Below are 56,743 nucleotides of genomic sequence, written 5' to 3' on the forward strand. Positions count from 1 at the left end.
TTGGACAATATTGGTTACCACCTGTTTTAAAGCGGTTTGTACAAAAATATCCATTTGTTAAAATTTCCCTTTTCACAGGATGGAGTAGTGAAGTACAGAAGCAATTTTATGAAGGGGATGTTCATGTAGCTATACTACGAGGGAAACAAGAATATAAAGGGTATAAACAGCAATTATTTGAGGATGAGCTGTATTTAGTTGACACAGAAATTAAAGATATTTCTATGTTGAAAGATACAAACAGACCGTTTATACAATTTAAAAGCGATTCCACATACTATGGACAAATACAAAATTGGTGGTATAGTTTATTTTCTAATCCTCCTAAACGAACGATTGTAGTTGATCAAATTGAAACATGTAAGCAGCTCGTTTTAAATGGAATTGGTTATGCACTGTTGCCTTCTACTGTGTTAAAAGAAGTAAGAGAAAAGACATATAAAACGCCTGTTAAATTGACTCGAGAAACGTGGTTATTGACAAGCGATTCTGCAAGGCAACTTAAGCAAGTGCAAGCATTTTTAGATATTATAGAAGAAATTCAAATGGGAAAATAAGATTATTGTCTTGCTAGTAGCTCTTTCGTTTGGTAGAGTAACATTATAAATGGATTTAGGAGGCAACAAGCATGAAAATGATGGATGCAAACGAAATTATTTCGTTTATTCAAAAAAGCGAGAAGAAAACTCCTGTAAAGGTATACATAAAAGGGGATTTAAAAGAAGTAACATTCCCTGAAACAGTACAAGCATTTGTAAATAAAAAAGCTGGTGTTTTATTTGGAGAGTGGTCTGAGATTAAGACAATTCTTGAAGACAATAAAAAGCACGTTGTAGATTACGTTGTTGAAAACGACCGTCGTAATTCTGCTATTCCAATGCTTGATTTAAAAGGTATTAAAGCTCGTATTGAACCAGGTGCAATTATTCGTGACCATGTTGAGATCGGTGATAATGCAGTTATTATGATGAATGCAACGATTAATATCGGTGCAGTAATCGGTGAAGGTTCAATGATTGATATGAATGCAGTGCTTGGCGGACGTGCTACAGTAGGTAAAAACTGTCACGTTGGTGCTGGGGCAGTACTTGCAGGTGTAATTGAACCACCTTCTGCAAAACCAGTTATCGTTGAAGATGACGTTGTAATTGGTGCAAATGTAGTTGTCCTAGAAGGTGTTACAGTTGGTAAAGGCGCGGTTGTTGCAGCAGGTGCAGTTGTAACGGAAGATGTACCCCCATATACAGTGGTTGCAGGAACACCAGCTCGTGTTATTAAAGAAATTGATGAGAAGACAAAAGCAAAAACAGAAATTAAACAAGAACTTCGTCAATTAAACCCAGAAAAATAAAGAACAAAAGCGTAAGGGCAAATAAGCTCTTACGCTTTTTATAAAGTGAAACTTTTACGGGCAGTTGATCACCCACCTAACTTCTTTGCTTTTGCTGAATTTTGAGTTGGAGGTCTTACTGCCCGCGAATAGCGAGATAAATGGTGGTGGAGACATGACAGTCAGTAAATTTGTACAAATTCGTAGGGATTTACATAAGATTCCGGAGTTAGGATTTAAGGAATGGAAAACACAACAATATATTTTAGATTATATTTATACTCTTCCTAAGGAATATATTGAAGTTAAAACATGGAAAACGGGCGTAATCGTTAAAGTGAATGGCAGAAATCCAAAGAAAACGATTGGTTATCGTGCAGATATTGATGGTTTACCGATTTCAGAGGAAACTGGGTATGAATTCGCTTCTATTCATGAAGGAATGATGCATGCATGTGGTCATGATGTGCATGCTACAATCGGATTAGGACTCTTAACAGCGGTTGTAAATGACAGGATAGATGATAACCTTGTAGTTATTTTTCAACCAGCGGAGGAAGGACCAGGTGGCGCTTTACCTATGTTAGGAAGCGAAGAACTACAAGCGTGGAAGCCTGATATCATTCTGGGTCTTCATATCGCACCAGAGTATCCAGTGGGGACAATCGCAACAAAAGAAGGATTACTATTTGCAAATACATCGGAACTATATATTGATTTAAAAGGAAAAGGTGGACATGCAGCATATCCACATACTGCGAATGATATGATCGTTGCGGCAAGTCATCTTGTTACACAGCTTCAATCGGTTGTTAGTCGTAATGTGAATCCACTTGATAGTGCGGTTATTACAATTGGTAAAATTACAGGTGGTACAGTCCAAAACATTATTGCAGAAAAGTCTCGCCTAGAAGGGACAATTCGAACACTATCAGTTGAATCGATGAGACGAGTGAAGAGCAGAATAGAAGCGATTGTCACAGGTATCGAAGCAGCATTTCAATGTGAAGCTGTTATTGATTATGGAGCAATGTATCATCAAGTATATAATCGTGAAGAGTTAACGCAAGAGTTTATGATGTTTGCATCTGAGCAAACGAATATGAATGTTGTTACATGTACAGAGGCGATGACAGGAGAAGATTTCGGGTATATGCTTCGTGATATCCCGGGATTTATGTTTTGGCTTGGGGTAGACTCAGAATATGGTTTACATCATGCAAAGCTACAACCGAAAGAAGAGGTAATCGAACAAACCATTTCGTTTTTAAATCAATATGTAAAATGGAAAGGGAACAGGGGTTAAAGCCTGTTCTTTTTATGTGGAAAATTATAATTTATGATGCATTTTTTTTGTAATTCTAACACAATACTTTATAATGGTAGGTGGAGGAACAAGTTGTTAGTAAGTTATTTTATAATAATTATCAAATAAAATTGACTAAAAACTAATTCCTCTTATATAATACAAGAGTAGACAATATATGATAAAAAATTTACGGAGGTTGATACATATGGCAGAACGTATGGTAGCAAAACAAGCGCCACGATTTGAAATGGACGCTGTTATGCCAAACAAAGAATTTGGTAAAGTAAGTCTTGAAGAGGTTATGAAACAGGACAAATGGACGGTACTTTTCTTCTATCCAATGGACTTCACTTTCGTATGTCCAACAGAAATTATCGCACTTTCTGATCGTTATGATGAGTTCGAAGATTTAGATGCAGAAGTAATTGGTGTATCTACTGATACAATTCACACTCACTTAGCTTGGATTAACACTGACCGTACGAAAAACGGTTTAGGTGAATTAAAATACCCTCTAGCTGCTGATACAAACCATGTAGTATCTCGTGACTACGGTGTATTACTTGAAGAAGAAGGTATCGCACTTCGTGGTTTATTCATCATTAGCCCAGAAGGCGAATTAATGTACCAAGTTGTACATCACAACAACATTGGCCGTGAAGTTGACGAAGTAATTCGTGTTCTTCAAGCTCTTCAAACTGGTGGACTTTGCCCAGCAAACTGGAAACCAGGTCAAGCAACTTTAAACGTTTAATTTTATTGTGAAATATAGGAGGGTCTAACAATATTTTGTTAGGCCTTTCTCTACATTCGTAAGGGGGGAAAATCATGAAATTACGTCAACCAATGCCTTCTTTAGACGGCGCAACAACAGTGTTAAATGGAGAAGTAGTACGTGAATCACTAATTGGCGAAAAGCCAACACTTATTCATTTCTGGTCAGTTAGTTGTCACTTATGTAAAGAAGCAATGCCAGATATTAATAAATTCCGTGATGAATATAAAGAGCAGTTAAATGTTGTTGCAGTTCATATGCCACGTTCAGAAGAAGATTTAAATCTTGAGCAAGTGGAAGCAGTTGCAAAAGAGCACGGAATATCCCAACCAATTTTGGTGGATAACCAACACAAGATTGCCGATGCATTTGAAAATCAATATGTACCAGCTTATTATGTATTTGATAAAAATGGTGTGCTTCGTCATTTCCAAGCAGGTGGAAGTGGAATGAAAATGCTAACAAAACGAGTAAATCGTGTGTTAGATGAAGCGGAAAAAGAAGCTGAATAAGATGGGAAGCTTTCTCTTTACATGCTAGATGGCTTGGAAGGAGAAGTTTCTTTTGATATGTGCAAAGCCTCCTTTTCATTAGGAGGTTTTTGTTTTATTACGCTATTCATGGGTGGTAAGAACTCCACCTCAACATGCAGCGAAAGTAATGAAGTTAGGTGGGGGGAAGCAACCTCCATTGATTAAAATTTCACTTTATAAATAGTAGGATAAATGAGAAATGGGACTTGTACATACTAATTTAGAAATAAAAATCTTACTGAAGGAAATGGAACTGTATGTTTTAGTTTACTTTTTATGCGATAAATGTGTAAAATCAATGTGATATATAGAAAAAAGGGTGGGGAATCAGGTGCAGATTGGCAGTGCAATCTTGTGTTTCTTTTTATACGCATATGTTATTATTGCAGCAGTTTATTTCGGGATAAGTTTTTACGCATATCGCTTAACGAATAAACGCGGATATGAAGAAACATATAAATGGGTGAAAGGTTATTTATCACCAGTATTAGAGATTATGAATGGATTCGTTCTTTTTTTATTTATTGGTCTAATTGCCTTTTCGACAAGTCTAGTTGGAAATAAGACAACATTATTTGTAATTGGTGTCACTATTTTTATGCTTTTAGGAATTCGAATAGGAAATGCTGTGTTTTGGAATGAAAGGAAAATTGACGGATGGACAGGTATGCTGATTCCAAGTATGTTAGCAGCTATTGTTACGAATATAGAACATGAATATAATCAGTTACATTTTTGGTTAATCATCGTATTAACAATTCTTTCTGTCCTGTATATAAGTACAGCATTTTTAACGTATTGCGCAAATGAAAAAGGTGATTTTAATGGGATTCGATTTTTTCGGAGTCGAGCGTTATTTTGGAGTGTTCCCACGATGTTAGTCATTGGAATCATTGCACTTGTTGTAAATGGATATAACTTTGCAGGATGGCAAGTGTTTTTAGAGACCTGGTGGATATTTATTATTTCATTTTGTGCATTTTTAGGAGCAACTCATTATTTATTTCATCAACAGCATTATAAATGGGCGCTCTTATTTGCTTTTACACAGCTCTTATTTGCCTTTTTTGGTCAAGAAACATTATTATTTGTGTTTCAAACGTTTAGTTCGTTTGGAAATATATTTGTTTTTGGTATGCTCATTTGTATTATTGCATTTTATTTGCAGCAGTATTTCTATATACAAAAGCAAAAATAAGTATACGTTGATTGCTAGTCTTTGTGGCGAATATAAAGTATGCTACAATAAAAGTAGACAGGACTTGATGTTATTGGAGGAATTCATGTGAGTGAGAAAGAGAAAGAATTTGCTGTCATCGGACTTGGACGTTTTGGAGGCAGTATTTGTCGTGAATTAGCTCAATTAGGTATGGAAGTAATGGCAATTGATTCTGATGAAGACAAGATAAATGAATTTGCAAATATTGCTTCGCATGCAGTGATTGCAGATTCAACAGATGAAATGGTCTTAAAGAGCCTTGGAATTCGCAATTTCGATCATGTAGTTGTTGCGATTGGTGACAATTTAAATGCGAGTATTTTAACGACTCTTATTTTAAAAGAATTAGGCGTGAAAAATATTACTGTTAAGGCTCAAAATGATTATCATGAAAAAGTGTTAACTAAAATAGGAGCAGATCATATTGTCCATCCTGAACGCGATATGGGAAAACGAATTGCGAATAATATTGCTTCAAGTAACGTATTAGATTACTTAGAGCTTTCAGATGAGCATAGTATTGTAGAAATTATCGCAAATAAAAAAATTGATGGCCACTCTTTAATTGAACTAGATATTCGTGCGAAGTTTGGATTAAACATTGTGGCAATTAAGCGAGGGAAGGAAGTTATTGTTTCTCCTCGAGCTACAGAAAATATTCAATCAGGAGATATTTTAATTGTAATTGGTCATGATGATGAAGTGAATCGTTTTAAGCACTTCTTACGATAGGATATAATGTGAAATAAAAAAGGACAATGCTCGCAAGCATTGTCCTTTTTTTATATTTCCATAATGATTGGTAAAATCATTGGACGGCGTTTGGTTTTTTCATACAAGAATGGTGCTAATGTATCTGTAATCTCATTTTTAATTTCAGACCATTGTGTTGTCTTTCGCTCCATTACTTTTTCTAAATGAGTAGTAATTAAAGTTTGTGCATCGTTGATTAAATCGCTACTCTCACGCATATAAACGAATCCACGAGAGATAATATCAGGTCCTGCTGCAACTTTAAATTCTTTCATATCAATGCTGACAACTACGATAACAAGTCCTTCTTCAGAAAGAATACGACGGTCGCGTAGTACAATGTTACCAATATCACCAATGCCGTTTCCATCAATATAAACAGAGCCGGATGGGATTTTTCCAGCAACGTTTGCTTCATCTGAACGTAAGGCAAGAACATCACCATTGTCCATAATGAAGCAATTTTCTTCTGGAATACCACAATCGTTTGCCAATTTCATATGCATACGTTGCATGCGAAATTCACCATGAATTGGCATAAAGTATTTAGGTTTAATGAGACGTAGCATTAACTTCTGTTCTTCTTGTCCACCATGTCCACTTGTGTGAATGTTTGAAAGTTTACCATGAATAACATCAGCACCAGCACGGTATAACATATTAATTGTACGGCTTACGCTAACTGTATTCCCTGGAATTGGTGAAGAAGAGAAAACAACTGTATCACCAGGGATAATTTGAATTTGACGATGTGTACCGTTAGCAATACGAGAGAGTGCTGCCATTGGTTCCCCTTGACTACCTGTGCATAAAATAACAACTTTATTAGCTGGTAGGCGATTTAGTTGAGACGCTTCTATAAATGTATCTTTTGGACAGCGAATATAACCAAGATTATGACCAATCTCAATTGCTGCTTCCATGCTTCGGCCAAATACAGCTACTTTACGATTGTTTTCAACAGCAGCTTCTACAACTTGTTGTAAACGATGAATATTGGACGCGAAGGTTGCAAAGATAATACGTCCTTCCACTTTGCGGAAAATATCTTGAATGCTATCACCGACGCGGCGTTCAGACATTGTAAAGTTAGGTACTTCACTATTGGTACTATCAGATAAGAGACAAAGGACACCATCTTTACCGATTTCTGCCATTTTTGTCAAATCTGCTGGTTCCCCTACTGGTGTGAAATCAAATTTAAAGTCTCCCGTATGAACAATTTGCCCTTGCGGTGTTTTCACAACAACTCCATATGAATCTGGAATACTGTGCGTCGTACGGAAGAAGGAAACAGATGTCTTTTTGAATTTAATAACATCGTCTTCTTGAATTTCGTAAAGTTTTGCTTTACGAAGTAATCCGTGCTCTTCTAACTTGTTTTTAATTAAGGCGATTGCCAATTTCCCACCATAAATTGGGATGTTCACTTGGCGTAATAAATAAGGGATTCCACCGATATGATCTTCGTGACCATGTGTGATAAATAACCCTTTAATTTTATCTTCGTTTCGTACAAAATAAGTGTAATCAGGAATCACGTAATCGATTCCGAGAAGTTCGTCTTCTGGAAATTTAATTCCAGCATCAATTATAATAATTTCATCTTGAAATTGGACAGCATATGTATTTTTGCCGATTTCACCGAGTCCACCAAGAGCAAAAACGGCCGCCTGATCATTTTTTAGGAATTTCATAAATTATACGATCTCCGTTAATGTTAAATCAGCATTTTGCTTTTCGTATTCAAGATGAGCGCCAGTAACAGATTGGACAAACTCAATATTATATGCGAACTTTTGTAATTTTGTACGAACGTCTCTTTGAGATTCTGCTTCTAAATATAAAACTTTTGTATTTTCACGTACTGGAACCTCAGTCATTTTTTCTTGATAGAATACTTTAAAAATCATTGGGAAAACCTCTCCTTGTCTATGTTTTGCATTATCTGTTACCTATTATAAAGCAAATAGTCATGATTTTCATGTTTTTTCGAATGAGAATGAAGAAAAAGCCCGAAATGGGCACGATTTAAGCCATGGTCTTTTTACGGACTAAATCGTTTAAATATCGTTTTAACTTTTTCTTCAGCTTCTTCAGCATGATTACTCCTTCCTTTCCTTATTTCAAACATGCATACTTATTTTTTGTTTATCAGTAGTAACTCTTCATCTCTACATACTAGGAAATCATAGAAGAGAAATGAGGGAAGTGCTGTCCGGATAATTCAAGGGTTTTATTGGCTCGTGCAGATGTAATCTTATGTTACGTTTTTGGCTCTCACAGGCAGTATGCCCCTCAGTTATGAATATAGTATGAGATAGATTAGAAAAGAAAATTCATTCAAACAAACATCAATGTTCTTTTGATAGTATATGCATATTGTGCGAATAAGGTTAGGAAGTGAACGCTTTCTTCACAGATGTTTAATATGTTATACTTTTTTTTAGGATTTGAAAAGAAATAGTCAAGGTAGGAACATAGAAGGGCTAGAAAGGGTTTTGAAAATGAATGATAAAATCGTCTTTTTTGATATTGATGGAACATTACTAGATCATGATAAAAAAATTCTACAATCTACAAGAGAAGCCGTGCGTATGTTGCAAGAAAAAGGAGTACATGTGGCAATTGCGACAGGGCGTGCGCCTTTCATGTTTGAAGATATTCGTAATGAGCTTAATATTCATAATTATGTGAGTTTTAATGGCCAATATGTTGTATTTGAAGATGAGGTTATATTTAAAAATCCGCTACATCCTAATACGTTACATACATTTACAAGATTTGCAAAGCAAGAGGGATACCCGCTTGTTTATTTAGATCATAAGGATATGAAGGCAACAGTAGAATATCATGATTATGTAAAAGAAAGTTTCGGAAGTTTGCAGTTTGAACATCCAGTATATGAACCAGGTTTTTATGAAAATCGTGATATTTATCAAACGCTTCTTTTTTGCCAAGCAGGTGAAGAAGAAAAGTTTCTTCATGATTATCCAGATTTTCACTTTATTCGTTGGCATGCGTATTCGATGGACATTATCCCAAATGGTGGTTCAAAAGCAAAGGGAATTGAAAAGTTTATTGAGAAATTAGGATTTAAACGTGAACAGGTCTATGCTTTTGGAGACGGGTTAAATGATTTAGAGATGATTGAAGCGGTAGGAACAGGTATTGTGATGGGGAATGGTCATGAGGATTTGAAAAAACTTGCTAATTATGTGACGAAAGATGTTAGTGAAGATGGGATTCTTCACGGCTTACAGTGGGCTCATTTATTGTAACAAAAGAGTATGGGAACCATTTCATTATAAAAAAAGCAGGAGCTAAAGCTTCTGCTTTTTTGTTATTTTATCTTTCGAATGGTTTTGCATCATCAGGGGATGCAAAAGGGTTTTCTTGATTAATGTGGTCATAGAACATTACGCCGTTTAAATGATCAATTTCATGTTGAAATACAATCGCTGGTAACCCTTTTAAACGTAATTTTACTTCTTCACCATCGATAGTAGTCGCTTTAACTGTGATTCGTGTGTAACGCGGAACGTAGCCGGGAACTTCACGATCTACAGATAGGCACCCTTCGCCGCCCGATAAGTATGTACGTTCAACGGAGTGACTAATAATTTTTGGATTGAATAAAGCATAGCTGTATAATGTCTCATTTGTATCAGTAACATGAACAGCAATCATTCTTTTTGAAATGCCAATTTGTGGTGCAGCAATCCCGATTCCTGGACGTAAATTATATTTTTCAACCATTTCAGGGTGTTGACTGTTTATTACAAGTTCGATCATTTCTTTAAGAGTACGTATATCTTCTTCACTTGCTGGCAGAGGTACTTCTTCTGCTACTGCTCGTAGAATGGGATTTCCTTCACGAATTACATCATTCATTGTAAGCATTCACAATCTCTCCTTTCTCCTTTAGTCTACCAAAGGAGCTGAAAAAAGTCATGATAAAGTACATAGCCTCTATATATAATTGGGGCGAATTAAGAGTATGCTGGGTGCGGCACTTTCTTCATCAGAGTTCGTTTAGTAAAAAGAAAAGACGGCATAGCCGCCTGTTTCTTTCTATAGTTGTTTTGTTTTACATTAACGAATGCAAGCAGCACCAACGATAATTAAAAGGATAAACAATACAACGATTAAGGCAAAGCCGCGTCCGGATCCTCCTCCGCAAGAACCTCCATAGCCATAGGAAGGATATGAACAAGTTGGATAGCAATATGTGTATCCGTACATGAGATGACCTCCTTCATCATTTCCCGCTAACACTGCGGTTATTATAATGTATGGGAGAGTGATTAGGAGTGTATAGACATTCGCCTAGAAAAGGAAGAAGTGATTGCATATTTTTGTTGTAAAGAGAGAAAAACTAAGAAGAATTAATCGTTTACATATTATTCTACGATGAAAAGATGGTTAAAAAGGGAATAATATAACAGTAGGTTATTGCTTACTAATACAGATGTGAAAATGAAAACACCTATGTACAGTAGAAACCTCAATGTTATTCATAAAAAAAACGTAACCAAAGTAATTGACATCGTGATTAGAATAGTTGTAAACTAAAAAACGTGATCAAGATTGTATTAATATGTTTCTGAAAAAACATTAGTACAGATTGTTAGGTACACAAAATTATTCTCAACCGGCGAGGTTTCCTGTCGGTTTACATGGTTGCGTTTTCTTTCTAGCTAATTGCTAGTGAAAGCGTTTCAGAATATGGTTCAAGAGAGGAAGAGGTGAACGGAATGGGTACTAAAACAAAAAAGACCCTATTTAATGTTGATGAGCAAATGAAAGCTATCGCAGCTCAATTTGAAACATTACAAATTTTAAATGAAAAAGGCGAAGTTGTGAATGAAGCAGCAATGCCTGAATTAACTGATGATCAATTAAAAGAATTAATGCGCCGTATGGTGTATACTCGCGTACTAGATCAACGTTCTATTTCTTTAAACCGTCAAGGACGTTTAGGTTTCTACGCACCAACAGCTGGACAAGAAGCTTCTCAATTAGCAAGTCATTTCGCACTTGAAGCAGAAGACTTCATCTTACCAGGATATCGTGACGTTCCACAATTAGTATGGCATGGTTTACCATTATACCAAGCATTCTTATTCTCTCGTGGACACTTCATGGGTAACCAAATGCCTGAAAATGTAAATGCACTTGCTCCACAAATCATCATCGGTGCGCAAATCATCCAAACTGCTGGTGTTGCGTTAGGTATGAAATTACGTGGTAAAAAATCTGTTGCAATTACTTACACAGGTGACGGCGGCGCTTCTCAAGGTGACTTCTACGAAGGTATGAACTTTGCAGGTGCATTCAAAGCTCCAGCAATCTTCGTTGTTCAAAACAACCGTTATGCAATTTCTACTCCAGTAGAAAAACAATCTGCAGCAAAAACTGTAGCGCAAAAAGCAGTAGCAGCAGGTATTTACGGAATTCAAGTAGACGGTATGGACCCATTAGCTGTATACGCAGCAACTGCTTTTGCTCGTGAGCGCGCAGTAAATGGCGAAGGTCCTACTTTAATCGAGACTTTAACATTCCGTTATGGTCCACATACAATGGCTGGTGATGACCCAACTCGTTACCGTACAAAAGATATCGAAAACGAATGGGAACAAAAAGACCCAATCGTACGCTTCCGTGCATTCTTAGAAAACAAAGGCCTATGGTCTCAAGAAGTAGAAGAGAAAGTAATTGAAGAAGCTAAAGAAGATATCAAACAAGCAATTGCTAAGGCTGACCAAGCTCCAAAACAAAAAGTTACTGATTTAATGGAAATCATGTACGAAAAAATGCCTTACAACTTAGCTGAACAGTATGAAATTTACAAAGAAAAGGAGTCGAAGTAAGCCATGGCTCAAATGACAATGATTCAAGCAATCACTGATGCTTTACGCGTTGAAATGAAAAATGACCCTAACGTACTTGTGTTTGGTGAAGACGTTGGTGTAAACGGCGGTGTATTCCGTGCTACTGAAGGTTTACAAGCTGAATTCGGTGAAGACCGTGTAATGGATACTCCACTTGCAGAGTCTGGTATTGGTGGACTTGCAGTTGGACTTGCACTTGAAGGATTCCGTCCAGTTCCAGAAATCCAATTCTTCGGTTTCGTTTATGAAGTAATGGATTCAATTTCTGGTCAATTAGCTCGTATGCGTTACCGTTCTGGTGGACGTTGGACTGCTCCAGTAACAGTTCGTTCTCCATTCGGTGGTGGTGTTCATACTCCTGAACTACATGCTGATAGCTTAGAAGGATTAGTGGCTCAACAACCTGGTCTAAAAGTTGTTATTCCATCTACTCCATACGATGCAAAAGGTCTTTTAATCTCTGCGATTCGTGACAACGATCCAGTTATCTACTTAGAGCATATGAAATTGTACCGTTCATTCCGTCAAGATGTACCAGAAGGCGAATACACAATTGATTTAGGTAAAGCTGATATCAAACGTGAAGGTACAGATGTATCTGTTATCGCTTACGGTGCTATGGTTCACGCTGCATTAAAAGCTGCTGAAGAACTTGAAAAAGAAGGTATCTCTTTAGAGGTTGTTGACTTACGTACAGTTCAACCATTAGATATCGAAACAATCATTGCTTCTGTTGAAAAAACAGGCCGCGTAGTTGTTGTTCAAGAAGCTCAAAAACAAGCTGGTATTGCAGCAAACGTTGTAGCGGAAATTAACGACCGTGCAATCTTAAACTTAGAAGCTCCAGTTGTACGTGTTGCAGCTGCTGATACAGTATTCCCATTCTCTCAAGCTGAGAGCGTATGGTTACCAAACCATAAAGATATTGTTGAAGCTGTTAACAAAGTAATGAACTTCTAATTGTAGTTTTTCATGTGCAAAAGAGATCAGCACATGCTGATTTCTTTTGTGCTTATTCCATAATAATGATATGAATCAGGGGGCTGAATTCCGTGGCATTTGAATTTAAACTACCAGATATCGGTGAAGGTATCCACGAAGGTGAAATCGTAAAATGGTTTATTAAACCAGGCGATGAAGTAAACGAAGACGACGTACTTCTTGAAGTACAAAATGATAAAGCAGTTGTAGAGATCCCTTCTCCAGTTAAAGGTAAAGTACTTGAAGTACTTGTAGAAGAAGGTACAGTTGCAGTAGTAGGAGATACTTTAATTAAGTTTGATGCTCCTGGATACGAAAACCTTAAATTTAAAGGTGACGACCATGACGATGCTCCAAAAGCAGAGGAAGCAAAAGCAGAAGCTCCAGCAGCAGCTACTCCAGCTCCAGCAGCAGCTGAAGAAGTAGTAAACGAGCGCGTAATTGCTATGCCATCTGTACGTAAGTACGCTCGTGAAAAAGGTGTAGACATTCATAAAGTAGCTGGCTCTGGTAAAAATGGCCGCGTTGTAAAAGCTGACATCGATGCATTTGCAAATGGTGGACAAGCAGTAGTAGCAACTGAAGCTCCAGCAGTAGAAGCTCCAGCAGCAGCGAAAGAAGAAGCACCAAAAGCACAACCAATTCCAGCTGGTGAATACCCAGAAACTCGTGAGAAAATGAGCGGTATCCGTAAAGCAATTGCAAAAGCAATGGTTAACTCTAAACACACAGCTCCTCACGTAACATTAATGGATGAAATAGATGTAACAGAACTTGTTGCTCATCGTAAAAAGTTCAAAGCAGTTGCAGCTGACAAAGGTATTAAATTAACTTACCTTCCATACGTTGTAAAAGCTTTAACATCTGCATTACGTGAATTCCCAATGTTGAATACGGCTTTAGACGATGCTTCTCAAGAAATCGTTCATAAACATTACTTCAACATCGGTATCGCAGCTGATACAGACAAAGGTCTATTGGTACCAGTTGTTAAAGATACAGATCGTAAATCTATCTTCACAATCTCTAACGAGATCAATGAGCTTGCTGGTAAAGCACGTGACGGTCGTTTAGCTCCAGCAGAAATGAAAGGTGCTTCTTGCACAATCACAAACATTGGTTCTGCAGGTGGACAATGGTTCACTCCAGTTATTAATCACCCAGAAGTAGCAATCCTTGGTATTGGCCGTATCGCTGAGAAACCAGTTGTGAAAAACGGTGAAATCGTTGCAGCTCCAGTATTAGCATTATCTCTAAGCTTTGACCATCGTTTAATTGACGGCGCAACTGCTCAAAAAGCATTAAACCAAATTAAACGTTTATTGAACGACCCACAATTATTAGTAATGGAGGCGTAATAACAATGGTAGTAGGAGATTTCCCAATTGAATTAGATACAGTCGTTGTTGGTGCAGGTCCTGGTGGATATGTTGCAGCAATTCGTGCAGCACAATTAGGTCAAAAGGTAGCAATTATTGAAAAAGCTAACCTTGGTGGCGTATGCTTAAACGTTGGATGTATTCCTTCTAAAGCATTAATCAATGCAGGTCATCGTTATGAGAATGCAAAACATTCTGATGACATGGGTATCACTGCTGAGAACGTAACAGTTGATTTCACAAAAGTTCAAGAATGGAAAAACGGCGTAGTTAAGAAATTAACTGGCGGTGTTGAAGGCCTTCTTAAAGGTAACAAAGTTGAAATCATTCGCGGTGAAGCTTACTTCGTAGATGCTAACACATTACGTGTAATGACTGAAGATGCAGCTCAAACTTATACGTTTAAAAATGCTGTTCTTGCAACTGGTTCTACACCAATCGAAATTCCTGGATTCAAATATTCTAAACGCGTTATCAACTCTACAGGTGCTTTAAGCTTACCTGAAATTCCTAAAAAACTTGTTGTAATCGGCGGCGGTTATATCGGTATGGAATTAGGAACTGCATATGCTAACTTCGGTACTGAAGTTACTGTAGTAGAAGCTGGCGATGAAATTTTAGCTGGTTTCGAAAAAGCAATGAGCACAGTTGTTAAACGTGCTCTTCAGAAAAAAGGTAACGTAAACATCCATACAAAAGCTATGGCTAAAGGCGTTGAAGAAACTGAAAACGGCGTAAAAGTTAGCTTCGAAGTAAAAGGCGAAGTACAAACTGTAGAAGCTGATTATGTATTAGTAACTGTAGGTCGTCGTCCAAATACTCAAGAAATTGGTCTTGAGCAAGTTGGAATTAAAATGACTGACCGCGGTATCATCGAAATCGATGAGCAATGCCGTACAAACGTACCAAACATCTATGCAATCGGTGATATCGTTCCTGGACCACCATTAGCTCACAAAGCTTCTTACGAAGGTAAAGTAGCTGTGGAAGCAATTAGTGGACATGCATCAGCTATCGATTACATCGGAATTCCTGCAGTATGCTTCACTGATCCAGAATTAGCATCTGTTGGTTACACTAAAAAACAAGCTCAAGAAGCTGGAATGGAAGTAGCGGTTTCTAAATTCCCATTCGCTGCAAACGGTCGTGCGTTATCATTAAACAGCACAGACGGTTTCGTACAACTTGTAACACGTAAAGAAGATGGCCTTCTTGTAGGTGCACAAGTTGCAGGTGCAGGCGCTTCTGATATTATCTCTGAGATTGGTTTAGCTATCGAAGCTGGAATGACAGCTGAAGATATCGCTCAAACAATCCATGCTCACCCAACATTAGGTGAAATCACAATGGAAGCAGCGGAAGTTGCTCTTGGAATGCCAATTCACATTGTAAAATAATATGAAATAGATAAAAAACCACTTTCTAGATATTAGAAGGTGGTTTTTTATGTTAGGTAAGCCTTTTTAATCTTCATGCTAGAAGGAAATAAAGTTATTAGGATGAGATAGAGGATTGAATTGGGGGAAAGAATAATGTTATTAATAGAAGTTACATTTTATCTTCCCATTCGTAGATAGTAGTGTAGTAACGCACATCTAATGAAAGCAAAGAAGCTGTCAAGATAAGTGATCTATAAAATCCAAGTTCTCGAGGACTGAATGAAATTTCAGTGTACTATGGAGAAAATAAAAACAACAAATAAGAGGTGATTCTTCGTCATCTCTTATTTGTTGTTTTTTATTGTTCATTTTTAAATTGGTACATTTCTGGGCTTATACTAGAGTCATTATACAGGAATAGTATGACATCAGGATTTAATTCTTTTAGATCTTTTATTATATTTTTACTAGCTGCAAATCGTGGATCGATAAATGTTATTTGTTCAAAATGCTGAGCAAATAAGGGATATGTTGCATCAGCATAAGAATCTTTGATAACTACAGCATGTAATTTGTTTTTTGCTTTCGAATTTAAGATATTAATTTGTGCATAGTCATTTTGATAGACCATTGCATAAGTTGGTGCGGGTTGTTTTTTATCTATTGCAAAGAACTCTTTCATTGGCATTTTAGTCGATTGCTCAGATACAGGTCCGATATATACTGTATAATCATCCCATGCATTTGGATTTTGCTTTAATTGTACATAAGGGATTTGTTCAGGAGTTTTTATTAAATTATACAGTTGTTTATTCCAACTTCCAATAAAATCTCCATTAGGTTTTTCAGTAATGAATTTATAATTATCTCGATTTACTTTATCATCTTTATATATCTTTGAGTGATCAGATATATAATTCATTGCATATTCATATCCATAAAACGCACCTTTCATATTCCAATGATGGTCTGTTTTAAAGTATAAACTTTCTAACTGTTCACGGCTAAACTCTTTTTGGAAGAATGGCAGAACATCGATAACAGGAAAGTTTATATTATTTAATGCTTGTACAAGGTAATCGCGATGTTTTTGGTCATATCCACGATCTACGTATGGTGGATATCTATATGAAAATGTCGTTAGTTTACTTGGTGCTAACATAAAATAAAACTCAGTTTTTGGAAACTGATTTCTTAAATTATCTAATTCATTCACAGATTGCTTCATTTGTTCACGTTCATCAGTTTTTGTTGGTTCAGATAGAATAAAACCATCGTTTGCAACATATTTTTGATTTATAAATGTTCGGTTGAAGTGCATTTGTAAATTTGTATATATTTCAATAAAGAAATCTCGACCTGCAATATGATCTGTAAAGTGTAACTCGGTATCTTTGAAGTATTTTCCTGATTTTAAACCATCTTTAGTTAAGACAGGATCAATAGCTAGATCCCTATTTTCAAAATTAGAAAAGGTTTTTTTATCCAAGTAAATAATTTTTCCAGTCCATATACACATTCCGAAAATAACAATTAAAAATCCTGTAATTAATATACGGTTGTTTAAATTTTTCATAGCTACCCCTCCTTTAAAAGCGGAAGTAAATAAATGGATTATACGTTGCATTTGTTAAATACATCATAACGATTATTAGCACACTTAAATAATAAAGTGGAGATAAAATTACTATCCTTTTTGTTGAAAGCATAGTTTTCAACAAAGAAAAAATTGGAGCTGAAGTAACAATTGCCAGGAGAAAAATTCCCCAATAGTTCATGACATAGAAGTAACTCTTAATGTCAGTTAATGGTCCATTTATTCCAAACATTGTTTGGAGAAATTCAAAACAGTAAGCAAAATTATCAGCTCGGAAGAAAACCCATCCAATGATTACTAAAAACATAACGTATATATGTTGGACCGGGCGCCACATATTTTGCAACACTTTCTCAAAACCGGCTTTTTCTAAAGCAATGAGACATCCGTAATAAATTCCCCAAATCATAAAGGTCCAACTAGCTCCATGCCAAAAACCTGTTAGTGCCCATACGATAAAAAGATTACGATAGACTTTCCAGCTGGATACTCGGTTTCCTCCAAGTGGAATATAGACATAATCGCGGAACCACGAACCAAGTGAAATGTGCCAACGACGCCAGAATTCAGAAATAGATTTTGAAATATATGGATAATTGAAATTCTCTAGAAAATCAAATCCAAACATTTTTCCTAATCCAATTGCCATATCACTATACCCAGAAAAATCAAAATAAATTTGTAGTGTATAAGCGATAGCACCAATCCAAGCGGTAGAAACACTCATGGTTGCTGGATCCATGGCGAAAATTTCATCGGCAATAGCGCCTAATTGATTAGCGATTAACACTTTTTTCCCTAACCCGATGATAAAACGTCGAACTCCTTCAGAGAATTTATCGGCATCAACTGTTCGGGTATGTAGTTGATGAGAAATTGTATTATAACGAACGATTGGTCCAGCAACTAATTGAGGGAAAACAGTAAAGTACAATGCGAGATCAAAAATATTACGCTGCGCATCTACTTTCTTCTTATATATATCAATGATATAACTCATAGCGTGGAAAGTAAAAAAGGAAATACCAATCGGCAATGGAATCTTTTCTAATACAATGTTTGTATGAAACATTGTATTTATATTATCGATTAAGAAATTAGCATATTTAAAATAACCTAAAATAGCTGTGTTTATAATAATAGCTAAAGTTAAGAGCGTTTTTCTACTAAGTATAGTTGCTCTTTCTTTGGCAAGCCAAATACCAAACCAATAGTTTATAAAAATAGAAAAGAGCATGAGAAATACATATATTGGTTCTCCCCACGCATAAAATAATAAGCTAAATAATAGAAGAACAATATTTTGCAATTCTTTGCGAACAGTGTGATATACAAATAACACTGCAGGTAAAAACAAACATAAGAATAAGAGGTTACTAAATACCATTTATGTTAAGTCCTTTCTGTAAGTTTATAGGCAGTCAGTAAAATATTATATCACAATTAAAGAAATATAAAGAGTTTAATCTTACTATATTATCTGTTTAATGGGAGTTCTTTGCTCTCATATGTAAAATCTTTTTTAAAAGAAGAAGCATCCTAGCTGTCCTTTAGATTTAGGGCAGCTAGGATGCTTCTTACGTATATTATGTAATGATTTTTTGAAATGCCCATATATATTGTAATAAACTAGGACATATGAAAGGGGGCAACGACTTGAAAATATCACTTGTTTCGATCTTTCATTTTATTATATGGAGCGGGTTTTCATTAGTGTTATTATTATCAAATCGTGATAAAGCACATTACAAAGTATTACTTTTTTTTATATTTTTTTATTTAGCTTATGTTATTGCACATTTTATGTTGCACTCCAGAAAAGAGGCAGTTTGTTGCACCATTGGAAATAGTATGTTCTTTTTTTTCATTAAATATCTCTTTTTCACAGGTTAGCGTTTATAAAAATACATTGTTCTTCCATTAAATAACCTTAATTCACCTTCTAATTTCTTGGCTAAAAAACGGCAGAATTCATTCGCTTTTCCTTTATCTCCAAATGTGGCAGTAGAAGGTAAGGAGATTTGAACGAAAGCTTGCTCGTTTTCTATTCCAACCCCCACATAAATAGAAGTATATCGATCATGACTAGATTTTAGCTCAAGTGTAGTATCAGACGTATCAAGTATTTCGTATGGAAATGCCACGCTAGTATATGCATAGCTAACTTGCACACCGGTTTGGGAAGTAATTTCTTTATAATAACGAAAAAGTTGTTTTACATCTTCTAATGAGATAGCTTGTTGTTTAGATTTAGGTACAAGTTTAATAAATGCATGTTGCATAAAGATTTTCCTCCTGACGTAATATATATATTTATTTTAACACTGTTGTAAATTTTTTGACAATTAAAAAGGGATCATTCCTCGTTTTGTTTAATATATACAAGTAGAAAGTGTTGTAAAGAAAGGAGGGAGTAAATGTTTGAAAAATTGTATGATGAGCATGAAAGTGTGAAGGTACGATTTCTAGGATTTATGACACATGAGAACCGTTATGACTTTGGGGTCATTTATACAAATATGTTTTTTGGGAAACCTCTTGTCGTGTGCATGCAAACTGGGAGAGCGACTCTACTAGGACAAGATGATGTGGATAATGTTCAACATTTACAACAGGTCTTTAAATTACAATCGGAGGAGGAGGCGGATGATTTAGCACAGTTCTTTAAGTTTCTTGTACCACCTACTTCTTTACATGCTGAATATGAAGAATAAACAAAAGGGAACAGTCGTACTTATTAAGATATGACTGTTTTTTTGTTATTGTCTCATACTAATGTAAAATAAAATTTTTAATGTGTTATACTAAAAACCTATTGACGTAAAAAGTATAACATATTAAAATAAAGACAGAAAGTTAAGCGGTTACAAAAGTTTTTGGGATTATAAACTTAGGGGGAAATAAAAAATGGGAACAATCGTATGTCAAGATTGTGAAAGTACAATTGCACACTTCGAGGATGAGAAAGTAACGGTACTTTACGGGAAATGTGAATTTTGCGGATGTGATCACAAGGAGCATACAAAAGCCCAATAATATATAGGAATCTTGCAGCTGAAAAAGTTTTTAGGACCATAAACTTAGGGGGAAATGAAAAATGGGAACAATCGTATGTCAAGTTTGTGAAGGAACAATTGCACACTTTGAAGATGAAAAAACAACAGTACTTTATGGGAAATGTGGATCTCATTGTGAATGTGATCATAAAGAACATTCAAAAGCCCAGTAATATATAGGAAGTTTATGAATATAAAGATTTGAAACTATAAATGAAACTCAGGGGGAAATAAAAAATGGGAACAATTGTATGTCAAGCTTGTGAAGGAACAATCGCACACTTTGAAGATGAAAAAACAACAGTACTTTATGGGAAATGTGGATCTTGCGGATGTGATCACAAGGAGCATACAAAAGCCCAATAATTAAAAAGGCGCCTGCATCTGCAGGCGCCTTTTTTAATAGATTGTAGTTGTATGACCAACCGTTGCAACAATTGCATCGTCCCTGATGGGAATAAATTTGAGTGTTGTTTGTAGATTATTAACAGAAGTATGTTGACTCATAAGACGGCTATCTATTCGCGTAATAAAATCTGTTAAATATGCTGAGATAAAAGCATATGGAATTCTTCGTTCATTCAATAGGTAAATAATTTGTTCTTTTGTCTTTACTCCTACACCATGACCATAAAAAAAGAAATTGCCTAAATAAATGGCATTCTCTCCTTGCCACTCAACCGAAGCTGGATTTACTTGTGGGTTTTTAAAGTAAACAAGATCGCCAGGAACGATATCCCCACCGGTTTTTGTCACCAGTTTTAAATCTTGATCATAATCCCATGTATATAGTAGAAGGTTTGCGAATAAGTGATTAAAGATTTGGTCATCATATAGAGCTAAAAGTGCTTTGTAAAAAATAATAATCATTGCTGTTGCACATTCTGTTCCGTATTTTTTCCCGTTTTTAAAAATATCTCGTATCGCGACGGAGGGTGGTACATTTGGGAGTAGTTGAAACCCTCCCAGTGGTGTCCTTTGCCAAAATTCAGGGTTACAATAGGACTCTTGGAATGTACGGAATTGAAGTCCGCTTTGAAAGAGTTCTAAGGCAGATGTAATAATATAAATTCGTAAATTTAGATCGAAAATGAGTTCATCAGCCGTTCGGAATGCATATACTTCTTGATTTCCAGCCATAATGGCTAATATTTGTTGTTTCTCAGTAGCGAACGGTTCGTTTTCACTCGTGATATAAGGATGTACAATAGAACGACCAATCACAATCATAACTGTATCCCCACCTATACGTTACATTCTTTAGTATGGTATGAGTAAAAGAAAAAATGGTGAAAAAAAAGCCTATCAAATGATAGGCTTATATTCTTTAATAACGCGTAATGTTTGTAATGTCATGTCTTCGGGACCTTGTACTGGCAGACCCGCTTCTAAATTTTTATGAATGTAATCTAAGTTTTCTTGTGTAATAATTTCACCTGGAGTAAAGATTGGAATCCCTGGTGGATAAACCATTACAAAATCAGCTATAATGCGGCCAGCAGCATTTTCAAATGGGATGACCTCTGTCTCTGAATAAAAAGCATCTCGAGGAGAGAGGGCAAGTACAGGGATTTCTGGAATTTCAACTTGTACTTGAACACCTTTGTCCGCTCTATCTTTAAATGTAGTTGCTAGTTTTTGTAAGGCCTGGATGAGAATGTTGGTTTCATCCTCTGTATCCCCTAATGTAACGAGGCATAGAATGTTATATAAGTCCGAAAGCTCGACCTCAATGTTGTAATGTTCTCTTAACCATAATTCTGCCTCATGACCTGTAATCCCTAAATTTTTGACAGATACAATCAGTTTTGTTGGATCATAACTAAATGTTGCATCCGTACCTAACATTTCTTTACCAGGGCAGTATAGGTTTTCAATCTTATTTACAGTATTGCGGACATGTTCAGCTAACTGAATTGTTTTTGTGATTAATTCTTGTCCTTCAGTCGCAAGGCGTTTTCTGGCAACATCTAAAGAAGCCAATAGAATATAAGAAGTTGATGTTGTTGTAAGCATGCTAATAATAGATTGGACATGTTTTACATTCACAAGACCTTCTTTTACATTTAAAATAGAACTTTGTGTTAAGGATCCTCCTAATTTATGGACACTTGTTGCTGCCATATCTGCACCAGCTTGCATGGCTGACATCGGTAGTTCCTCATGAAAATGAATATGAACACCGTGAGCTTCATCTACTAGTACAGGTATATCGTAGGAATGAGCTAATTTTACAATTTGTTGTAAGTCTGCAGCAAATCCGAAATACGTTGGGTTAATAACAAGTAATCCTTTTGCATCTGAATGCTCCTCAAGTGCTTTTTTTACAGATTGAATCGTAATCCCGTGTGAAATACCGAGCTTCGGATCAATTTCAGGATGAATGAAAATTGGTTTTGCACCTGAGAAAATAATGGCTGACATTACAGATTTATGAACGTTTCGTGGTACAAGAATTTTATCACCTGGGCCACAAACGCTCATCACCATTGTCATAATTGCACCGCTTGTTCCCTGGACGGAAAAGAAAGTATGATCTGCACCGAACGCAGTCGCTGCTAAGTCTTGAGCCTCTTTAATCATACCTTTTGGATGATGTAAATCATCGAGCGGCGCGATATTAATTAAATCAATTGCTAATGCATTATGCCCAATAAATTCGCGAAACATAGGATCCATTCCTTGTCCTTTTTTATGACCTGGGATATGGAATTGAATTGGATTTCGCTTACTGTGCTCTACTAAAGCGGTAAACAATGGTGTTTTGTATTGGGACAATCTATACACCCCTTCTTCTTCGTAATATTTATTATGAATTGTTTTATGTTTATCTTGTTCAATAAGAAAGTTATTTCCCCTGTATAGTTATATAACCGTCTATAAGAACTTGAATTGTTCTACTTACCATTCAAAAATTTTGTCATGGAAGCTTCACTTTATTTTCAATAAAACAAAAGCATTATATCACCAATGATTATATATGTATAGGGAAAATTATTATTTTTATTATATGCATAATTAGTAGTAAGTTTATCCCATTATGTGTGAGTAATAAACGCTCGTCCTAGGCTTTAAAGAAAGCGAGAAGATATGTGGAATTTCAATAATAGAAGTTGCACTTTATCCTGCTGGTAGTCAGTCATATCTTTACGGCGAGATTTAGCGGAAGTAAAGAAGTTAGGTGAAGGGAAATAATACGTAAGGTTACATTTTTCAGGCGAATGAAGAGCTGTTTTTTAATTACCCTGTTATTTTTAATCTGGCAGGAGACAATTCCATAATAAAAGAGAAATAGTGTATAATGCAAAGTGGTTATAGCAAAGAAGGTTGGAAGTTTTATTTTTAAGGTAGCATAATGGTAGAAAATAAAAATGGATGAGGTGTACATATGGAATATCAATATCCACTTGATTATGATTGGTCAAATGATGAGATGATTGCAATCGTGACATTCTATGAGGCAATTGAAAAGGCGTATGAAAAAGGTATCGTTAGAGAAGAATTGATGAGATTATATCGTCGTTTTAAAGAAATTGTACCGTCGAAAGCAGAAGAGAAGAAAATTGATAAAGAGTTTCAAGAGATAAGTGGTTACTCTATATATCGGGCAATTCAAAAAGCGAAAGAAGTAGAAGAACAAAAGATTGTAAAAGTGTAAAAATATTTTGAAAATTAAAATTCAAAGTGCTATAATGGGATAACAACTAAAAACGGACAATGTACATTGTCCGTTTTCTACTATCGATTACAAATTTTATATAAAGGAAGGAGTGATTGCATCGTAGCTTCAACCTTTGTAAGAAATTGTTCATCAGTAAGTGTTGGAAATTCTTCTGGTGAGATGTGAATACCTACTAGTAACTCTGCTTTTTTTATAGTGGCTAAGCGTTCAATCATTTTTTGTAATTCATTTGCTTCAAGCATGTTATGCGGTTTTACACCTGGTTTAGTATGGTCAATGGACCAAACGAAGTCATTTGGTATATTTGTTTTTAAATCATTTAAATGTCCTAAGAAGGCATGAGCCGCTTCCACTTTCTGTGGACACTCATAGATTAAACCAAAGTATATGAAAGCGTGGGTTCCCCATAAACCGATTTGAAAATGTGGTAACATTTTATAACCGCGTTTATTTGTTGAAAAAGCAACCCAAGTATCGTTTGGTGGATTGACTTTACGACGTGCGTGTTTCGCTACATGATAGAAGAAAGTTTCACCAGTTTGTTCTGATAAATAATGAGAAAATTGTTCGCCTAGAGCTTCTAATTTAGGATGAATGTTTGTTTTAATAGCATCCATTCGCTCTTCAAGGCCATCAACAGAAAAGACTGCAAAGTCCTTTTCTTTAAATGTTTGTAATGTCATGACTGTTCCTCCAACTCCTAGTTTGTTTTTAATTTTAGCATAGCTTGTACTATTCATAAAAAAAATCAGCATAAAAAATTTACGTAAAAAAATATAATTTTGTTGCATAGATGATTTATCCAACATAATATAGTATAAAACAAAAAATCAGAAAATTAAATTAATTTCAGTCCAAGGGCAGACGAATATTGGGAGGAGGCAATAAAAATGAGACAGGTGATTAATGCGTTAAAGAGAACAGATGCTGAAAAAAGAATTCCGGTGCTAAGATTGGAGTTAGATTATGAATTAGCAACGCTATACGATGCAATGATGGAAAATGATAATCAGAAAAAAGAAGAGTGCGTGCAAAAATTAGAAGTACTAAGACTTGAAATGATTCGTTTAGAAGCATAATAATAGTATATGTATAAAAATTAAGTTGGTGCGAACCTTATAAAGGGTTCGTTTTTTCTGTGAACAGTATAGATCGGAGTGTTTAAACATGCAAGAGGTATGGAAAGAAATCGATACAAATGCAAAGCAGTGGATTCGAGAAGCTGGCGAGCGTTTAATGGCATCATTGCAAAAGACACTTATTGTAGAGACAAAATCAAATGCAGCAGATTTAGTAACAAATATGGATCGAGAAACAGAACAGTTTTTGATTAGGAAAATTAAACAAACATTTCCAGATCATTATATTTTAGGAGAAGAAGGGTATGGAGATGAGGTTGCTTCTTCGGATGGAGTTGTTTGGTTAATTGATCCAATTGATGGTACGATGAATTTTGTTCATCAAAAAAGAAACTTTGCGATTTCAATTGGCATTTATGAGAACGGTATCGGAAAAATCGGTCTCGTCTATGATCCGGTTCATGAAGAACTGTATCATGCTGTAAAAGGAGAAGGAGCTTTTTGTAATGATACATCCATTCCTACTCTTGAGAAAAGTACAGTGGAGCATGGAATAATTGCGTTAAATGCAACTTGGCTCACTGATAATCCATTACTTAATATGGAGAAAATGATGCAGCTTGTGAAATTGGCAAGAGGGACACGATCATATGGATGTGCAGCGCTAGAAATGGTCTATGTTGCAACCGGAAGATTGGATGCTTACGTGACGCCACGATTATCTCCTTGGGATTTTGGCGGTGGAATGATTATTGTAGAAGAAGTCGGTGGTAAGGTGACGACATTTGCTGGCACTACTCTTTCTATCGTGGAAAAAAGCAGTGTATTAGTTGCGAAGCCGGGAGTATATGAAGAGTTACTACCATTTGTATCACAGTAACAAAAAAAGTAAGAGGCCAAGAAGTAGCTTCTTACTTTTTACTGTTACTGTGATTTACGCATTTTGCGTTTTGTTATAAATCCATATCCAACTGTAACAAATGTGCCAATGATGCAAATAATAATACCGATGGGACTATTTTCAGCAATCATAATTCCAATGCCAATTAAGAAAATAACACCGATAATAGCCGTTAATAAAAAGCGATATTGAATGTGTTCCATATCTTCACCCTCCAATTTCATTTTACTTTCACAAAAGTAAGAATACAACTATATTTTCATTCTTGATTTTATTTTGATTGCCATTGTATCACCTTCGCTCTTATAATAGAGAAGGATTAAAAAGACACTAGGAGTTGGACATGTTGAAAAAACGACAAGATTTACGCAATATAGCAATTATCGCCCACGTTGACCATGGTAAAACAACACTTGTTGACCAATTATTACGTCAAGCGGGGACGTTTCGTGCAAATGAGCACGTAGAAGAGCGTGCAATGGATTCAAATGATTTAGAAAGAGAACGCGGTATTACCATTTTAGCGAAAAATACAGCGATTCATTATGAAGATAAACGAATTAACATTTTAGATACACCTGGACACGCTGACTTCGGTGGTGAAGTAGAGCGTATTATGAAAATGGTTGATGGTGTTTTACTTGTTGTTGATGCATACGAAGGTTGTATGCCTCAAACACGATTTGTTTTAAAGAAAGCATTAGAACAAAACTTAACTCCGATCGTGGTTGTAAACAAAATTGACCGTGACTTTGCTCGTCCTGATGAAGTGGTTGACGAAGTAATTGACTTATTCATTGAGCTTGGTGCAAACGAAGATCAATTAGAGTTCCCTGTTGTATTCGCATCAGCAATGAATGGAACAGCAAGCTTAGATTCAAACCCAGCAAATCAAGAAGAGAATATGAAATCATTATTTGACACAATCATTGAACATATTCCAGCACCAATTGATAATAGCGAAGAGCCACTTCAATTCCAAGTAGCACTTCTTGATTACAATGACTATGTTGGCCGTATTGGGGTTGGCCGTGTATTCCGCGGTACAATGAAAGTAGGACAACAAGTAGCATTAATGAAGGTTGACGGAAGTGTAAAACAATTCCGTGTAACTAAATTATTTGGTTACATTGGATTAAAACGCCAAGAAATTGAAGAAGCAAAAGCTGGAGACTTAGTAGCTGTTTCAGGTATGGAAGACATCAACGTTGGTGAAACAGTATGTCCAGTTGAGCATCAAGAGGCATTACCATTACTACGTATCGATGAGCCAACATTACAAATGACATTCCTTGTAAATAACAGCCCATTTGCAGGTCGTGAAGGTAAATATATTACATCTCGTAAAATTGAAGAGCGTCTTCGTGCACAGCTAGAAACAGATGTAAGCTTACGTGTAGATAACACAGATTCTCCTGATGCATGGATTGTATCTGGACGTGGAGAGTTGCACTTATCAATCTTAATTGAGAACATGCGTCGTGAAGGATATGAATTACAAGTATCTAAACCAGAAGTAATTATTAGAGATGTTGATGGTGTAAGATGTGAGCCTGTAGAGCGCGTACAAATTGACGTGCCAGAAGAGTATACTGGTTCTATTATGGAGTCAATGGGTGCACGTAAAGGTGAAATGTTAGATATGGTGAATAACGGAAACGGTCAAGTTCGTCTGACGTTTATGGTTCCAGCACGTGGCCTAATTGGTTATACAACAGAGTTCTTAACTTTAACACGTGGTTACGGTATTTTAAACCATACATTCGATAGCTATCAGCCAGTACATGCTGGACAAGTTGGTGGACGTCGTCAAGGTGTTCTAGTTTCACTTGAAACAGGAAAAGCATCACAATACGGTATTATGCAAGTTGAAGACCGTGGTGTAATCTTCGTTGAACCAGGTACAGAAGTATATACAGGTATGATTGTTGGGGAGCATACACGTGAGAATGATTTAACAGTTAACGTTGTAAAAATGAAACAACAAACTAACATTCGTTCTGCAACAAAAGACCAAACGTCAACAATGAAAAAACCTCGTATCATGACATTAGAAGAGTCATTAGAATACTTAAATGACGATGAGTACTGTGAAGTAACACCAGAATCAATCCGTCTTCGCAAAAAGATTCTTGATAAGAGCGAGCGCGAAAGAGCTGCTAAGAAAAAGAAATCTGTAGAAGCGTAAAAGATAAAGCTGCCTTTTCATTAAAAAGGCAGCTTTTTTAATTTGCTTATTTTTCGAAAATTTAATCTTTTATCTAGACAGTATTTTTTCTACAAGGTAATCTTATAGTAGACAACATAGAATTTAAAAATTAAGAAGTAAGGTGCTGTTAGTTAGTTGAATGAATTTGGCCGATATGGATTATTTTCTATCTTTATTTTAGATAGGGGGATTTTTATTCATCTTTGCTAGATGAAGGGGAGAAGTATAATGCTAGAGAGAATGTCATTTTTTGCAAAGTTATACAATGTAGATGTGAATCCAGAAGTAGGGATGTGGCAGCTTTACGGTACAATGATTATACTAAGTGCACTCGTATATAATTTAGGATTTGCTAGGAAGTTACCGTTACTAAAAAACATTGTGATTTATGTATCCTTAGCAATTGGATGTACAGTTTTAACTTTTTTGGGAGTGTTTTTACCAGTAGGAGAAGGACTTGTTGTGACAGCGATTGTATTCGGTATTTATAGATTACGCTTACGCCAAGCAAAGCAACAAAGAGTGGGTTAAAGGGGGGGATGTTTCATGCGTTCTGTACAAGATGCGTTATATAATTGGCTAACAATTAAAACTGTCGCGGAAGCACGCCCGCATGATGCAGCTGCGCAAGAAACATATTTACTGTTTCATAACATGTTACATGAAGATCATCAATTAAGAGATGTAACGGTGGAAAAAAAAGAAGATATGTATTTGGTTACATATGAACAAGAAGGAGAAAAACATTCTACAAGATTTCCGATAGAGCTTATAGATTGTTTCTTAGATCAAATGAAACGAGAGCCGGAGAAATATAAATAAGCCCTCATCTGAATGATTAAGGACTTATTTGACAGTTTACCACTCATCTTCTATTGTTTTATCACGATATAAGTGGAAATTTCCAGTTGCATGGCGTTCCATTGTACGTTCTGCAATACGTTCTGTGCATTCCATGCACATATATGTATGAATAGGACGGTTACGAAGCCTTTTGGCCATAGGATTTTCGTCATCTAACTCTTCTTTTTTATCACAAAGCATGCATTTGACTCTCATTTCGTCACCTCAATACAAATTCTATCGATATAAGTATATCATGTAAATTTGATATTTTTGAACTATAGGGGGAAAAAATAATATTTTCGCAATTCGAAAAATAAGTTATCATTAAGATAAATAAAATTTTGGAGGTGGAAATATGGCAAATGTAGTAGAACCTACATTGACAGATTCTTTAGTTCAATCTTTACGTGAAGGACGCATTATAACAATTGCAACAATTGATTTTGAAAAGGCTGTTCCGAATGTAAGTGCTATTTCATGGGTATATGCAATAAATGAGACAAGTATTCGATTTGCGATTGATCAACGCTCTCGTATTGCGGAAAATTTGCGCCATCATGCAGGGCTTGTACTCACTGTAATGGCAAATGAATCTGTATTTTCCATTAGCGGTGAAGCAAAGATTTTAAAGGAGAGATTGGATGGCAGTCCACTCAAATTAACTGCAGTAGAAGTATCTGTTCAAGAAGTACGTGATGTTATGTTTTATGGAGCAAAGCTTGCTTCGGAACCAACATATGAAAAAACATATGATCTTCGTGCTGCTGAAAAACTTGATAATCAAGTTTTAACGGCGATGAAAGAATTGTAGAAAAGTGGATGAGCATTATGGTTGTTCATCCTTTTCTGCTATTTTAACCTGAGTGAATAAGGAATCTTTGCTACATGTTAGAATATAAATTTTGACGAATGAATACGATACCTAGTTATGAATGAGAAAAATGATTAAGAAAAGTTTTAATTTATATGAATTTCGATTCTACCTCGTTAATACATTACATATAATTATAACAATGGTTCGTCCATATGATGATCATGGATGAAACCCTTGTTCTACAAATTTAAAAGTGGAGTCAGGGGGTAACAGGTTGGATAAAATTTATGTGTTAGATACGAATGTACTTTTGCAGGATCCTTTATCTATTTTTTCTTTTGAAACAAATGAGGTAGTGATTCCAGCAGTTGTATTAGAAGAGGTTGATTCGAAAAAACGCTACATGGATGAAGTCGGACGAAATGCTCGTTATGTATCTAAATTGATAGATAAATTTCGCGAATTAGGAAAACTGCATGAGAGTATACCTCTTGAAAATGGAGGGACATTTCGTATTGAATTAAACCATCGCTCATTTGTTCAACTGCAAGATATTTTTGTTGAAAAAACAAACGATAATCGTATTTTAGCTGTTGCGAAAAATTTATTCTTAGAAGAGCAAGAGAAAGAGAATGGAAAGTCTGTCATTTTAGTAAGTAAAGATGTACTTGTGAGAGTAAAAGCAGATGCTCTTGGTTTACAAGCTGAAGATTATTTAAGTGATCGTGTAATTGAAGTGGAAAATATATATTCAGGTTTTTTAGAAGGTTACATATCAAAAGAACAGCTAAATTATTTTTATGAAAAAGGAGAACTTCCTTTATCGGAAATTGCAAATCATCCATTTTATCCAAATCAATTTATCGTGATGAAAGATGCATTAGGGGGTTCTAGCTCTGCACTTGGAATTGTTGATTATTCAGGGAAAAAAGTGAAGAAACTTATTTTTCATAATGAGCAAGTTTGGGGAATACGCCCGCGGAATGTGCAGCAAATTATGGGATTAGAATTGTTGCTTCGTGAAGATATTCCACTCGTAACGTTAACAGGGAAAGCAGGAACTGGTAAAACCTTACTCGCGTTAGCTGCTGGTCTTATGCAAACGGAGGATCTAGGATTGTACAAAAAACTCCTTGTTGCTCGGCCGATTGTTCCAGTTGGTAAGGATATCGGATATTTACCAGGAGAAAAAGAAGAAAAGTTAAGACCGTGGATGCAGCCAATTTTCGATAATCTAGAGTATTTATTTAATACAAAAAAACCAGGCGAATTAGATGCGATTTTAGCGGGTATGGGTTCAATTGAAGTAGAGGCGCTTACTTATATACGAGGACGAAGTATTCCAGATCAATTTATTATTATTGATGAGGCGCAAAATTTAACGAAACATGAAGTGAAAACAATATTAACAAGGGTTGGAGAAAAAAGTAAAATTGTATTAATGGGAGATCCGCAACAAATTGATCATCCTTACTTAGATGAATATAATAATGGTTTAACGTATGTTGTAGAGAAATTTAAAGAACAAAAAATTAGCGGACATGTAAAGTTTGTAAAAGGAGAGCGTTCTAATTTAGCACAACTAGCAGCGGACTTATTATAAAGTGAAACTTTAATCAGTGAGGGATTTCATCAGCCGAAGTCTAACTGTTTTGCTGTTGTTAAATTTTGAGGTGGGAATACTTCTGACCGCAAAGAGTGGAAAAAAAGGAGTGGCTTTTGCCTACTCCTTTTTTAAATAATTGTAAACTTACGGATATTTCGAATTGGATTGTTTATATTAGAGCCGTCACCAAAGTAAAGGTGGACAGGTCCATCTTCTCGTAATGGTTTTCCATCTTTTGAAAATCCAAGAATAACATTGTTTGCTTCTTCTAATGAAAGTGTGATTGAATCATGCAATGCATGGATTTCAACATGTGTTGCTTCAGCTGTAATTTCAGCATTTTTGAAAAATGGATGAAGTGGTATGCCAAACGTTCCTGAAATAAGCTGTTCCTTTTTAAATTTTTTTACGCTTTTTTGAATAGGTGGAAAAGCGGCACCATCACGGATTTCACGATCCCAATGTTCGGAAGTGTGCTTGAGATAGTCTTCTAATTCTGATTTTTCTTCTTTCGTTTCGGTGAAGTAAGTTGTTAAATCTACTTTTCGATCATCAAAAATCCAAACGCTTGGGTCAAGTGTGATCGGAAAGCGTACTTTTCCATTTATAAATAAAATTTCACTCATTGTTGTTCCCCCATTTGTATTATGCTCCCACTTTTCAGTATAATAGCATTAGACACGATTGTCACAAAAAATGTTTCTATTGCAATTTATTAAGACTATCGCTAATATTAATAGATAGGATAGAAGAGTAGGACGGAAACGGAGGGAATCAATTTGGCGTCTGAGACAGTAGCAAATCATCAGGAAAAGGCACTTGCCCTTCTAAAAGCGGATGCGGAAAAGATTTTAAGACTTATTAAGGTGCAAATGGACCACCTTACGATGCCGCAATGTCCATTATATGAAGAAGTGTTGGACACGCAAATGTTTGGACTATCCCGTGAAGTTGACTTTGCGGTTCGTCTTGGTCTTATTACAGAAGAGCAAGGGAAAGAAATGTTAGGAGAGCTCGAACGGGAATTATCAGCACTTCATGAAGCATTTACAAACAAACAACAATAAAGGGTTCAAATAAGGGGGCTCAAACTGACTAGGTTTGAGCTTTTTATTTGTATAATAAAGCAGGAAGAATTCTGATACATATGGAATACAACAATAATTAAATTGAAACAGAAAGAGGAAATGAAATGAAAAGAGTATGGAAATCGATGGATTATTCATTATTACTTCCTCTTATTATTTTATGTGTGTTGGGAGTTATAATGGTATATAGTTCTAGTTCCATTGTTGCGATTTCAAGGCATAACTGGCCAGCAAATTACTTTTTTAAAAGACAATTACTTGCTCTAGCTGTTGGAACCGTAGGGTTAGGAATTATCGTTGCTATTCCGTACCACGTTTGGAGAAAACGAATTGTTTTGTTATTAATGATGACAGGTAGTATTGGATTGCTAGCGTTAGCATTATTGATTGGAAAGAAAGTAAATGGTGCGCAAGCATGGGTATTCGGTATACAGCCCGCTGAATTTGTTAAAATTGCTATCATTATTGTACTCGCGCGTTTCTTTGCGAGAAGGCAAGAAACTGATACTTCAGTTTGGAAGGGATCAGCAGGTACGATTATGTTTATAGGATTAATATTGGTTTTAATTCGTAAACAAAATGATTTAGGAACAGTTTTGTTAATCATAGGTATTGTCGGAATTATGTTTCTTTGTTCAGGGGTTCCGATTAACAAGTGGATAAAGCGTCTTGCATTAAGCACAATTGTATGGATTCCGCTTTTATACTTAGTTGGTAATTATGCATTGAAACCTTATCAAAAAGCACGTTTTGCGGTGTTTTTAAATCCATTTGATGATCCACAGGGTGATGGATTTCAGCTGGTGAATTCCTTTGTTGGAATTGCTTCAGGTGGACTGAATGGTAGAGGACTTAGTAATAGTATACAAAAATTTGGGTATTTACCTGAGCCACACACGGACTTTATTATGGCAATTATATCTGAAGAACTTGGTTTTATTGGTGTAGCGATTATTTTAATTAGTTTGTTACTCATTATCATTCGTGCATTCCGAATTGCTCAAAAGTGTAAAGATCCATTTGGAAGTTTAATTGCTATAGGCATTGCTAGCCTGTTTGGGGTGCAAACGTTTGTTAACATTGGTGGTATGTCTGGGCTAATGCCTCTTACTGGTGTGCCTTTGCCATTTGTCAGTTATGGTGGTAGTTCTTTAATGGCGAATCTATTTGCAATGGGTATATTGTTGAACTTAGGGAGTTATGTGAAACGACAAGAGAAGCAACAAAAAGAAATATATGAGAAAAAACAACAAGGTGAGCCACATCTTGTTGTTGTGAAATAAAAAGGTTTTGTGTTTGATGACACAAAACCTTTTTATTATGTTGTTTTTTAATGAGTTATACTTTGTTTGGTTTAAATAACAATAGTGTGTCATAAGTGTTTTAATGTGTTATACAATAAAACTGTCAGAAAAAGAAGAGTTGTGCTATACTATTTTTGTGAAACAAATTGATTAGAAAACTTATCATTTGTTAAAAAATAAGGTATGATGTATAAAAATAAGGTGAAGCTTTCCGAGTATAGTTTAGAAAAGAAAGTGAAGAACTTCACGCTTTTAGAGCGTGTACCTATTTAATCTCTAAAGTGGTAGGAAAGTAGAGGGGGAAAATCATGACAAAGCTGCAACGTATTCAAAAAGTTTTAGTAGCTAACCGTGGAGAAATTGCAATTCGTGTATTCCGAGCTTGTTCAGAACTTGGATTAAATACAGTTGCAATTTATTCAAAAGAGGATAGCGGTTCTTACCATCGCTATAAAGCAGATGAATCTTATTTAGTGGGAGAAGGCAAAAAACCAATCGATGCTTACCTTGATATTGAAGGTATTATTGAGATTGCGAAAAGCAATCACGTGGATGCAATTCACCCTGGATATGGTTTCTTGTCAGAAAATATCCAATTTGCTAGACGTTGTGAAGAAGAAGGGATTATCTTTATCGGACCAAAGAGCAAACATTTAGATATGTTTGGAGATAAAGTGAAAGCAAGAGCACAAGCGCAATTAGCAAATATTCCAGTTATTCCTGGCAGCGATGGACCTATTAATTCACTAGAAGAAGTTGAAGAGTTTGCTAAGAAGTATGATTACCCGATAATTATTAAAGCCTCCCTTGGTGGTGGTGGCCGCGGTATGCGTATTGTACGTAGCGGTGATGAATTAAAAGAATCTTATGATCGTGCAAAATCAGAAGCGAAAGCAGCTTTTGGTAATGATGAAGTGTATGTTGAAAAATTCGTTGAAAAACCTAAACATATAGAAGTTCAAATATTAGCAGATGAAGAAGGAAATGTTGTGCATTTATATGAGCGTGATTGCTCTGTACAACGTCGTCATCAAAAAGTAGTTGAAATTGCGCCAAGCGTGTCACTTTCAGATGATCTTCGTCATCGTATTTGTGAAGCAGCGGTACAGTTAACGAAAAATGTAAATTATTTAAATGCTGGTACGGTTGAGTTCCTTGTAAAAGGCGATGACTTTTATTTCATTGAAGTAAATCCACGTGTTCAAGTAGAACATACAATTACAGAGATGATTACAGGCATTGATATTGTTCAGTCACAAATTTTAATTGCAGATGGACACGCTTTACATAGCCAAATCGTAAGCATACCAAAACAAGAAGACGTTATTGTGCATGGTTATGCGATTCAATCTCGTGTAACAACAGAAGATCCGCTTAATAATTTTATGCCTGATACAGGGAAAATTATGGCGTATCGTTCTGGTGGTGGTTTTGGCGTTCGTCTTGACACAGGTAACAGTTTCCAAGGGGCTGTTATTACACCGTACTATGATTCATTACTTGTAAAAGTAACAACTTGGGCGCTTACATTTGAACAAGCGGCTGCGAAAATGGAGCGCAACTTAAAAGAGTTTCGTATTCGTGGTATTAAAACAAACATTCCATTCTTAGAGAATGTAGTAAAACATAAAAACTTCTTGTCAGGAGAATATGATACGTCATTTATTGATGCATCACCTGAACTGTTCGTGTTTCCAAAACGTAAAGACCGTGGAACAAAGATGTTAAGTTATGTTGGTACGGTAACAGTAAATGGTTTCCCAGGAGTAGGGAAGACAGAGAAGCCAATTTTCCCAGATGCACGTATACCAAATGTAAAACATTATGAATCGATTCAAGATGGAACAAAACAAATTTTAGACGAACGCGGAGCGGATGGATTAGTAAAATGGGTGCAAGATCAAAAACGTGTACTTTTAACAGATACAACATTCCGAGATGCGCACCAATCATTACTTGCAACACGTCTTCGTACAAAAGATTTAAACCAAATTGCTGAACCGACAGCTAGAATGTTACCGAATTTATTCTCAGCGGAAATGTGGGGCGGTGCAACGTTTGATGTTGCGTATCGTTTCTTAAAAGAAGATCCATGGGAACGACTATTAGAACTTCGTGAAAGAATGCCAAATGTTTTATTCCAAATGCTTCTTCGTTCATCAAATGCGGTTGGTTATAAAAACTATCCAGATAATTTAATTCAAAAATTTGTAGAATGTTCAGCACAAGCTGGTATCGATGTATTCCGTATTTTTGATAGCTTAAACTGGGTGGAAGGTATGAGAGTTGCAATTGATGCTGTAAGAGAGAGTGGTAAAATTGCAGAGGCAACTATGTGTTATACAGGGGATATCCATGACCCAATGCGCAGTAAATATGACTTAAATTATTATAAAAACTTAGCGAAAGAATTGGAAGCGTCAGGAGCACATATTCTAGGTATTAAAGATATGGCTGGATTATTAAAACCAAATGCAGCCTATGATTTAGTTTCTGCTTTAAAAGAAACGGTATCGATTCCGATTCACCTTCATACGCATGATACAAGTGGAAATGGTGTTTTAACGTATACGAAAGCAATTGAAGCAGGTGTTGATATTGTCGATGTAGCTGTAAGCTCAATGGCAGGTCTAACATCACAACCAAGTGCAAATACGTTATATTATGCGCTAGGTGGAAATGAAAGACAACCAGATGTTAATGTGGATTCATTAGAAAAACTTTCATATTACTGGGAGGATGTTCGTAAATATTATGCACCATTTGAAAGTGGTATGAATGCACCTCATACAGAGGTATATATGCATGAAATGCCAGGTGGTCAATATAGTAACCTCCAACAACAAGCGAAAGCAGTTGGTTTAGGAGACCGATTTGATGAAGTGAAAGTGATGTATCGCCGTGTAAATGATATGTTTGGTGATATTGTAAAAGTAACACCATCATCAAAAGTTGTTGGCGACATGGCGCTATTTATGGTACAAAATCACCTTACAGAACAAGACATTTTTGAGCGTGGACATTCTTTAGATTTCCCAGGTTCTGTTGTGGAAATGTTCTCTGGAGATCTTGGACAACCATATGGTGGCTTCCCGAAAGAATTACAAAAAATCATTTTAAAAGGGAAAGAGCCATTAACAGTAAGACCAGGGGAATTGTTAGAACCAGTGGACTTCGATGCTTTAAAAGAAGAGTTGTTCCATAAACTTGGACGTGAAGTAACGATTTTTGATGTTGTTGCATATGCATTATATCCAAAAGTATTTATGGATTATGAAAAAGTCGCTGGGCTTTATGGAAACGTGTCTGTACTCGATACGCCAACATTCTTCTATGGTATGAGGCTTGGTGAAGAAATTGGTGTGGAAATTGAACGTGGTAAAACATTAATGGTTAAATTAGTATCAATTGGTGAACCACAACCAGATGGGACACGTGTACTTTACTTTGAATTTAACGGGCAACCGCGTGAAATTGTTGTGAAAGATGAAAGTGTTAAATCAACAGTCGCACAGCGTGTGAAAGGGAATCGTGAGAATCCAAATCATATTAGTGCAACAATGCCGGGAACGGTTATTAAAGTTGTTGTAAATGAAGGTGATGAAGTGAAAAAAGGCGATTCCATGGCAATTACAGAAGCGATGAAGATGGAAACGACGGTTCAGGCGCCATTCAATGGAAAAGTGAAGAAAGTATATGTAAAAGATGGCGATGCGATTCAAACAGGCGATTTACTTATTGAACTAGAACAATAATAATAAAGAAAAGAGTTGCTTGAAGGCAGCTCTTTTCTTTATATAAAAATAATAACTTGCCACAGTGGCAAGTTATTAAAACGATTGTTTATTTTGCGTTGTAGTTGATGGGTGTGCCTCTTTTGCATTTGCTGTGCTTCGTGTACCTAACATGACTAAATAGCATAATACAGCAAAGAGACAAGAAATAAAGAGTGAATGTAACAATGCCATTGATAAACTTGCATTAGTATAAACGACTAAAATACCAACAATTGCTTGAAGTGTAACGAGAATAAATGAGATAATCCATCCCCAATATACAACCCGGTGCTGTTTATAGTGACGAATAGCAACAATCATTGCGTATAGGATCCAAGCAAATATTAATATTGCGGCAACCCTGTGTCCCATTTGAACCCATTCATGCAATTGAGTAGGCCATGGTCTGTTTTTACTACAAAGTGGAAAGTCTGGACAAGCTAAACTTGCACGCTCGTGACGTACTAAAGCTCCTGTATAGACGACAATATAACTGTAAATTGTTACACCGTAAATATGAAATTTCATTTTTTTGTCCATAATGAGAGAACGTGCATCGAATTTTTTGTCGATTTCAAAAATAAGGCACGTTAGTAAAATGACAGAAGCAAACGAAATTAAGGAAATACCAAAATGAATAGCTAATACAGCAGGTACTTGTCCCCAAACAACTGCGGCAGCTCCCATGAGTGCTTGTGCCACTAAAAATACGAAAGATAAAACAGCTAGCGTTTTTGTTTCACGTACATGTTTATAATATTTCCAGGATAGGATACAAAGAAGTGTAACGAGAATTCCTGCCGATCCTGATGTTAAGCGGTGACTTAGTTCAATAATCGTTTCCATTGATAGATTAGAGGGAACGAGTTCACCATTACAAAGTGGCCAAGATTTACCGCATCCTTGACCTGAACCTGTTTTTGTAACTAAAGCCCCTCCTAATAAAACCCCTAGTAAGTCGAGGCTTGTAATGACTGCTAACCATTTAATAAAGCGTTGCAATCTGTTTCACCATCTTTCTGTATGAAGTTATTGCGAAATATTTTCATTCCATCAATTTTATAGAACAAAACGCGCTACAGTCCTATGATATATAAAAAATAATAAAATAGCAAAGAAATGGAGAAGGGGGATAAAGAGTTTGAAATAAGAAAAAAACGGGGTTTAAATTACATATTTTAGGAGAAGTTATTTCTATTATAAAAAGAAATGGGAAGAATATATGCTAAATATGACAAAATAGTTTATTATAGAAGGTAACCTCATGTTATGATTAGGAAGTAATGGGAGAAACTTTTTTGTCATTCGACACAAAAAGTTCACGTTTTCTTCACAAATTGTTAGGGAAATATGATTTAATATACTCGAGTATGAGCGTAGATTAGTAGTAGAGTGAGAAAACAACATTTCTACTGTAATAATATTGCTATATAGAAGCGTAATACTTTTGTAAAGTAAAGACGCGAAAGAAGGATGAAAGTTTTAAGAGGGGGTTGAAATGATGAACCATGCAACAAGTGAGCTGCATGATGAGTCAGCTATAACAAATGTGCCGGAAACAACACGTGTACAAGATTTATTAGCGCTCGTTAAGATGGGGATTGTAAACTCGAATACACTTACGGTATTTACAGGATTTTGGTTGGCTTTACACTTTAATGGATTAAATGCTGTGAACCATTTGGATAAAATGTTCTTTACAATTGTCGGCTCGGCTTTAATTATGGCAGGATCATGTAGCTTGAATAACTATATTGATCGGGATATCGATCACTTAATGGAACGGACAAAAAATCGTCCGACAGTAACAGGAAAATATAAACCTAGTTTTGCGTTAACATTAGGTATGACTTTATTGCTTCTTGGTTTTGTATTCTTGTTATTTACAACACCAATGGCAGCAATTATAGGTTTCATCGGTGCTGTCACATACGTTGTTTTGTATTCATTATGGACAAAACGAGCATATACACTAAATACAGTAGTAGGTAGTGTATCTGGAGCAGTTCCACCTTTAATTGGTTGGGCAGCAGTTGATCCTAGTTTAGATCATCCAATTGCTTGGATGCTATTTTTAATTATGTTTATTTGGCAAATCCCACATTTCCTCGCGTTAGCGATGAAACGTGTTGATGAATATCGAAATGCAGGTATTCCCATGCTTCCTGTTGTACATGGATTTGATATTACAAAACGTCAAATCATGATTTGGACAGTATGTTTATTACCACTACCATTTTATATGAGTGGACTGGGAGTAACATTTATGGTAATTGCAACATTGCTTAACATTGGATGGATCGTATTAGGATTCTATGGATTCCGTAAGAAGGATGACATAAAATGGTCCGTACAAATGTTTGTCTACTCCTTGAATTACTTGACAATCTTATTTGTGTCAATGATTGTAGTTACATTCTTCTAAGACAACGACATGAGGGGATTTCTTTACGTTGAGATTTACTTTACTTACTATAAATAAAGTACAATCTAATTCACAAAGAAAGTGGGGGTTGTTTGTATGAAGAAACAGTGGCGACTGCTTTCATTCGTTTCACTGCTGGCTTTACTGTTAGGGGGATGCGGTAAAGCCTTTCAATCTACTTTAATTCCGCAAGGTGAAGTAGCAAAAATGCAATATGATTTACTCTTGTTAGCAAGTGCAATTATGGTAGGTGTCGTACTTGTAGTTACTATTATTTTCTTGTATGTAATTGTGCGTTTCCGACAAAAGAAGGGTCAAGAAGATTATATCCCAAAGCAAGTTGAAGGAAATCACAAACTAGAAATTATATGGACAGTCATTCCGATTATTCTTTTGCTGATATTGGCTGTTCCAACTGTTACATATACATTCAAACTTGCTGATGTAAGTGCGATGGAGAAAAAGAATATTGATAAAGACACAATCGTTGTTGATGTAACAGCGAATCTTTATTGGTGGGAATTTTCTTACAAATCAGAAAAAATAGTAACTTCACAAGACCTAGTTATCCCCACAGGTAAAAAAGTATATTTGAATTTGAAAGGTGCTGACATTAAACATTCGTTTTGGGTCCCATCTTTAGCTGGGAAAATGGATACGAATACGGATAATGTCAATAAAATGTGGTTAAAGGCAGATAAATCAGGCACTTATAATGGTTTTTGTACAGAATTTTGTGGCCCATCACATTCTTTAATGCAATTTAAAGTAAAGGCTCTTGATGAAAGCGAGTACAAAGATTGGATTGCTGATATGAAGAAACTTGATGGTAAGAAGGAAGTTTCTTCTCCAAAAGAACAAGAAGGTCAAGAAATATTCAACAAAAGCTGTATTGGTTGTCATGCAACTGGATCAAATGATAGTAGACCACCTTCTGCACGTATCGCACCAAACCTAGCAAACTTTGCTGATCGCGATATGGTTGCCGGCATTGCTGAAAATAATGAAGAAAACGTAAAAAAATGGTTAAAGGATCCTGAAAATATGAAGCCAGGAAATAAAATGACTGGTAAATATGGCAACTTAACGGATGATCAAGTAGACGCATTAAATGCATATTTGAAAACGTTAAAAGTTGAGAAGTAAAGAGGGATTATTTGCGAAGGGGAGGTTGAAAACGTGAGTTCTGTAGCAAAAAAACAGGGGATGGGTGCTGTTATATGGGATTATTTGACGACAGTAGACCATAAAAAAATTGCCATTCTCTATTTAATTGCAGGTGGATTGTTTTTTATCATTGGCGGAATAGAGGCATTATTTATCCGTCTTCAATTAGCGATTCCAAACAATGCTTTTCTTGTTGGGGATGCTTATAACCAAGTATTAACGATGCACGGTACAACAATGATTTTCCTCGCAGCTATGCCGCTCGTGTTTGCATTTATGAACGCCGCTGTACCACTTCAAATTGGGGCACGGGATGTGGCGTTTCCATTTTTAAATTCACTTGGATTTTGGTTATTTTTCTTCGGTGGAGTATTTTTAAACTTAAGTTGGTTTTTAGGAGGGGCACCTGATGCAGGGTGGACATCTTATGCATCGTTATCCCTTGCTTCTAAAGGACATGGTGTTGATTTTTATGTACTAGGGTTACAAATATCAGGTATAGGTACACTGATTGGTGGTATTAACTTCCTTGTCACAATTATTAATATGCGTGCACCTGGAATGACATATATGCGTATGCCAATGTTTACATGGACAACATTTGTAACTTCTTCACTTATTTTATTTGCTTTCCCACCATTAACAGTGGGATTAGCACTACTTATGTTAGATCGCTTATTTGGCACAAGTTTCTTTAACCCAGCTTTAGGGGGGAACACGATTATATGGGAACATTTATTCTGGATCTTCGGTCACCCAGAAGTGTATATTCTTATCCTTCCAGCTTTCGGAATATTCTCAGAAATTTTCGCTACATTCTCTAAAAAACGACTATTTGGTTACTCATCTATGGTATTTGCAACGGTGTTAATTGGATTTTTAGGATTTATGGTATGGGCGCATCATATGTTTACAGTTGGTCTTGGACCTGTTGCGAACGCTATTTTCTCAGTTGCAACAATGGCAATTGCAGTTCCGACTGGTATTAAAATATTTAACTGGCTCTTTACAATGTGGGGTGGAAGTATCAGGTTTACAACGCCAATGATGTGGGCTGTTGCTTTTATTCCATCATTTGTAATGGGTGGTGTAACAGGGGTCATGCTTGCCTCGGCTCCAGCTGACTATCAATTCCATGATAACTATTTCGTTGTGGCGCATTTTCACTACGTAATCGTTGGTGGAGTTGTATTTGGACTATTAGCAGGTGCACATTATTATTGGCCACTTATGTTTAACAAAGTATTAAATGAAACCTTGGGGAAAATAACATTTTGGTTGTTCTTTATCGGCTTCCATTTAACATTCTTTATCCAGCATTTCCTTGGTTTAATTGGTATGCCACGTCGCTACTTTACGTATTTACCAGGCCAAGGATTAGAAACGGGGAACTTAATTAGTTCGATTGGTGCTGTATTTATGGGGCTAGGAACGATTGTTCTGTTATTTAATGTTGTGAAAACATCGTTGTCTAAAGAGAAAGCTGGCCGCGATCCGTGGGATGCTCGTACATTAGAATGGACAATGCCTGCACCTACACCAGAATACAATTTTAAACAATTACCATTCGTTCGCGGATTAGATCCGTTCTGGATTGAAAAACGTGAAGGGAATAAAGAAATAACACCAGCAGAGCCTGTTAGTGATATTCATATGCCAAACTCTTCATTTTCACCATTTGTTATATCTCTTGGATTATTTATAGCAGCATTTGGTGCGATGTACATGCAAGGTGGGAAAGATAAGTTTTGGTTATTGGTTGCAATTATTGGACTTATCATTACATTTGGTGCAATGTTCTTACGTTCAGTAATTGATGATCATGGTTATCATATTCATAAAGAAGATTTAGATGACAAGGGGGGCACAGCGTAATGCATGTAGAGGAAAAATTAACAAATGAAACGTTTCCAGCAGAGCCTGAAAAAGCAACCCTTGAGGGGAAAAATAAGTTTGTTGGATTTTGGCTATTTCTTGGAGGCGAAACTGTATTGTTCGCTTCCTTATTTGGCACATATTTAGCGTTAAAAAATTCTACAAACGGTGGCCCCACTTCTCAAGAAATGTTTCAAATGCCACTTGTCTTTATTATGACGATGCTTTTGTTAACAAGTAGTTTAACAAGCGTGTATGCGATGTATCATATGAAGAACTTTAACTTTAAGCAAATGCAGCTTTGGTTACTTGTTACAGTATTATTAGGATTAGGGTTTTTAGGGTTTGAGATTTATGAATTTTATCATTATACACACGAATTCAAACATACGATGAGAAGTAGTGCATTTGGTTCAGCGTTTTATGCGCTTGTTGGAACTCATGGATTACACGTATTGTTCGGATTATTATGGATCTTAACATTAGTTTTTCGGAATGCGAAGCGCGGGCTGAATTTATATAATGCTCCAAAGTTTTACGTCGCATCTATTTACTGGCACTTTATTGATGTAGTTTGGGTGTTTATTTTCACTGTAGTATACTTGATGGGAATGGTGGGATAAACAATGGCGATAAAGCAAACAAATACAAGTAACTCAAAAGTAGATCTTGTTTATCGTAGAAAAAAAAGTGCTGAGGAAATGAGACATCAAGTGATTACATTTGGTCTAATGATTTTCTTAACGATTGTAGCTTTTGTGGCAGTCGCTTATCCGAAAACATTTAGTCCTCTTTTCTCTGTACCATTTATTTTACTATTAGCTGTTGTTCAAGTAATATTTCAATTGTATTATTTCATGCATATGAGTCATAAGGGACATGAAGCAGCAACCTTTTTCTTATATTCTGGATTATTGATAGGGTTGTTAACCATTTTAGCTTTTATGACAATTGTTTGGGTTTAAAAAGTAAAGGATAGGGAGCTTGAAGTTATCTTCGCTCCCTTTTTCCTATGAGGGTAAGGAGTTCATATTGAAAGGGTGGGTGTAAAATGGGCAACTTATGGATATTTGGTTTTCAAGCTTTATGGAGCCCGATCTTTTTACTTTTTATGGTGTCTATCCTTATCTGTTACTTTCTTATTATCGGGCCGTATAGAAATCGGCTCGAAAATGCAGAAAAGGTAAATAAAAAGCAAATGTTTTATTTTACGACTGGGATTATCCTGTTGTATCTTGTAAAAGGTGGGCCTATTGATTTACTTGGACATATTGTATTTAGTGCACATATGTTTGAAATGGCAGTGATGTACATCGCTGTACCACCATTATTGTTATTGGGGATTCCAGTTTGGTTATACACATATATTACCTCTTTCCGTTTTATCCAAGTGATATTGACTATGTTTACAAAACCGCTTATTGCTCTGTTTGTATTTAATGGATTATTTTCTATTTATCATTTGCCTGTTGTTTTTGATGCTGTAAAGCAAAATCAAGTTGCTCATCCTATTTTTCTTGCTGTTTTATTTTTTACAGCAATGATGATGTGGTGGCCTATGCTAAATCCATTACCGGAGTATCAAACATTAAGTGAAATAAAGAAAATTGGTTACATGTTTGCGAACGGTGTATTATTGACACCAGCTTGTGCGCTAATCATATTTGCTAGTGAATCGTTGTTTGCTACATATACGGATCCGAGTGCGTGGATGAAAGCGATGGAGCTCTGTGTACCTGCGGGAACATTGGGTGATTTAAACATAACCGGACCAGAATTTTTACATTGGATGCCGATTGTGCAAGATCAACAAACAGGCGGTATCATTATGAAAATTGTCCAGGAAATAGTGTATGGTACAATTATTGGCTATGTGTTTTTTAAATGGGCACGTAAAGAACGTAAAAAAGATGAGGAGCAACTACAGGAAGTGCCTCCTTATTTGCAACCAAAATAAAGAAGGTGTATCACATGGATACACCTTCTTTACTATTCTATAACTGCAAATTCCTTCAGTTTTTTTTCAATATTTTGCAAGAGTTGTTCGCTTTTTTGGATTACGTTTGTAGGGAAAACTTCATTCTCACCATATTCAACGCCATGTGGATAATAATGTTTTCCTAACAATGGTGGAAGTAATTTAACTTGTGCATGGCGTCCTCCGATTTCACCTTCTACCGCAAAGCCTTGTATCCGTAAGTAATATACATCCTTCAATATTTCAAATTTATAGTCATATGTAACTCGCTCATAATCCCACTGTCCAGCAAGTACAAAACGTTGATTTTGCATAACTTCCGTGAGCAGTGTAAAATCAATGGTCGCCCCTATAAGTTTTGAATTTGTAAATTGCATGGAATACCTCCTTATCTTTATTTGAAAACCTTTAATTTTATAATAGTATGAATAATGAGAAATCGCAATTCATATTGAGAGAAAAGGGAGAATCACGGCTTTTTTTATTAAAATATGATATAGTGAAAATAGTGCGGTACACACAAAAGGGAAGACAGGCATTTGTGTATATCTCAATTTTATGTTTGACCAGGAGGTATATTGTTTGAAGAAATTATTACGTATCGTAATGATTACGGTTTTTATTTTAGCTATTGATTTATACGGGAAATTACTCGTTTCGCAATATATATTACAGCCATCTCATTCTAAGCAGGAACATAAGATTGTTAAGAAAAAGAAACAGATAAATGAAGGATTTCCAGAGACAATCTCCCAATTAATAGGAGGCGATTCGGAAAGTTTATTAGCAAAATGGGGTGAGCCAGCTCGAATCGAACCTTCTGCGTATGGTTACGAATGGTGGATTTATAATCAAGATTTATCACAATATGTGCAGTTTGGTGTTGCAGAACATAAAATTGTAACAGCTTATGTTGCTGGTAATAAAGTGGATGTAGTTCCATTTCGTATGGATGAAAAATATGAAGATGTCTATAAAAAAAATCCATTCTCACATGAAATTTCTTTGAAAAAAGGAAGGAACAGCTATCAATTTGAATTATCTGATACTGAAATTGCAGAACAACCACTTGTTTCGATAGAAGAAGATGGTTGGGCGCAGTTATACTTTGATCGATTCACACATAAACTTGTCGGAATTCGGTATATGGATGATGAGACATTGCTTCGACAAAGGCCGTATCAGCTTGTTTATTCTGGAGAGTTAGGGGCGGAGCAGCCAATTACTCCAGAGAAAATGACACAAATAGAACATGGAAATATGCAACAAATTCTAGATTTGACGAATATTATTCGTAGTCGTCATCAACTACCGTTACTAACATGGGATCAACAAACAGCTGAAGTGGCTTTTGGGCATAGCAAGGATATGAAAGAGAATAATTATTTTTCGCATGATTCGCCGGAATTTGGGACTTTAGGAGATCGATTACAACGTGGTCAAGTCGCATTTCAACTTGCAGGTGAAAATATAGCAGCACAGCATACTGATGGGATCGCTGCAGTACAAGGTTGGTTGAATAGTGAAGGACATCGGAAAAATTTGCTAAATGAACAATTTACTGGACTAGGTGTTGGAGTCTTCGATAAATTTTATACTCAAAATTTCATTAGAAAATAGGAAAAGGTGCATGAATCGTTTAAAAATAGGCGAACCATGCGCCTTTTTTTTCTTACAATATAGTAGATACATCTGAAGAGGTGAGGATTATGACAAAAACAAAAGGACCATTACATCCTTCTGTTCAACAGTTTAAAGAGTTTGTAAACCATCACCCTAAAATGGTTCATGAAGTTCGAAATGGTGAAAAAACATGGCAACAATTTTATGAGGAATGGTATTTACTTGGAGAACAGGATGAAATGTGGAAGGTATATAAAGCAGATGGAGAAACGATTTCTTCTCCAGCTCAAGAAAACAATGATGAAAAAGCCGTCGATTTGATGGGACAAATGCTTTCTTTTTTTAAAAAATTAGATGCAGAGCAAATGCAGCAACATCTAGCTAATGTAACGAGTGCGATTGGGAGTGTGCAACAGGTTATTCAGCAATTTCAAGAGAATCGTACACAACCTGAGCAAAGAACTTCTGAAAACAACCCATTTTTCTTTCGAAAAGATTAGGAGGAAAGAGGATGAGGGCAGAGCTTATGGAATTTATAAAAGCTGATGAAGATTTAGGGCGTTATATTCGTGAACAACCCCATTGGTATCGAAAATTATCACGTAATCCGGAGGAAAAGGAGGCATTTGAATTAGCTGCTTTACAGTATTATAAAAAGACAATCCCGGACAAAGTTGCAAAATTTCAAAATCAATTGGCGGTTGCTTCTATTATGATTGACATGTTTCAATATATGAAGCAGCAAAATGCAACGTAATTGGAAGGGGAAACTATGTCCGTCATGCGAAACTTTTGTTACAATAGAAAAGAATTATTGAAAAAAGGAGTTATAGCATGACGGAAATTTGTTTAGTACGACATGGACAAACTGATTGGAATTTTCAAGAGATTATTCAAGGGCGTGAAGACATTCCACTTAATGAAGTTGGGAAAAAGCAAGCAAGTCAAAGTGCAGCTGCGTTGCAATTGGACACATGGGATGTGATTATCAGCAGTCCCTTAATTAGAGCGCAGGAAACAGCTCAGGTGATTAGCAACGCTGTTGGAATACATTCTATTCTTCTTGATGAGCGGTTTGTTGAACGGAATTTTGGCGAAGCTTCAGGGAAACCCGTTTCCACAGTTAGAGAGCTGATTGCAGAGGGAAATGTCGAAGGTATGGAGACAGATGAAGAGATTGTAAATCGTTGCTTTGCTGCATTGCAAGATGTTGCGCAAGTACATGCAGGTAAGCGCGTTATTATCGTTGCACATTCACATGCGATAAAAGCAATTTTAAATGCAATCTCCCCTGATGAAATTACATTTAAAACTCCATTGAAAAATGCCTGCATTAGTTATGTAAAAGAGGAAAATGGAAGCTGGGACGTACTACGATATAATATCGCGGAGCATATTTGCGTATAAGAAATTATGACGGATGATGGTTTTCGGTAATCGGACTTTTTACTTTATATTCAGATGGGATATTCAAATTAGTAGTTCTGTTCTAAATGTGTTATGATGGATACTCGGAGGTGTCTCTCATGATTGTAGCGACGCTTGAAAGCGTAATGATATTAGACGAGGCAGAACAGCTTGCAAAGGCGATTGTCTGTTCAGATATAGCAAAGGGTTATCGAGAATGTTATAAGGCGTTACAGGAAGATTTGGAAGCTCAAACATTAATTAGTCAATTTACAGCAATGAAAGAGCGATATGAAGAAGTGCAACGCTTTGGAAAATATCATCCTGATTATACTTTCGTTTCGAAAAATATGCGAGAATTAAAACGTTCTGTAGATTTACATGAAAAGATAGCTGCTTTTAAAAAAGCGGAAAATGCTTTGCAAAAACTATTAGATGAAGTCAGTGTAGCAATTGGTTCCGAAGTATCATCTGCTATTAAAGTTCCTACTGGAAATCCGTTTTTTGATGCAGGTGGATGCGGAGGCGGTTGTGGATCTGGTGGAAGTTGCGGTTGTAAAAAAACGGGGTGATGTGCCCCGTTTTTTAGAATATAGAAGAAAACGTATACAGAATTTGTTTAACAATGTACTATAATTTCACAAATTTCTGATTGATGTTTATAAGATACAAGAATATGAGTATATAAAAGGAGAAGATGGAGAAGATTATGTTCGGGCAACGACAAAGTATGATTGTTTATTTACATTCATTGAAACATGCCAAGATTTTAAGGAAATATGGTAATATTCATTACATATCAAAGCGTTTGAAATATGCAGTTGTATATTGTGATATGGAACAAATAGAGCATATGATACAAAAGCTAAATAAACTTCCTTTTGTGAAAAAAATTGAGCAGTCATATCGCCCATTTCTTAAAACGGAATTTGAAAATTCACGTCCGGATCGCGCGAAAGAATACGACTATAGTTAAAGAGAAAGACCCCCACTAATTTTGGTGGGGGTTTCTTTATTTTAATAAAAATACAATGAGTATAAATTGCTACTGCATTGGAGGAATGAAATGATTCATTCGTAAAATGCCGATAAGGTGATTAAAATATAATTCTTTTTCTGGGAAAATTGTAGAAGGTTTTACAGTAAAAGAAGTAACGTTTTTTTCGATTTGTTCCGCTGTTTCCTCGAATAAAACGATTCGTTTACTTTTTGTACCTTCAAGTATAGGAATTCCTTCGCGGCATATATATAGCGGTTGGAAATCACCAACCGTTGTTGGTTTAAGAACAACAACAAGTGAGCATACTTTTTTATCATTTTTTAAGGTTTCAAATTGTAACATATGTGATACACGATCTTTATTTGTCTTTGCAATCTCAAGTAATTCATATAAATCGGAGTAGCCTTCTCCTAGTTCAATAAAACGTTGAATCATATTATTTCCTCCTCTTTCTTTTACTGTATCACTTCGTTTTTAAAATGAAAAGCAGACAAAGAAAAAAACCCTGCAAAGCAGGGCCCTTCTTATACTAGTATGTACTAGTAAGAAGGCAAAGGGAGAGGAGAAACCGGAGGAAGAACTTATGGGGAAACGTAAGTCTTCTCCGCGGTTGGCAACAACATCGAAGGTGATGTTGTTATATTTATTTATGTCCAATCTAAATGAAGATATACATAATGAATTTAAAATTTATCGTAGGCTTTTTATTTTTCTTTTTTTTATTTTATGATAGGATAAAAAAGATAACGTGAAACTTGCATTAGTAGAGAGGGATCTGACTCGCCAATAGCGAGATGAATATACATATGGGATACTGGAAAGTTATCATGTAATGATGACTTTTTTAACGGAATAAATTAGTTTTTCTTTTAATAGATAGCGGATTCGTTTATCCTTTAATGGAAAAATACACAGAAAACAGTGAGGGTTGATAGCGGTTAACCGAACGAATATGCGTTTGTAATAATCGCTCGATAGATTGAAATAAAGGTAGTGACAGCAAATGAGAGTAGTTTCTGGAAAATGTAAAGGGCATCCGCTTAAGGCTGTGCCAGGTAATACAACGCGACCGACAACGGATAAGGTAAAAGAAGCCATCTTTAATATGATTGGTCCTTATTTCGAAGGAGGAATTGCCCTCGATTTGTTTGGAGGTAGCGGAGGGCTTGGGATTGAAGCGCTTAGCAGAGGGGTTGACAAAGCCATTTTTGTTGATCGGGATAATAAAGCGGTGAAGGTTATTCATCAAAATTTAGAAAGCTGCAGAGTACATGACCAAGCTGAAGTGTATAGAAATGACGCAGAGCGCGCTTTGAAGGCGTTAATTAAACGTGAACTATCATTTGATCTTATACTGCTAGATCCACCATACAAAGATCAAAAAATCATTTCATTAATTAGTGTTATGGACCAACACGGATTATTGAACGAAGATGGATTGGTTATGGCAGAACATGGGGATGATGTAGTCTTACCGGAAACAATAGGGGGACTTGTAAAGGTAAGAGCAGAAAATTATGGTATTACAGCGATTTCCATTTATAAGCATGAAGGTGAGGGGACCGAATGACAAGCATAGCAATTTCTTCAGGGAGTTTTGATCCGATAACTCTTGGGCATTTGGATATTATTAAAAGAGGCGCAAAGGTGTTTGACGAAGTATATGTTGTCGTTTTAAACAATTCTTCCAAGAAACCGTTCTTTTCAGTAGAAGAGCGCCTAGAGCTAATTCGAGAAGCAACAAAAGATATTCCAAACGTAAAAGTTGATTCGCATAGCGGACTGTTAGTTGAATATGCAAAAATGCGTAATGCAAACGCAATTTTACGTGGTTTACGTGCAGTTTCTGATTTTGAATATGAGATGCAAATTACATCGATGAATCGTAAGTTAGACGAAAATATTGAAACCTTTTTTATTATGACAAATAATCAATATTCATTTTTAAGTTCGAGCATTGTGAAGGAAGTGGCTCGTTATGGTGGAAATGTAGCTGGTCTTGTTCCTCCTGTTGTAGAGCACGCTTTAAAAGAAAAGTTTCAAACCCCGTTAAGATGAACGGGGTTTTTCTTTGTTTATTATGCGTAAGAATAATAAAATAACATATAGATATAAACAAAATAGTGTAAAAGTAGGACCATAGCGAAGCGATATTTCCCAAGTCTTTGCAAGAATAGAAGCATGGTTTGATAAAAAAACAGGGATATCTTGTTGATTTGGTGAAAAAGAATGTAATTTTTCATAAAGTGGTACCCAAAATATAAAAGTGTAAATTGGGGCGAGAATACTTTGGATAATTCTTGCAAAGAAATAGGGTTTAAAGCGAATATCAGTTTCGGCTAAAATACTTGCTACCTGAGCTTGGATAGAAAGGCCGCTAAATGCGAGGATAAAGCTCGTTACCATTGCTTGTTCAAGAGTTGTAGTCTGATTGGTTTGGCTGATCATTTGGCTACCTAGTGTCATTTCAAAAAGTCCTGATAAGATGGGAATGCTAAAGTGTGGTGATAGTTGGAAGAATGTTAAAATATGTTGCATAATAAAAGCTAGTGCTGCCGTGAGTTGGAAGACAGTAATCATTTTATTTAAAACGGAGAATAAAATAATAAATCCACCAATCATGAGTAAAGTTTGAATAGAGGAGATAATGGCATCACCAAGTAGTTTTCCAATTGGTCTGTTCTCTTGTAAACGCGTCTCGTGGAGAATTGAAAAAGCGTGTTGTAAGGGACGTTTTTGAATGGATTGTTTTTCTTGTATGTAAGTATTGTTGTTTCCATAAAAACGCATAAGTAATCCGACAGTAAGGTTGCTAACATAATGTGCAGCAGCTAGTATGAAACCTAATTTAGGATTGTTAAAAAAGCCAATAGAAACAGCTCCAAAAATAAATAATGGATTTGAAGAGTTGGTAAATGATACGAGTCGTTCCGCTTCTATTTGTGTTAGCTGATTACTTTTCCGGAGTCTTGCGCTTAATTTGGCGCCCGCAGGGAAGCCGGAGGCCATTCCCATTGCCCAAACAAATCCGCCAATACCAGGCACACGAAAGAGCGGGCGCATAAGCGGTTCTAATATAATACCGATAAACTTTACAACACCTATACTAATTAAAAGCTCCGCAACGATAAAAAAAGGTAGTAGTGAAGGAAAGACAACTTCCCACCATATATTTAATCCGCGAATAGAAGATTGCAAAGCGGCTTGGGGGTGAAGTACGAGAGAAAATGTTAGAAATATCATCGTTATGGTGAGAAAAGCTGTTTTCCATTTTTCATACATTTTAACGTAGCCCCCTTTGTCCCAAAAAACGTTCATTTCAGTATACGTGGATACATGGTGAATTTAGACCATAAGTATGAAAAAGAGGATGAAAAAATTTAAAGGGTGAGAGAAATGAATGAACCAAAAATAGGCTTAGCTCTTGGATCTGGAGGTGCGAAAGGCTTTGCGCATGTCGGGGTGATTAAAGTATTACGAGAGGCGAATATTCCTATTCATATGATTGCTGGAAGTAGTATGGGGGCGTTAATTGGGACATTTTATGCAGCGAGTTGTAACGTGGAGAGACTCTATCGAATGGCCACATTATTTAAACGAAAATACTATTTGGATTTTACTGTACCGAAAATGGGATTTATTTCTGGAAAACGGGTAAAAGATATGATTAAAATGTTTACATATAATAAAAATTTAGAAGAGTTAGATATCCCAACTGCAGTTGTGGCCACTGACATTTTAAAGGGGGAAAAAGTTGTATTTACAAGCGGTTCTATTGCTGATGCGGTGAGGGCGAGTATTTCTGTGCCAGGAGTGTTTGTACCTGAAAAAATAGATGGTCGTTTATTAGTGGATGGCGGGGTGATTGATCGCATCCCTGTATCCGTTGTTAAAGACTTAGGAGCTGATATTGTAATTGCTGTAGATGTATCTCCTATTAAGGTGAACGGAGAAGTTACATCCATTTATGATGTTATCATGCAGAGTATTGAGATTATGCAGCATGAACTTGTTGTTAATCGGCAAATTGCTTCAGACTTAATGATGCGCCCGGCAGTAGAACAGTTTAGTTCTCGTGCTTTTACCAATATCGAAGACATTATTCGAGTTGGAGAAGAAGAGGCCGAAAAACACATTCAGAAAATTTACTTATTAATTGAGCAGTGGAAGGAGAAAAATAATGTTTAAGCGTTTTCGTTTTATATATGCAATTTTAATTGGCGTTATATTGGCAATGTTGCTTGTCTATGTACGTCTACCATATTATGTAACAAAACCAGGTATGGCGGCGAAATTAGAACCATATGTACAAGTTGATGGTGGGAAGAAAGAGTCAGGTGATTTTATGCTCGTGACCGTTTCGATGGGGCCTGCGAATGTTGTAAATCTAATAGCTGCCCAATTTAATAAATATAATCACATTTCTAAAGCAGAGGAGATTTTGCAAAAAGGTGAGAGTGATGAAGAATATCAATTCCGCCAAGCGTATGCAATGAAAGATTCTCAAAACGCAGCCATTTATAATGCGTATAAGCGAGCAAATCGTTCAGTTTCCTTTCAAAACAGAGGGGTTTTAGTTGCTGGGATTGCGAAAAATATGTCCGCTGAAGGGAAATTGAAACTTGGGGATATAATTGTCGCTGTTGACGGTCAGCCTTTTGAAGCGATAGACCAATTTATTGCATATATGTCAGGTAAAAAAGAAGGGGATGTAGTAAATATTGAGTATATTCGTGGGGGGAAACGTTCTACAGAAAAACTAACGCTAAAACAAATTCCTGATGGCAAGGGACGTGTTGGTATTGGAGTTTCCATTGTTACTGAAAGGGACTTAGTAGTAGATCCAAAGGTGAAAATTGATTCACATGAAATTGGGGGACCATCAGCAGGATTAATGTTTACATTGGAAATCTATAATCAATTGACTGAAGAGGATATGACAAAAGGTCATGAGATTGCTGGAACGGGAACCATTAATGAAAAGGGAGAAGTTGGTCCGATTGGTGGTATTCAACAAAAGGTTGTAGCTGCTAGTGATGCGGGTGCAGAAATATTCTTTGCTCCAAATGAAAAAGGGGCACCGAAATCGAATTATAAAGAAGCGCTTGAAGCAGCGAAAGATATAAAAACGAAGATGAAAATTGTACCAGTAGATACATTAGATGATGCGTTAGCATATTTAGAAAAAATGTCGAAAAAAAAGTAAACCTCTCGCCCTAGAGAGGTTTTTTTATAAAAAATTATTCGTTGTTTCATCATACCGAATAGGATGTTGAGTTATATCTTTTTGTATACATTTTGTACGTAAAGGTTCTTGTAGCACTGAAAAATAAACAGCATTTGCTTTGCGCTCTATATCTAGAACGGGATGTTGAAATGTTTTCGTATGAGTAAGAAGCGGGAGCCCTAGATTTTTTTTGTGTTTCGAAATATAAGTTTGTCCTTTTTGTGACATACCAAGTAAACGGATATATGGTGCATGTTGCTCTATATGTGCCTTTTCCATTTCTTCTTTTGTTGTATTTGTTAAAATATGTGTACATACTCGTTGTAATCTAGTCCATGTATAACGTTTTGTTTTTAATGCTTCCATGAAAGTAAGAAATGAAGAAGTATTATGTATTTTTGATAAAATACGATGCTCCAATCCTTCCTCTACCTCATAAATATGTTGTAAATCCTGGGAAGACATTGTCAAAAGTCTATATTTGAAAAATGGGAAATACTCCTCCCAACAATGCAGTGTATGATACGTTTGTTTATAACTTTCTAAAAAAGATGCGGTACAATTGGGTACAAATGGATAAATGGTTGTGAGTGAATCATTTTCACTAAATAATTGTTTGCGAATGCTAGTCGCACTTGCAATATGGTTATCTTGAAAGGTTTCGTCATGGTAATGAGATGCGAATCTTTCAATGGTATGTGCATGAATAGAACTTTTCTGAGAAAGAAGCGCTTCAATGTAATGTAAGCCTAATATATTATTTGGCTGGGACATATCAACAGTATTGACGTCCGATAAGATGTGTGAGAAGGCTTGAGAAGTTGCTTTGGCATAGCTGTTTCCAGCATCCATAAATTGCTGCACAAGTTGATTGAAAGTATCTTTTTCCTTTTGGCGTAAAGAAATGGTATTATAGAAGTTTTGAACCTCTCCATCCTCACTGCCGAAGCAAATTTCAGAAACGCCAAGGGCATCTAAAATAGAAATAGCACCGTTAGCAAATGTTTCGGCTTTTTGTGTTGCGAATGTATAAGGGAGTTCAACAACAAGATCTATACCACCGGCTAGAGCCATCTTGGTTCGGAACCATTTTGATACGAGAGCTGGTTCACCACGTTGTAAAAATGATCCGCTCATGACAGCGATTGTAATGTCGGACTGTGTTAACTTTTTTGTTTGTTGCACATGATAAGCATGACCGTTATGAAAGGGGTTATATTCAACAATAATACCGCTTGCTTTTATGATAATCTCTCCTTTCGATGTAGCATCTTTTCTAAAAACATGATAATCTATATATTATTTCCTATAATGACTTCATTATAGTGTAAAGAAAAAACATTGACAAATATAAAATGGCTAGCTATAATTTTGTTTGTTGCCTTGAGGTGATATGATATGAAATGGTCCATCCATCAATTAAACAAATTGAGACATAAAGGATTGACATTGGATGAGATGGTAGATGTAAGTGAGCTAAAAGAAGTCGAGAAAGAAATTCGAGAAATTAATCCTGTCCATGTAACAGGTAGAGTTGATTTTGGCTCCAGTAAGTTTACGTTTCATCTACATATAATTGGAAGCATGGTTTTACCATGTTCTCGCTCTTTAGTAGATGTAACATTACCATTTGACATTAAAACAACTGAGGTGTTCCAAACTTCAGAAGAAGAGTATGAAACGGAAGCGGAAATCCATTACTTAGAAGGAGAAGTACTTGACTTACTCCCAATAATCAAGGAAAATATACTTTTGGAGATTCCAATGCAAATTTTCAGTGATGATGTTTCCGGTGGAGCACCAACGCAAGGTCAAGACTGGCAAGTGATTTCGGAAGAAAGCAAAGAAAAGCCTGTTGATCCAAGGTTAGCAGGACTTGCGAAGTTTTTTGACAAATAATCGGAAGACTGGTTCAGGCCTTCATATGAAAATAACTATTTCTTTTAAGGAGGTGGGAAGAATGGCTGTACCTTTTAGAAGAACTTCTAAAACAGTAAAAAGAAAGCGTCGTACGCATTTCAAATTATCAGTACCTGGTATGGTAGAGTGCCCAAGCTGTGGTGAAGCGAAATTAGCTCACCGTGTATGTAAAGCATGCGGTACTTACAAAGGTAAAGAAGTAATCAGCAAGTAATTGTGGAAATAAACGCAGAAGATATTCTTCTGCGTTTATTTTTTTGTATTATTCTTTATATGTTGGTATTCTATCTTTTCTAGTAACTGCATATGTTTAATAAAAAATGCATAAGGAGGACTAGAGGAATGGCGACAACAAGACAAGATGCATGGACTGATGATGAAGATTTACTTCTGGCAGAAGTGGTACTCCGGCATATCCGTGAAGGAGGAACCCAGCTTTCCGCATTTAAAGAGGTAGGTAGACATTTATCTCGTACACCTGCAGCATGCGGATTTAGGTGGAATTCTTACGTTAGAAAGCAGTATAAAGAACGTATTGAAGAGGCAAAACAAATTCGTAAGGTAGAGAATTATGTAGTAAGGCAACCAAAAGTGGTGGAGTTTTCTCCTAC

Annotated in this window: 66 protein-coding genes (2 of these 66 only partly in view); 48 read left to right on the plus strand and 18 right to left on the minus strand. The window is 36.0% G+C overall.

Translation table 11 applies throughout. The annotated features are described in order from the left end of the window. The 8 genes from ACM6HU_RS08630 to ACM6HU_RS08665 all read left to right on the plus strand — a co-directional run. Positions 1–557, plus strand: partial view of a LysR family transcriptional regulator gene (locus ACM6HU_RS08630; protein ID WP_229161854.1) — the 3' portion only. It extends 280 nt beyond the left edge of the window; only the last 557 of its 837 coding nucleotides appear in the window; the start codon falls outside the window, past its left edge; the stop codon is at positions 555–557. 71 nt (positions 558–628) lie between these two features. Beyond that, positions 629–1,351: a 2,3,4,5-tetrahydropyridine-2,6-dicarboxylate N-acetyltransferase gene (gene dapD, locus ACM6HU_RS08635; protein ID WP_016131899.1), complete on the plus strand. Its 723-nt coding sequence runs from the start codon at positions 629–631 to the stop codon at positions 1,349–1,351. A gap of 154 nt (positions 1,352–1,505) precedes the next feature. Next, complete coding sequence (locus tag ACM6HU_RS08640) at positions 1,506–2,636, plus strand: N-acetyldiaminopimelate deacetylase (protein WP_016116084.1); 1,131 nt, start codon at positions 1,506–1,508, stop codon at positions 2,634–2,636. A gap of 208 nt (positions 2,637–2,844) precedes the next feature. Continuing rightward, a complete protein-coding gene (locus ACM6HU_RS08645) occupies positions 2,845–3,393 on the plus strand; it encodes a peroxiredoxin (RefSeq protein WP_003199933.1) in 549 nt (182 codons plus the stop codon). Positions 3,394–3,467: 74 nt separating this feature from the next. After that, positions 3,468–3,926 carry a TlpA disulfide reductase family protein gene (locus ACM6HU_RS08650; protein ID WP_016116083.1) on the plus strand — a complete coding sequence of 153 codons (459 nt, stop codon included), beginning with the start codon at positions 3,468–3,470 and terminating at the stop codon, positions 3,924–3,926. A gap of 21 nt (positions 3,927–3,947) precedes the next feature. After that, complete coding sequence (locus ACM6HU_RS08655) at positions 3,948–4,112, plus strand: hypothetical protein (protein ID WP_154214641.1); 165 nt, start codon at positions 3,948–3,950, stop codon at positions 4,110–4,112. Between the two features lie 166 nt (positions 4,113–4,278). Beyond that, positions 4,279–5,145, plus strand: a complete 867-nt coding sequence (locus ACM6HU_RS08660; RefSeq protein ID WP_016116081.1) for a cytochrome d ubiquinol oxidase subunit II — start codon at positions 4,279–4,281, stop codon at positions 5,143–5,145. Between the two features lie 87 nt (positions 5,146–5,232). Continuing rightward, positions 5,233–5,898, plus strand: a complete 666-nt coding sequence (locus tag ACM6HU_RS08665) for a potassium channel family protein (RefSeq protein ID WP_003199938.1) — start codon at positions 5,233–5,235, stop codon at positions 5,896–5,898. Between the two features lie 50 nt (positions 5,899–5,948). On the opposite strand, the gene rnjA is transcribed toward ACM6HU_RS08665, so the two are convergent. Beyond that, positions 5,949–7,616, minus strand: a complete 1,668-nt coding sequence (gene rnjA / locus ACM6HU_RS08670) for a ribonuclease J1 (RefSeq protein ID WP_003199940.1) — start codon at positions 7,614–7,616, stop codon at positions 5,949–5,951. A 3-nt stretch (positions 7,617–7,619) separates the two neighbouring features. Further along, positions 7,620–7,832: a DNA-dependent RNA polymerase subunit epsilon gene (locus ACM6HU_RS08675; protein WP_016116080.1), complete on the minus strand. Its 213-nt coding sequence runs from the start codon at positions 7,830–7,832 to the stop codon at positions 7,620–7,622. Positions 7,833–8,426: 594 nt separating this feature from the next. Between ACM6HU_RS08675 and ACM6HU_RS08680 the strand changes: the two genes are divergently transcribed. Further along, a complete protein-coding gene (locus tag ACM6HU_RS08680) occupies positions 8,427–9,200 on the plus strand; it encodes a Cof-type HAD-IIB family hydrolase (protein WP_016116079.1) in 774 nt (257 codons plus the stop codon). 67 nt (positions 9,201–9,267) lie between these two features. Here the strand turns inward: ACM6HU_RS08680 and def are convergent, their stop codons facing one another. Both def and ACM6HU_RS08690 read right to left on the minus strand, forming a co-directional pair. Next, entirely contained in the window at positions 9,268–9,822 is a 555-nt protein-coding gene (gene def, locus ACM6HU_RS08685) for a peptide deformylase (protein WP_003199945.1), read from the minus strand. A gap of 192 nt (positions 9,823–10,014) precedes the next feature. Further along, positions 10,015–10,164, minus strand: coding sequence for a YjcZ family sporulation protein (locus ACM6HU_RS08690; protein WP_018764787.1), 150 nt, complete (start codon positions 10,162–10,164; stop codon positions 10,015–10,017). Positions 10,165–10,676: 512 nt separating this feature from the next. Between ACM6HU_RS08690 and pdhA the strand changes: the two genes are divergently transcribed. The 4 genes from pdhA (at position 10,677) to lpdA (ending at position 15,570) form a co-directional block, all read left to right on the plus strand. After that, positions 10,677–11,792 carry a pyruvate dehydrogenase E1 component subunit alpha gene (gene pdhA, locus ACM6HU_RS08695; protein WP_000536894.1) on the plus strand — a complete coding sequence of 372 codons (1,116 nt, stop codon included), beginning with the start codon at positions 10,677–10,679 and terminating at the stop codon, positions 11,790–11,792. A 3-nt stretch (positions 11,793–11,795) separates the two neighbouring features. Beyond that, positions 11,796–12,773, plus strand: coding sequence for a pyruvate dehydrogenase complex E1 component subunit beta (gene pdhB / locus ACM6HU_RS08700; RefSeq protein WP_000068166.1), 978 nt, complete (start codon positions 11,796–11,798; stop codon positions 12,771–12,773). A gap of 92 nt (positions 12,774–12,865) precedes the next feature. Next, on the plus strand, positions 12,866–14,152 hold the full coding sequence (locus ACM6HU_RS08705; protein ID WP_016131898.1) for a dihydrolipoamide acetyltransferase family protein: 1,287 nt from the start codon (positions 12,866–12,868) through the stop codon (positions 14,150–14,152). 5 nt (positions 14,153–14,157) lie between these two features. Beyond that, on the plus strand, positions 14,158–15,570 hold the full coding sequence (gene lpdA, locus ACM6HU_RS08710) for a dihydrolipoyl dehydrogenase (protein WP_016116077.1): 1,413 nt from the start codon (positions 14,158–14,160) through the stop codon (positions 15,568–15,570). Positions 15,571–15,910: 340 nt separating this feature from the next. Here lpdA and ACM6HU_RS08715 read toward each other — a convergent pair whose 3' ends face one another. Both ACM6HU_RS08715 and ACM6HU_RS08720 read right to left on the minus strand, forming a co-directional pair. Continuing rightward, positions 15,911–17,128, minus strand: coding sequence for a DHHW family protein (locus tag ACM6HU_RS08715; RefSeq protein WP_016116076.1), 1,218 nt, complete (start codon positions 17,126–17,128; stop codon positions 15,911–15,913). A 13-nt stretch (positions 17,129–17,141) separates the two neighbouring features. Further along, a complete protein-coding gene (locus ACM6HU_RS08720) occupies positions 17,142–18,536 on the minus strand; it encodes an MBOAT family O-acyltransferase (protein ID WP_016116075.1) in 1,395 nt (464 codons plus the stop codon). Between the two features lie 269 nt (positions 18,537–18,805). On the opposite strand from ACM6HU_RS08720, the gene ACM6HU_RS08725 reads away from it, so the two are divergent. Beyond that, positions 18,806–19,042, plus strand: coding sequence for a hypothetical protein (locus ACM6HU_RS08725; RefSeq protein WP_033671441.1), 237 nt, complete (start codon positions 18,806–18,808; stop codon positions 19,040–19,042). Here ACM6HU_RS08725 and ACM6HU_RS08730 read toward each other — a convergent pair. Further along, complete coding sequence (locus tag ACM6HU_RS08730) at positions 19,039–19,431, minus strand: DUF1885 family protein (protein WP_016116074.1); 393 nt, start codon at positions 19,429–19,431, stop codon at positions 19,039–19,041. The genes ACM6HU_RS08725 and ACM6HU_RS08730 overlap by 4 nt on opposite strands. 135 nt (positions 19,432–19,566) lie before the next feature. Here ACM6HU_RS08730 and ACM6HU_RS08735 point away from each other — a divergent pair, with 135 nt between their 5' ends. From ACM6HU_RS08735 to ACM6HU_RS08750, 4 genes are all read left to right on the plus strand, one after another. Continuing rightward, a complete protein-coding gene (locus ACM6HU_RS08735) occupies positions 19,567–19,863 on the plus strand; it encodes a DUF3055 domain-containing protein (protein ID WP_003199960.1) in 297 nt (98 codons plus the stop codon). 193 nt (positions 19,864–20,056) lie between these two features. Further along, complete coding sequence (locus ACM6HU_RS08740; protein ID WP_003199961.1) at positions 20,057–20,185, plus strand: GapA-binding peptide SR1P; 129 nt, start codon at positions 20,057–20,059, stop codon at positions 20,183–20,185. Positions 20,186–20,246: 61 nt separating this feature from the next. Then, a complete protein-coding gene (locus ACM6HU_RS08745; RefSeq protein WP_016116073.1) occupies positions 20,247–20,378 on the plus strand; it encodes a GapA-binding peptide SR1P in 132 nt (43 codons plus the stop codon). A gap of 64 nt (positions 20,379–20,442) precedes the next feature. Continuing rightward, positions 20,443–20,571, plus strand: a complete 129-nt coding sequence (locus tag ACM6HU_RS08750) for a GapA-binding peptide SR1P (RefSeq protein WP_006095810.1) — start codon at positions 20,443–20,445, stop codon at positions 20,569–20,571. 33 nt (positions 20,572–20,604) lie between these two features. Here ACM6HU_RS08750 and ACM6HU_RS08755 read toward each other — a convergent pair whose 3' ends face one another. Beyond that, positions 20,605–21,435, minus strand: coding sequence for a protein-glutamine gamma-glutamyltransferase (locus ACM6HU_RS08755; protein ID WP_016116072.1), 831 nt, complete (start codon positions 21,433–21,435; stop codon positions 20,605–20,607). A 75-nt stretch (positions 21,436–21,510) separates the two neighbouring features. Next, positions 21,511–22,983, minus strand: a complete 1,473-nt coding sequence (locus ACM6HU_RS08760; RefSeq protein ID WP_016116071.1) for an aminotransferase class I/II-fold pyridoxal phosphate-dependent enzyme — start codon at positions 22,981–22,983, stop codon at positions 21,511–21,513. A 610-nt stretch (positions 22,984–23,593) separates the two neighbouring features. Between ACM6HU_RS08760 and ACM6HU_RS08765 the strand changes: the two genes are divergently transcribed. After that, positions 23,594–23,863 (plus strand): UPF0223 family protein, encoded by a 270-nt coding sequence (locus tag ACM6HU_RS08765; RefSeq protein ID WP_016116070.1) that lies wholly within the window; start codon positions 23,594–23,596, stop codon positions 23,861–23,863. An 80-nt stretch (positions 23,864–23,943) separates the two neighbouring features. Here the strand turns inward: ACM6HU_RS08765 and ACM6HU_RS08770 are convergent, their stop codons facing one another. Next, complete coding sequence (locus tag ACM6HU_RS08770; protein ID WP_033671485.1) at positions 23,944–24,570, minus strand: YktB family protein; 627 nt, start codon at positions 24,568–24,570, stop codon at positions 23,944–23,946. A gap of 207 nt (positions 24,571–24,777) precedes the next feature. Between ACM6HU_RS08770 and ACM6HU_RS08775 the strand changes: the two genes are divergently transcribed. Beyond that, positions 24,778–24,966, plus strand: coding sequence for a hypothetical protein (locus ACM6HU_RS08775; protein ID WP_001250169.1), 189 nt, complete (start codon positions 24,778–24,780; stop codon positions 24,964–24,966). Positions 24,967–25,054: 88 nt separating this feature from the next. Next, positions 25,055–25,846 (plus strand): inositol monophosphatase family protein, encoded by a 792-nt coding sequence (locus ACM6HU_RS08780; RefSeq protein ID WP_016116068.1) that lies wholly within the window; start codon positions 25,055–25,057, stop codon positions 25,844–25,846. 44 nt (positions 25,847–25,890) lie between these two features. Here ACM6HU_RS08780 and ACM6HU_RS08785 read toward each other — a convergent pair whose 3' ends face one another. After that, a complete protein-coding gene (locus tag ACM6HU_RS08785; RefSeq protein ID WP_000400124.1) occupies positions 25,891–26,070 on the minus strand; it encodes a DUF5325 family protein in 180 nt (59 codons plus the stop codon). A 140-nt stretch (positions 26,071–26,210) separates the two neighbouring features. On the opposite strand from ACM6HU_RS08785, the gene typA reads away from it, so the two are divergent. From typA to ACM6HU_RS08800, 3 genes are all read left to right on the plus strand, one after another. Then, entirely contained in the window at positions 26,211–28,055 is a 1,845-nt protein-coding gene (typA, locus tag ACM6HU_RS08790; protein ID WP_003199689.1) for a translational GTPase TypA, read from the plus strand. A gap of 249 nt (positions 28,056–28,304) precedes the next feature. Next, entirely contained in the window at positions 28,305–28,607 is a 303-nt protein-coding gene (locus ACM6HU_RS08795; protein ID WP_016116067.1) for a YlaH-like family protein, read from the plus strand. Positions 28,608–28,622: 15 nt separating this feature from the next. After that, positions 28,623–28,898 carry a hypothetical protein gene (locus tag ACM6HU_RS08800; RefSeq protein WP_003199693.1) on the plus strand — a complete coding sequence of 92 codons (276 nt, stop codon included), beginning with the start codon at positions 28,623–28,625 and terminating at the stop codon, positions 28,896–28,898. A 36-nt stretch (positions 28,899–28,934) separates the two neighbouring features. Here ACM6HU_RS08800 and ACM6HU_RS08805 read toward each other — a convergent pair whose 3' ends face one another. Beyond that, positions 28,935–29,135 carry a YlaI family protein gene (locus ACM6HU_RS08805; protein ID WP_016116066.1) on the minus strand — a complete coding sequence of 67 codons (201 nt, stop codon included), beginning with the start codon at positions 29,133–29,135 and terminating at the stop codon, positions 28,935–28,937. Between the two features lie 142 nt (positions 29,136–29,277). Here ACM6HU_RS08805 and ACM6HU_RS08810 point away from each other — a divergent pair, with 142 nt between their 5' ends. After that, positions 29,278–29,733, plus strand: coding sequence for a pyridoxamine 5'-phosphate oxidase family protein (locus ACM6HU_RS08810; RefSeq protein WP_088093643.1), 456 nt, complete (start codon positions 29,278–29,280; stop codon positions 29,731–29,733). Between the two features lie 277 nt (positions 29,734–30,010). Continuing rightward, positions 30,011–31,339, plus strand: coding sequence for a PhoH family protein (locus tag ACM6HU_RS08815; RefSeq protein WP_016116064.1), 1,329 nt, complete (start codon positions 30,011–30,013; stop codon positions 31,337–31,339). Positions 31,340–31,470: 131 nt separating this feature from the next. On the opposite strand, the gene ACM6HU_RS08820 is transcribed toward ACM6HU_RS08815, so the two are convergent. Beyond that, the gene (locus ACM6HU_RS08820; RefSeq protein WP_016116063.1) at positions 31,471–31,968 is read right to left on the minus strand and encodes a hypothetical protein; all 498 of its coding nucleotides are present in this window, start codon (positions 31,966–31,968) and stop codon (positions 31,471–31,473) included. 153 nt (positions 31,969–32,121) lie between these two features. Here ACM6HU_RS08820 and ACM6HU_RS08825 point away from each other — a divergent pair, with 153 nt between their 5' ends. The 3 genes from ACM6HU_RS08825 to pyc all read left to right on the plus strand — a co-directional run bounded on the left by ACM6HU_RS08825 (position 32,122) and on the right by pyc (position 37,489). Further along, positions 32,122–32,409 carry a YlaN family protein gene (locus tag ACM6HU_RS08825; RefSeq protein WP_003199704.1) on the plus strand — a complete coding sequence of 96 codons (288 nt, stop codon included), beginning with the start codon at positions 32,122–32,124 and terminating at the stop codon, positions 32,407–32,409. Positions 32,410–32,534: 125 nt separating this feature from the next. Then, a complete protein-coding gene (locus ACM6HU_RS08830) occupies positions 32,535–33,713 on the plus strand; it encodes an FtsW/RodA/SpoVE family cell cycle protein (RefSeq protein ID WP_016116062.1) in 1,179 nt (392 codons plus the stop codon). Positions 33,714–34,042: 329 nt separating this feature from the next. Next, positions 34,043–37,489, plus strand: coding sequence for a pyruvate carboxylase (pyc, locus tag ACM6HU_RS08835; RefSeq protein WP_016116061.1), 3,447 nt, complete (start codon positions 34,043–34,045; stop codon positions 37,487–37,489). Positions 37,490–37,564: 75 nt separating this feature from the next. Here pyc and ACM6HU_RS08840 read toward each other — a convergent pair whose 3' ends face one another. Next, complete coding sequence (locus tag ACM6HU_RS08840; RefSeq protein ID WP_016116060.1) at positions 37,565–38,512, minus strand: COX15/CtaA family protein; 948 nt, start codon at positions 38,510–38,512, stop codon at positions 37,565–37,567. A gap of 499 nt (positions 38,513–39,011) precedes the next feature. Between ACM6HU_RS08840 and cyoE the strand changes: the two genes are divergently transcribed. The 6 genes from cyoE to ctaG all read left to right on the plus strand — a co-directional run bounded on the left by cyoE (position 39,012) and on the right by ctaG (position 44,934). Continuing rightward, positions 39,012–39,935, plus strand: a complete 924-nt coding sequence (gene cyoE, locus ACM6HU_RS08845) for a heme o synthase (protein WP_016116059.1) — start codon at positions 39,012–39,014, stop codon at positions 39,933–39,935. A gap of 96 nt (positions 39,936–40,031) precedes the next feature. Beyond that, the gene (gene coxB / locus ACM6HU_RS08850) at positions 40,032–41,081 is read left to right on the plus strand and encodes a cytochrome c oxidase subunit II (RefSeq protein WP_016116058.1); all 1,050 of its coding nucleotides are present in this window, start codon (positions 40,032–40,034) and stop codon (positions 41,079–41,081) included. Positions 41,082–41,141: 60 nt separating this feature from the next. After that, a complete protein-coding gene (ctaD, locus tag ACM6HU_RS08855) occupies positions 41,142–42,977 on the plus strand; it encodes a cytochrome c oxidase subunit I (protein ID WP_170927914.1) in 1,836 nt (611 codons plus the stop codon). Next, on the plus strand, positions 42,977–43,600 hold the full coding sequence (gene ctaE / locus ACM6HU_RS08860) for a cytochrome c oxidase subunit III (protein WP_003199716.1): 624 nt from the start codon (positions 42,977–42,979) through the stop codon (positions 43,598–43,600). The genes ctaD and ctaE overlap by 1 nt, the downstream gene beginning before the upstream one ends. A gap of 3 nt (positions 43,601–43,603) precedes the next feature. Beyond that, entirely contained in the window at positions 43,604–43,942 is a 339-nt protein-coding gene (ctaF, locus tag ACM6HU_RS08865; protein ID WP_003199718.1) for a cytochrome c oxidase subunit IVB, read from the plus strand. Between the two features lie 86 nt (positions 43,943–44,028). Next, a complete protein-coding gene (gene ctaG / locus ACM6HU_RS08870) occupies positions 44,029–44,934 on the plus strand; it encodes a cytochrome c oxidase assembly factor CtaG (protein WP_016116056.1) in 906 nt (301 codons plus the stop codon). 32 nt (positions 44,935–44,966) lie between these two features. On the opposite strand, the gene ACM6HU_RS08875 is transcribed toward ctaG, so the two are convergent. Next, a complete protein-coding gene (locus ACM6HU_RS08875; RefSeq protein WP_003199722.1) occupies positions 44,967–45,332 on the minus strand; it encodes a YugN family protein in 366 nt (121 codons plus the stop codon). A 205-nt stretch (positions 45,333–45,537) separates the two neighbouring features. Between ACM6HU_RS08875 and ACM6HU_RS08880 the strand changes: the two genes are divergently transcribed. The 6 genes from ACM6HU_RS08880 (at position 45,538) to ACM6HU_RS08905 (ending at position 48,961) form a co-directional block, all read left to right on the plus strand. Continuing rightward, positions 45,538–46,575, plus strand: a complete 1,038-nt coding sequence (locus ACM6HU_RS08880) for a CAP domain-containing protein (RefSeq protein ID WP_016116055.1) — start codon at positions 45,538–45,540, stop codon at positions 46,573–46,575. 89 nt (positions 46,576–46,664) lie between these two features. After that, positions 46,665–47,078: a YlbD family protein gene (locus ACM6HU_RS08885; RefSeq protein WP_414848113.1), complete on the plus strand. Its 414-nt coding sequence runs from the start codon at positions 46,665–46,667 to the stop codon at positions 47,076–47,078. An 11-nt stretch (positions 47,079–47,089) separates the two neighbouring features. After that, positions 47,090–47,335 carry a YlbE-like family protein gene (locus tag ACM6HU_RS08890; protein WP_006095792.1) on the plus strand — a complete coding sequence of 82 codons (246 nt, stop codon included), beginning with the start codon at positions 47,090–47,092 and terminating at the stop codon, positions 47,333–47,335. A gap of 77 nt (positions 47,336–47,412) precedes the next feature. Then, positions 47,413–47,985, plus strand: a complete 573-nt coding sequence (locus ACM6HU_RS08895; RefSeq protein ID WP_016116053.1) for a histidine phosphatase family protein — start codon at positions 47,413–47,415, stop codon at positions 47,983–47,985. A gap of 119 nt (positions 47,986–48,104) precedes the next feature. Beyond that, positions 48,105–48,557, plus strand: a complete 453-nt coding sequence (locus tag ACM6HU_RS08900; RefSeq protein WP_003199733.1) for a YlbF family regulator — start codon at positions 48,105–48,107, stop codon at positions 48,555–48,557. Between the two features lie 137 nt (positions 48,558–48,694). Continuing rightward, positions 48,695–48,961 carry a YlbG family protein gene (locus ACM6HU_RS08905; RefSeq protein ID WP_016116052.1) on the plus strand — a complete coding sequence of 89 codons (267 nt, stop codon included), beginning with the start codon at positions 48,695–48,697 and terminating at the stop codon, positions 48,959–48,961. A gap of 69 nt (positions 48,962–49,030) precedes the next feature. On the opposite strand, the gene ACM6HU_RS08910 is transcribed toward ACM6HU_RS08905, so the two are convergent. Next, positions 49,031–49,420 (minus strand): hypothetical protein, encoded by a 390-nt coding sequence (locus tag ACM6HU_RS08910; RefSeq protein ID WP_003199736.1) that lies wholly within the window; start codon positions 49,418–49,420, stop codon positions 49,031–49,033. A gap of 568 nt (positions 49,421–49,988) precedes the next feature. On the opposite strand from ACM6HU_RS08910, the gene rsmD reads away from it, so the two are divergent. Together rsmD and coaD are read left to right on the plus strand one after the other, a co-directional pair. Beyond that, positions 49,989–50,555: a 16S rRNA (guanine(966)-N(2))-methyltransferase RsmD gene (gene rsmD, locus ACM6HU_RS08915; RefSeq protein ID WP_016116050.1), complete on the plus strand. Its 567-nt coding sequence runs from the start codon at positions 49,989–49,991 to the stop codon at positions 50,553–50,555. Continuing rightward, a complete protein-coding gene (gene coaD, locus ACM6HU_RS08920) occupies positions 50,552–51,043 on the plus strand; it encodes a pantetheine-phosphate adenylyltransferase (RefSeq protein WP_016116049.1) in 492 nt (163 codons plus the stop codon). The genes rsmD and coaD overlap by 4 nt, the downstream gene beginning before the upstream one ends. Here coaD and ylbJ read toward each other — a convergent pair. Further along, a complete protein-coding gene (gene ylbJ / locus ACM6HU_RS08925; RefSeq protein WP_016116048.1) occupies positions 51,035–52,267 on the minus strand; it encodes a sporulation integral membrane protein YlbJ in 1,233 nt (410 codons plus the stop codon). The two genes, coaD and ylbJ, sit on opposite strands and share 9 nt — an antisense overlap. Before the next feature lie 114 nt (positions 52,268–52,381). Here ylbJ and ACM6HU_RS08930 point away from each other — a divergent pair, with 114 nt between their 5' ends. Both ACM6HU_RS08930 and ACM6HU_RS08935 read left to right on the plus strand, forming a co-directional pair. Continuing rightward, the gene (locus ACM6HU_RS08930; RefSeq protein ID WP_016116047.1) at positions 52,382–53,173 is read left to right on the plus strand and encodes a patatin-like phospholipase family protein; all 792 of its coding nucleotides are present in this window, start codon (positions 52,382–52,384) and stop codon (positions 53,171–53,173) included. After that, on the plus strand, positions 53,166–54,191 hold the full coding sequence (locus ACM6HU_RS08935) for a SepM family pheromone-processing serine protease (protein WP_016116046.1): 1,026 nt from the start codon (positions 53,166–53,168) through the stop codon (positions 54,189–54,191). The genes ACM6HU_RS08930 and ACM6HU_RS08935 overlap by 8 nt, the downstream gene beginning before the upstream one ends. Positions 54,192–54,215: 24 nt before the next feature. On the opposite strand, the gene ACM6HU_RS08940 is transcribed toward ACM6HU_RS08935, so the two are convergent. Beyond that, a complete protein-coding gene (locus ACM6HU_RS08940) occupies positions 54,216–55,457 on the minus strand; it encodes a nucleotidyltransferase (protein WP_139350015.1) in 1,242 nt (413 codons plus the stop codon). A 153-nt stretch (positions 55,458–55,610) separates the two neighbouring features. On the opposite strand from ACM6HU_RS08940, the gene ACM6HU_RS08945 reads away from it, so the two are divergent. From ACM6HU_RS08945 to ACM6HU_RS08955, 3 genes are all read left to right on the plus strand, one after another. Beyond that, complete coding sequence (locus tag ACM6HU_RS08945) at positions 55,611–56,111, plus strand: YceD family protein (protein WP_016131894.1); 501 nt, start codon at positions 55,611–55,613, stop codon at positions 56,109–56,111. 61 nt (positions 56,112–56,172) lie between these two features. After that, positions 56,173–56,346, plus strand: a complete 174-nt coding sequence (gene rpmF, locus ACM6HU_RS08950) for a 50S ribosomal protein L32 (protein ID WP_001984764.1) — start codon at positions 56,173–56,175, stop codon at positions 56,344–56,346. 128 nt (positions 56,347–56,474) lie between these two features. Further along, on the plus strand, positions 56,475–56,743 hold the 5' portion of the coding sequence (locus tag ACM6HU_RS08955) for an RsfA family transcriptional regulator (protein WP_016116043.1). Its footprint extends 253 nt past the window's final position; 269 of the gene's 522 nt are visible here — the first part of the coding sequence; it begins with the start codon at positions 56,475–56,477; its stop codon lies off the right edge, out of view.

The organism is Bacillus sp. IT-79MI2 (assembly GCF_949768135.1).
Classification (GTDB): domain Bacteria; phylum Bacillota; class Bacilli; order Bacillales; family Bacillaceae_G; genus Bacillus_A; species Bacillus_A pseudomycoides.

Coding starts and splice junctions, on each gene's coding strand:
- ACM6HU_RS08805 (WP_016116066.1), bottom strand. CDS start 29,135: ATGAGAGTCAAATGCATGCTTTGTGATAAAAAAGAAGAGTTAGATGAC.
- ACM6HU_RS08655 (WP_154214641.1), top strand. CDS start 3,948: ATGCTAGATGGCTTGGAAGGAGAAGTTTCTTTTGATATGTGCAAAGCC.
- rpmF (WP_001984764.1), top strand. CDS start 56,173: ATGGCTGTACCTTTTAGAAGAACTTCTAAAACAGTAAAAAGAAAGCGT.
- def (WP_003199945.1), bottom strand. CDS start 9,822: ATGCTTACAATGAATGATGTAATTCGTGAAGGAAATCCCATTCTACGA.
- ACM6HU_RS08895 (WP_016116053.1), top strand. CDS start 47,413: ATGACGGAAATTTGTTTAGTACGACATGGACAAACTGATTGGAATTTT.
- ACM6HU_RS08785 (WP_000400124.1), bottom strand. CDS start 26,070: ATGGAACACATTCAATATCGCTTTTTATTAACGGCTATTATCGGTGTT.
- pyc (WP_016116061.1), top strand. CDS start 34,043: ATGACAAAGCTGCAACGTATTCAAAAAGTTTTAGTAGCTAACCGTGGA.
- ACM6HU_RS08735 (WP_003199960.1), top strand. CDS start 19,567: ATGTTTGAAAAATTGTATGATGAGCATGAAAGTGTGAAGGTACGATTT.
- ACM6HU_RS08645 (WP_003199933.1), top strand. CDS start 2,845: ATGGCAGAACGTATGGTAGCAAAACAAGCGCCACGATTTGAAATGGAC.
- pdhA (WP_000536894.1), top strand. CDS start 10,677: ATGGGTACTAAAACAAAAAAGACCCTATTTAATGTTGATGAGCAAATG.
- ctaD (WP_170927914.1), top strand. CDS start 41,142: ATGGGTGCTGTTATATGGGATTATTTGACGACAGTAGACCATAAAAAA.
- ACM6HU_RS08905 (WP_016116052.1), top strand. CDS start 48,695: ATGTTCGGGCAACGACAAAGTATGATTGTTTATTTACATTCATTGAAA.
- ACM6HU_RS08775 (WP_001250169.1), top strand. CDS start 24,778: ATGAGACAGGTGATTAATGCGTTAAAGAGAACAGATGCTGAAAAAAGA.
- ACM6HU_RS08780 (WP_016116068.1), top strand. CDS start 25,055: ATGCAAGAGGTATGGAAAGAAATCGATACAAATGCAAAGCAGTGGATT.
- ACM6HU_RS08750 (WP_006095810.1), top strand. CDS start 20,443: ATGGGAACAATTGTATGTCAAGCTTGTGAAGGAACAATCGCACACTTT.
- ACM6HU_RS08745 (WP_016116073.1), top strand. CDS start 20,247: ATGGGAACAATCGTATGTCAAGTTTGTGAAGGAACAATTGCACACTTT.
- ACM6HU_RS08830 (WP_016116062.1), top strand. CDS start 32,535: ATGAAAAGAGTATGGAAATCGATGGATTATTCATTATTACTTCCTCTT.
- ACM6HU_RS08680 (WP_016116079.1), top strand. CDS start 8,427: ATGAATGATAAAATCGTCTTTTTTGATATTGATGGAACATTACTAGAT.
- ACM6HU_RS08890 (WP_006095792.1), top strand. CDS start 47,090: ATGAGGGCAGAGCTTATGGAATTTATAAAAGCTGATGAAGATTTAGGG.
- ACM6HU_RS08795 (WP_016116067.1), top strand. CDS start 28,305: ATGCTAGAGAGAATGTCATTTTTTGCAAAGTTATACAATGTAGATGTG.
- ACM6HU_RS08810 (WP_088093643.1), top strand. CDS start 29,278: ATGGCAAATGTAGTAGAACCTACATTGACAGATTCTTTAGTTCAATCT.
- ACM6HU_RS08715 (WP_016116076.1), bottom strand. CDS start 17,128: ATGAAAAATTTAAACAACCGTATATTAATTACAGGATTTTTAATTGTT.
- ACM6HU_RS08935 (WP_016116046.1), top strand. CDS start 53,166: ATGTTTAAGCGTTTTCGTTTTATATATGCAATTTTAATTGGCGTTATA.
- coxB (WP_016116058.1), top strand. CDS start 40,032: ATGAAGAAACAGTGGCGACTGCTTTCATTCGTTTCACTGCTGGCTTTA.
- ACM6HU_RS08640 (WP_016116084.1), top strand. CDS start 1,506: ATGACAGTCAGTAAATTTGTACAAATTCGTAGGGATTTACATAAGATT.
- ACM6HU_RS08875 (WP_003199722.1), bottom strand. CDS start 45,332: ATGCAATTTACAAATTCAAAACTTATAGGGGCGACCATTGATTTTACA.
- ylbJ (WP_016116048.1), bottom strand. CDS start 52,267: ATGTATGAAAAATGGAAAACAGCTTTTCTCACCATAACGATGATATTT.
- ctaF (WP_003199718.1), top strand. CDS start 43,604: ATGGCGATAAAGCAAACAAATACAAGTAACTCAAAAGTAGATCTTGTT.
- ACM6HU_RS08770 (WP_033671485.1), bottom strand. CDS start 24,570: ATGACATTACAAACATTTAAAGAAAAGGACTTTGCAGTCTTTTCTGTT.
- ACM6HU_RS08910 (WP_003199736.1), bottom strand. CDS start 49,420: ATGATTCAACGTTTTATTGAACTAGGAGAAGGCTACTCCGATTTATAT.
- ACM6HU_RS08730 (WP_016116074.1), bottom strand. CDS start 19,431: ATGCAACATGCATTTATTAAACTTGTACCTAAATCTAAACAACAAGCT.
- dapD (WP_016131899.1), top strand. CDS start 629: ATGAAAATGATGGATGCAAACGAAATTATTTCGTTTATTCAAAAAAGC.
- ACM6HU_RS08820 (WP_016116063.1), bottom strand. CDS start 31,968: ATGAGTGAAATTTTATTTATAAATGGAAAAGTACGCTTTCCGATCACA.
- rsmD (WP_016116050.1), top strand. CDS start 49,989: ATGAGAGTAGTTTCTGGAAAATGTAAAGGGCATCCGCTTAAGGCTGTG.
- ACM6HU_RS08675 (WP_016116080.1), bottom strand. CDS start 7,832: ATGATTTTTAAAGTATTCTATCAAGAAAAAATGACTGAGGTTCCAGTA.
- cyoE (WP_016116059.1), top strand. CDS start 39,012: ATGAACCATGCAACAAGTGAGCTGCATGATGAGTCAGCTATAACAAAT.
- rnjA (WP_003199940.1), bottom strand. CDS start 7,616: ATGAAATTCCTAAAAAATGATCAGGCGGCCGTTTTTGCTCTTGGTGGA.
- ACM6HU_RS08690 (WP_018764787.1), bottom strand. CDS start 10,164: ATGTACGGATACACATATTGCTATCCAACTTGTTCATATCCTTCCTAT.
- ACM6HU_RS08945 (WP_016131894.1), top strand. CDS start 55,611: ATGAAATGGTCCATCCATCAATTAAACAAATTGAGACATAAAGGATTG.
- ACM6HU_RS08765 (WP_016116070.1), top strand. CDS start 23,594: ATGGAATATCAATATCCACTTGATTATGATTGGTCAAATGATGAGATG.
- coaD (WP_016116049.1), top strand. CDS start 50,552: ATGACAAGCATAGCAATTTCTTCAGGGAGTTTTGATCCGATAACTCTT.
- typA (WP_003199689.1), top strand. CDS start 26,211: ATGTTGAAAAAACGACAAGATTTACGCAATATAGCAATTATCGCCCAC.
- lpdA (WP_016116077.1), top strand. CDS start 14,158: ATGGTAGTAGGAGATTTCCCAATTGAATTAGATACAGTCGTTGTTGGT.
- ACM6HU_RS08740 (WP_003199961.1), top strand. CDS start 20,057: ATGGGAACAATCGTATGTCAAGATTGTGAAAGTACAATTGCACACTTC.
- ACM6HU_RS08930 (WP_016116047.1), top strand. CDS start 52,382: ATGAATGAACCAAAAATAGGCTTAGCTCTTGGATCTGGAGGTGCGAAA.
- ACM6HU_RS08800 (WP_003199693.1), top strand. CDS start 28,623: ATGCGTTCTGTACAAGATGCGTTATATAATTGGCTAACAATTAAAACT.
- ACM6HU_RS08885 (WP_414848113.1), top strand. CDS start 46,665: ATGACAAAAACAAAAGGACCATTACATCCTTCTGTTCAACAGTTTAAA.
- ACM6HU_RS08650 (WP_016116083.1), top strand. CDS start 3,468: ATGAAATTACGTCAACCAATGCCTTCTTTAGACGGCGCAACAACAGTG.
- ctaG (WP_016116056.1), top strand. CDS start 44,029: ATGGGCAACTTATGGATATTTGGTTTTCAAGCTTTATGGAGCCCGATC.
- pdhB (WP_000068166.1), top strand. CDS start 11,796: ATGGCTCAAATGACAATGATTCAAGCAATCACTGATGCTTTACGCGTT.
- ctaE (WP_003199716.1), top strand. CDS start 42,977: ATGCATGTAGAGGAAAAATTAACAAATGAAACGTTTCCAGCAGAGCCT.
- ACM6HU_RS08720 (WP_016116075.1), bottom strand. CDS start 18,536: ATGGTATTTAGTAACCTCTTATTCTTATGTTTGTTTTTACCTGCAGTG.
- ACM6HU_RS08755 (WP_016116072.1), bottom strand. CDS start 21,435: ATGATTGTGATTGGTCGTTCTATTGTACATCCTTATATCACGAGTGAA.
- ACM6HU_RS08900 (WP_003199733.1), top strand. CDS start 48,105: ATGATTGTAGCGACGCTTGAAAGCGTAATGATATTAGACGAGGCAGAA.